This is a genomic window from Saprospiraceae bacterium, assembly GCA_016713025.1.
Taxonomy (GTDB): Bacteria; Bacteroidota; Bacteroidia; order Chitinophagales; family Saprospiraceae; genus OLB9.
The window spans coordinates 3,402,614-3,460,284 of sequence record JADJPZ010000004.1; the positions used below are offsets into that span (position 1 = coordinate 3,402,614).

Sequence of the window (57,671 nt, forward strand, 5' to 3'; positions counted from 1 at the left end):
CTATAGACCACAACCCTTCATCCGGTGAGGTAAGTAAAACCTTATTGTTATTTTGTACAGAAACAGAGTAATTGTCTCCGGTTTTTAATATGATCACATCCTGAGCGAATGTTGATGTCGCGATTACTGCGAAAAAAATAACCTGTAAAAAACTTTTCATTTTTATTTATTAATTCATTAGCACATGAAATAGTCATATTGTAGTCACTCCTAAGTGACTATGCTCTTGGTTCGTCATTTTACAATTAGCAGTAATGGCAATCTGTCAATTATAAACTAATTTCTTCACCAAAAGTAGATAAAAACGATTGATTTATGGCTGCCCTAAGCCACTTTTATTTGAGAGAGATTCTTTCAAACGGCGTAGAGAAAGTTAGTGCGTGGTTGATTTTTGACTAAATGCACCTTGATGCAGGTATATCAACTATGCATTTATACCTAAATATCTAAAATGATTCCGTTATGAAGACCAAAAATACAACCTGCCTGCTTCGGAGCAGGCGGGTAAAATCAGCACTTTTGACGACAAATCATACTGTGTGCAGCTATGCTGTAGTGGTGACTACAGCATAGCTGCACACAGTATGGAGCATGACTGAACGGTGCGACAGCAAAATTGAGTGGGAGCTCAATTTAGTGAAGGAACCGTCAGCACACCTGACGGCATGGTCATGTTGTTTCATAGGTCAGAATGCAGTATTTGGAGGTCGTAATAGATTATCATTTTGGATTTTTAGGTTATAGTTTAATTTCATCTTTTATTTGCTTTAAGACCATGTTTGTTACGTTCTTTATTGCTTGATTATACAAACGCATAGCCCCTTTCTCCGTTCCGTTTATTGTCGGCTTTTCAAAATACATGGAGGCATAAGATTTATATGTATAATTTCGACTTGGTATCTCAAGGAAAAGTTCTCCTTTGAATTTTGCAAATTCTTTTACAGATTTCCAGTCCGAATAAAGTTCGCATACACCTTCTATTATTCTAAATTCCATGTATACCGGTATTCCATCTATTTTTTCTGATCTACGTATGATAGCCTCAATATCTTCTTTATTTTGTTCACTTAGCTTGGGATTTCCTTTCCATTCCCGTGTTTTTACAGCTATCAAAGGTACGTCCCAATTCATCGGTTGTAGATTTTCCCTGGTATCTGAGATTTGTAGTTTCTCTATCTTAAAAGGTAGCTCTACAATATCCTTCGACATATCATTCAGAGCAAATTGACGAGTAGGAATACAGCCTGAGAATAACAAGCATATGAAAACTAATGTAAAAAATCTTAACATCATATTTTATAATATTTATCCCAATGTCGTATAGATAAGAAATTTTTCTTTGTTTTTACCCTATCTAAATCTTTCCCTAACAAGGGAAAGACTTCATAAAGATGTCGACATTGATATTTATCCTGATAAATTTGTGCCAGCAAAAGAAAGTTCATATATAGTATCAAAGAAATAATTCTTTTGAATTTCTCAATATCTTTTTCCAAACGGAACACTTATGCTCAACCAAGGTAAAACAAGTAATCTATCTTGTTCTGAAAAAATCGGTAAAAAACCGCCAAAATCAATGGCTAACCGTTTACCCATATATCGGGCACCACCACTGATCAAAGCTCCGAAAGAGTCAATTGTTAAAAAGTAGTTTTCTGTGACTAATGCCCAATTTTTACTGGTTCTGATTAATCCACTTGCATTAATCACCGGATATTCACTAAATCCTCCTTCACCGGTATAACCTAGCCCAACTCCAAGTGTAAATTGTTTATCACGAGTTCCAAAAGTATTCGAACCATACAATAGACCAAAACCACCAATATCATCTCCTAATGAAGTGACAAATAAAGTTCCGGCACCAAATGCTCCTTTACCATTTTTATATGGAATATTGACCTTCGGCGTAACCCATAAGGGTATCGTTCCTCCAACACCAAACAAAAATGTAGGTATCACACCCATGCCCATGGAAAAATTATCAGTAATTCCGTATGAGAGTTGATTAAAAAGAACCCAAGCATTTTGATAATATCCTTCTCCTTTGCGCAATCCATAACCACTGGGACTAAAAAAATAGCGACTCGAATGTGGATTTGAAGGCCAATACTCACCATCTTTCAGATTTGTTTTTTCCATATGTTTAATTACGACTATATCATTTTGTAATATTTTTATATTACCAATGGAAGTTTGGACATCGTACATTTCGCCTTGCTTAAAACCTACAACTTTACCTATGTATACATTTCCGTCTTTCATTTCAAAAATATAAGTGCTGTCTTGTTGTATTTGAATTTGTGCAGCTATTGAAATTCCTAAGGACATAAGGAATACTAATAAAAAAAATTGGATAAATGGTTTCATAGTATGAATTTTTTAGTGTCAAATTTTACGACTCCGTTGAGTAATTTAATTTTTTAAAATTTGTATAAAGATATGGTATTTTAGTGTAAATAATGCAAGTTTTGACTAAAAATTTCAGTTTGTTTTGGAACATTTTTACAATAATCTTATCAAAACAACTAAAAGTCCGACATATATTCCAAAATGTCAAAAATCCAACTTTTACTACATTTAATATTCGGGCAGAAACGACAATATGAAACACTTACAAAACCAAAATAACAGGGGGTAAGAAGATGTATAATGCAAAAAACTAATTCCATATTTTGTTTAGCATAACAGTCATTATCTTTTTATTAAAGAGTGCAGTTTATTAAACACACTGGTAAAATTGCCACCTCATGAATTTTGATAAAAAAGCATAGTTTTGCAAAAAATTCAATAATATGAGGCATTGTGTAAGAATTTTACAATTAGTCTTTTTTGTTATACATCTTATTCCCGGATTAGCTCAAGTTTCTCAAAACTATGATATCGTCATTTATGGTGGCAATTCTTCCGGGGTAGCCGCCGCCATACAAGCCTCCAGGATGGGCAAAAAGGTAGTTTTACTCGAACCCACGAATCGAATCGGTGGATTAACCACAGGTGGGTTAGGCCAGACAGATATCGGCAACAAACAAGCCATAGGAGGTATTTCAAGGGAATTTTATCAGAATGTGAAAAAATATTATCAAAATCCGGGTAATTGGAAGTTTCAGAAGAAAGAAAACTATAAGGATGGCGGCCAAACCACTTCAGATATTAATGAAGATGCAATGTGGACATTTGAACCTTCTGCCGCATTGAAAATTCTTAAAGAGATGCTTGCAAAGGAGCTCAAAATTACTTTAGAATATGGTCAACGATTAGATCGTGTAAATGGTGTGAAGAAATTTAAGGGAAAAATTGTTTCTGTCAAAATGGAGAGTGGCAATGTATATAAAGGTAAAATGTACATTGATGCCAGCTATGAAGGTGATTTGATGGCCTCTGCGGGAGTACGATACTCGATAGGTAGAGAATCAAATGATGAATATCAGGAGAGTTTAAATGGTGTACAAAATAATGATACCAGTTTGACACTCAAGAAAAGAAAGTCCAATAATGGGGTATATCATAATTTTAAAAATGGTGTGGACCCCTACGTAGTAAAAGGGAAGCCTGAAAGTGGGTTGCTCCCTTTCATTGAAGTTACCCATCCTCCATCTGATGGGACAGGTGATAAAAAGATTCAGGCCTATTGTTTCAGAATGTGCTTAACCGATTTTGAAGATAACCGAATCCCTTTTGAGATGCCATCCTCGTACAACGAATTGGATTATGAGCTTTTGTTTAGAAATTATGAAGCAGGGGAAACTGCTGTGCCCTGGATTAATTCTAGTATGCCCAATCGAAAAACCGACACTAATAATAGCAGAGGTTTTTCAACTGATTTTATTGGTCAAAATTATGAATATCCGGAAGCGGACTATAATACTCGTAAACTCATAGTTGAAAAACATCTGAACTATCAAAAAGGATTGATGTGGTCTTTGGCCTATCATCCCAGAATACCTGCATTCATAAGAGAGCAAGTCTCAAAATGGGGTTTGTGTAAAGATGAATTTGAAGAAGGTAATGGCTGGCCTTCTCAATTGTATGTAAGAGAAGCCCGCAGAATGAAAAGTGATTATGTAATGACACAGTCCAACTGTGAAGGATTAATTACCGCTTCAGACCCTGTAGGAATGGCTGCTTATGGTATGGATTCTCACAATACACAAAGGTTTGTTACAAAGGATGGTTTTGTAAGAAATGAAGGAAATGTAGAAGCACACGGTTCGGGACCTTATCCTATAAGCTATCAATCCATAATTCCAAAAAAGGAAGAATGTAGTAATTTATTGGTTCCTGTGTGTTTAAGTTCAACGCACATTGCATTTGGTTCTATTCGTATGGAGCCAGTGTTTATGGTTTTAGGTCAGTCTGCCGCAGTAGCAGCTTCTTTATCCATAGACAAAAAAGTTGCTGTTCAAAATTTACCTTACAAAAGTCTACATGAGGCTCTGCGAAAATACAAACAAGTTTTAGGAAACAAAGAATAAAATCAAAAAAGCCTGATTAACGTGGATTCGGGATAAGAGAATTGAAGCAAATGTGGGTTAAGCTCAAGTCGATAGGAGAAAAATTAGGGTAGTGGTTTAATATATTATATAATTTTATTAAAAGAAGGACCGTTACCTCTGATATCTTTGTAAAATGACTTAAATAATTGATAATAAGGGGCGTAGCCCTGACATCTTTTATGATGCTGAAATTGTTTTAAGATTACAGAGCTAACGCCCCTGATTATATGTTTTGGGACTCTGATTACAAAGATTACAGGGCTACGCCCCTATTATTCAAAGAAGTACCATAACATACCTTAACCCAAATTCACGTTAATTTATATTGTTCTTTGATCTACTTCTTCTGTCTCTGTATCAAAAATTAAAATCCCTTGAGTTTTGTCGTCAAGTTGCCCAACTAATTTACCATCTTTGGTCCAAACAGCACTTTGACCAACACTTAAAAAGTTATCGCAAAAACCTACACAGTTAGCCATTAATACGGGCAATGTGTATTGTTTTGCTATTTTAGGAAAATGGTCAAATGCTCTTTCAATGCCATTACTTGGTTTTGTTACAGTGGCTAAGTAAACGTTGGCGCCTAGTTGATAAGCCACTTCAATATGTATAGTTTGTAAACTTTCATAACAAATAGCTGGAGCGATATTCGAACATTTTGACTTGATAATTAATTGTTCCGCACCTTGATCAAAGAAGGGAAACTCGTCTGAATGAAGCTGCTGTTTTGAATAAGTTTGCCTTGGTTTATTTGGTTCAAAAATGATCATGCTTATGCGAATTTGCGTATCAGATAGACTAGGCAATCCAAGTCCTATAATTATATGATTGTGATCACTTATTTGCTGAAAGATGTCTAAACGATTATCATTTTGAGTGGTCGCTAATTTTTTGGCAAGCGCTGGTTCATAACCTGTTAATGAAAGTTCTGGAAAAAATATTGCCTTTGCATTGTGCGTCAAAGCAAGTTCAATAAATCTTCTGTGTGCTTCAATATTGGACGATATATTTCCTTTTACAGGTCGTGTTTGTGCGATGCAAATTTTCATTTAGTTGTTTATGCTACCTTACAAATTGGATTACATTTCACTTCAAAATTTACAGAATTGGCAATGTAACAGATTTCATGAGCTTTGTGGTGCAGTTCGATAGCTCTTTCTGCCTTACTGGAGTCAGCCAAATGAAAGATCGGATTCAGAACAACTTCTTTAAAACTTCCTCCTCCACTTGCATTTTCTATCATAATTCCTGTAGCTTGATCAGTGTAAGCTATAACTACGATACCTTCCATCGAGCATAAGTACAAATAGGAAAGCATGTGGCAAGACGAAATGGCCGAAACCAACAAATCTTCGGGATTCAATTTTGTTTTATCTCCCACCACAGCATTATCCGTTGTTAGAAATAATTCGGGTTTCCCTTGTATGGAAACGGTATGGCTACGGTCATAAGTGCGTACATTTTTATTTCCGTCACCTGTATTACCTGTCCATTCTGTCGTTATTTTGTAATTGTGTTCGTGTGCCATAACATTCTAATTTACTGTTCTTCTATGATTGATGTTCCCTTTGATTTGTCTCCCGAAGTCCATTCCCAATTTTCGTGAAGGCGAATTTTTCCATTTTCAAGTATTTCGGGTTTTGATTTGCAAATTCCCGTCATGATCTCACCTAAATGGTTCACTTGGTGATAGCGCATGTCTATATTGCCATTTTCATCAACCAGCCCAATCAGATGCCCGTATTTAATCTTCCCACCAGTGTATTCGGATGTCAGGATATTTCCGGTTTGTTTATATACAAAAACTGTTTCATTGGATGTTTCACCATTTTCGGTATTGGCTATTGGCCTGAATATTCTATCGTTGTAGTTAATAATTGTGTTGCTCATTTTATAAATTTTAAATCCAATCCAATTCTTTTACGGTCATTTCACTTTCAACAGTGCCTGTATGCAAAGTTGCCTTCGGCTCAAAAAGTAGATTAAAAACAACATCACCATTGGTATGCGGTCGATGTTCTACACCTTTTGGTACGATTAGAATTTCTCCTTCCTTCACTTCGACTGTTCGGCCATCCCTAAAATCCATCAAGAGTGTTCCTTTGAATACCATAAAAAGTTCGTCTTCATTTTCATGACTATGCCAAACAAAATCATCTTTCAACTTACAAAGTTTTACATATTGCCCATTAAGTTCTCCAATGATATGTGGTGTCCACTGCTTTTCAAACAATGCAAATTTTTCCATAATATTAATTGACTTAATCTCATCCATTGCAACAATATTTAATTGTATTTGTGACTAATATAATCTAAATTTTGAACAAAAGTATAAAAAGCCGTAAACCAGAAATAGTAAAAAAATGCTCTTTTAAAAATTCTTGGGTGTTGTAGCCCACATTTTTTTAAAATACTTTATAAAATCAATACTCCGATAACAAATTTAAGCTGCGACTTTCCCAAAATCTAATATTTTGCGTTTTAATTCATTATTTTTTTGCAACTCTGGTTCAATACCATAGTTGATAAATATTCTTTCCAGCAGAAATTGATTAAATAACTCTGTTTTGATATCTTGAATGGAGCAACTGCAGGGCTGATCTTTTTCTATGCCTTGCCGTATGATTGCTTTAGCTACATTGACTGCCGTCATGGCATAATTTACATGATTATGGATTTTCTCCACTGACCTTGCCTGACAGTTGTCCAATCCGGTAAACTGTTTACCGTCTCTGAATATAAATTCCATTTGAAATCTGGCTTTGTAATATCTGACTATGTCGATGGAATCCCTAGACGTGTTGGTGCTAAAATAAAGAATGGTGTTTGTAACTTCACCTTTCTCATTTAAATATTCTGTATAGGCCACTTTGATATTTATCTTTAGACTTATGGAATACACCACTGCTTCGTATATAACCTTGCTCCCATCATCAACTGTCTTTTTGAATACACTCTTATCTATATTTTTGAGATATACTTTGCATGAGTATTTCTTAGGGCGACCTCTTCCTTCCATCTTCGGACCATTGTAAAGATACTTTAAGTTTGCATCGGGGCGTAATCTACAGATCACTTCTAACCCCAATTTGGTCATTGATCCTACAAATTTTTGTTTGTTAAACCAACCATCTACTACTAGGATTTCACTATGTTTCTTTATTGTATTAATCCTTTCGACAAATATCTTACAATAGTGTTTGATCAGACCAGTTTCTGCATCTTCTTTCTTCACCGGTGGTGTCTGTACGGCATCAAGATGATAGGCTGTATTTTGCTTGACATCTATGATGGCCAAGCATCCAAATTCCATACCTCGCTTGATCATGCCTGCTACACCAGAGTAAAAATAGCCTACATTAGGTGTATGTTTCCCACTCTTTGAAAGATATGAAGGATCAAACCCCACTATCAATTCATCGCCACATTGTTGGGTGATAAATAAAGAATTGATTGATACAAAATCAAATGCCTTCTTGAACATGTTGCGAAACCTCACTTCAGGCGACGAACTATATCTTCCCATCTGAGTAAAATTGATTTTTCCTTTGATGGTAAGAAATAACATGGTTACTTCCATAAAAAATACTTTCTGCCATTTGTTGATGCCAACCATTTTATCTAATATTGTACCTATAAGGCTTTTGCCGGAAGTAAATGCGTCTTGTGTAATCATTTTTGTGAGAGATTGTGATTACAGGTTGGCTCAAGGGCCAATTTACGCATTTACTTTTTATATATATTTTTTATCCTAATGTATTTTAAAAGTTATCGGAGTATTGTAAAATGACTTTGGTCAAAAAAGCCTAACTCATAAGCTGCATCAGTCGATAACTCTCCATTTTCCAAAAGTGTCTTCGCCTTAATTGTTTTTTCTTGCTGTTTTAACTGGCCAATTGTTAATCCATATTTTTTCTTAAACTTTCTTTGAAAATGAAATTTACTCAAATGGGCCTCTTGAGCAAGTTCATCTATGGATAAATCATAGTTCAAATTTGGTAAAATATTCAAGCTTTCATTTAACTCGTCTTTTTGGCCTACTTGCTGTGGATTGATTAGTAAATTGATTCCCGAAATAATTTTCTTTAATTCTGTTTTAGTATAGTTTAGCTTTATTTTATTAAGTAAGTCGGCTATTATATTGATTACATTTACATCAATTACCTTGAGTGTACCAATTTTGTTTTTTTTTCTGTACACTCAAAATATTCTTGTGGCAAGAAAAATGCCTTGTAAACGGTATGTTGAGAGATTATGTTTCTATGAACCTTAAAAGGTTCTATTATTAATGCTTCAGCCTCTCCAACCTGTATATTCTCCCAGTATTGACCCCCTAATTGGCGCGAAGCTGACCCCCTAGTTGAAGTGGGATACAAAGCTAAATTTTTATTCTCAGACTTTTACCTTTCAGGTCAAAATTGAAGCATTTTGCAAGTATTCTGTCCAGTATGGCATCTGCAATAGTTGGTTCGTTTATAAAAGAGTGCCAATGTTCTATAGGGAGTTGCGAGACGATGATGGTAGATTTATAATCATACCTGTCTTCGAGCATTTGTAGTAAAGCAAGTTTTGCATTTTGGTCGAGCTGCTGTAGTCCGAAGTCATCCAAAATGATGAGATCAGCTTTTTTTAATTGGTTAAGCCATTTAATGTAAGTGCCCTGGAGTTTGGCTAGCGATAGTTGTTCGGTAAATCGATTCATATTGAAGTATAGGGTGCGATAAGCATGTAAACAAGCTTGATTGCCGAGTGCACAAGCCAGGAAAGATTTGCCGCTGCCGGTAGCTCCCGTGATGATGACATTCTGGGCTCTTTCGATAAAAGAACAGTCGGACATCAAAGCGATACTTTCCTTTTTAATATTCCTTTCTGAGTTGTATATTATGTCTTGTAAGCTGGCTTTGTACCTGAGTTTACTTAGTCTTAGCAGCATTTGCGACTTGGTAAAGTTTCTGTGTTGCCACTCTGCATCGATGACTGTACCGATGCATTCATGCGTGTCTGGATGTGCATCTGCGGGAAGCTTCAATATGCTTTCGTAGGCTGACGCCATGCCTGTAAGATGAAGTTTCTGCATCTGCTGCAATGTTGCTTGTGTATTCATTTTTGATAAATATTTGGTGATAAAAAATATGATTTAATTTTCGTTAATTGATAAATTGCAGGGTTGATTGGGAATAATAGACTGGCCCGCGAAGGTTGTCGTGTGCCGGTAATTTCTGATCTTCTTTTTCTTGTTCATTGATTGGGATTTCTATTTTATCCATATTGTTTTGGAGGATGGTTTGTAAGATCCCGTATGTCGCCCGATGACCTGCAGCCGCTCTTTTAGAAGCATTTTCGAGCCTTTCGTTGCCATATTTATCGCCTAACCTAAGGATACCCAAACATGCATTGTACGTCTGCTCTACGATATGTTTTGAGTCAAGGATCGTTTGTACCGCCCACAAAGTGTGAGGCCCGATCTCTGATGCCTTTTTCTTAAAATAGGCGGCATCCCATCCTTTTTGTTCTTGATATCTGATGTGTTTTTCCGGCATGTGAGCTGCCAGGGTAGAATAGGCATATTCTCTGTAGTCTCTTTTGTGTATAGCGATACGTTCTGTACCACAATAGATCTCTACGCTGTGACTGGTATATATGATCTGAGTTGATTTGCCTATGTATTGGTATGGCACACTGTAATAATGGTTATTCTCTCCCACGATGACATGATAGTTTCTTTGCACTTTTGCTATGGTACTTTTATTGACTTCAAACATTGAAGATGGTAAGGGACGTAAATTTTCTTTCTCATTTTGTTCAAACCGCTCACGTCTGCTGTATGCCTTGCCCTGCATTTTTTTATTATTGAGTTCATCTAACTGTTTGCGGAAAGCGGCATTAAGTTCGTCTAATGAATGAAATACCTGATCTCTGAGCGGCGCATAAATATGATTGTAAACGATGGTTACATGGCGCTCTACGTTGGCTTTATCCTTGGGTTTGCCTACTCTGGTGGCATCTAGTTCCATCGTATAGTATGCCCCCATCTGGCTACAAAACTCTGTAAACTTTGGCTCATATCTGTCTGCCTTGGCTACATAGCTTTTTAGATTGTCGCTCGTTAAAACCGAAGGCGTCCCTCCTATATACTTCAAGGCTTCGTTGATGGCTATGACAAAATCTGATTGTTTCTGACTAGGTACAGCATACACATGTGTGAAGGATGAAAATGGAAGTGTGGTCACCAGTACTTCACAGTGATGTACTTCGCCAGTCCTTACGTCTACCCACTGTGCTTTACTACCGGCAAAGTCTACCATCATACGATATCCGGCTTTGTGCTCTATGCGGATAGTGGCTTCATTGATGGTACGATATTCCTTTAATTTACGGCAAAACCTGCTGTAACTATATCCGGTTGGATAATCAACTATATATTGTTTGTATATTGTTTCTCTGGTGACACCATGACGGCCTAATTCGTTTATAATCCAGGGAAGTAACTCTTTAAATTTTTCATTCCTATAATACTCCGGGCTATCAGACGATGGCTGTTCATAAAAGAGCCGATGAAATGCTTCATCCGACATTTGGTCCATCTGCGAAATATCTACGCCTGATAATTTGAAAATAGCAAGATACTTTTTTAACAGTATTTTTAGATACTCCATATATCCGGGAGGTTTTCCTTATGGTCTCTCCGCTCAATACATCTTTTAAAATAGATTTTACCTGATTCATTCTTGTGGGTTTAAATGCCATATCCAATTTTATTAGTTTATAAATTGGACACAACGTAATTTAAATTATCCACTTCAAATTCGGCACTGACCTTTTTTACCTTTTATAAATCAGGGGGTCAGCTTGCCGCCATTTAGGGGGTCAGCTTGAGCGCCATTTGATGGGTCAGCTTGGTAGGAATAAACAACAACCAGAATACTTTTGTCTTTTAATTCATAAATGATAGATCCTTTTTCAACAATTACAAAGGTATAGCTATCGTGAAAATGCCATGGATATTCATGCTTTGAAATTTCTCCTTCAAAGGTTTCTATATCTAAATATTTCTTATAATTTACCAAAGATACTTGATTTTTAAGAGCTTAGCTACTTCAATTTTTTATTATAAATTTATAACCTAAAGATTTCATATTCATTTAGAAAAATACGAAAATACAAAAGTGCGTTATTCTGATCCAAATTCAAAAGTTATTTTTTAAAGACATTAATTGATGAAACTTTTAACAGGATGAAGTATAACGGCACCAATATTTTTGAATTTAACAACACAACAAATTTAGGAACTAATTTTGAACAAGATGACTGAGTGGTCTCGTCTTTGATGCCGAATATTTTCTGTCCACTATATTTTTACTTTGTCCAAGGTTCCTTGATATTAGCATTCACGAATTTTTCACCGTCAAAAATGCACATACCTTGCCAGGTGCCGAACCAAAGTTGTCCTTTGTTATCTTCATAAATGCTTAGCACAAGATTTGCAGTTAATCCGTTTTCAGTAGTGTATAACGTGAAATTAGTGCCGTCATATTTATATACTCCAACATTTTCTGCCGTAAACCAGATGTTTCCTTTTCTATCTTCTAAAAAAGCACCGGTTTCTTCTCCTTTTATAATGCCATCCTTTGTTAAATTGGTGAAAGAAGTTCCATCAAATTTACTGGTTCCTCCAAACAATGTTCCAATCCAAATATTTCCTTTATAGTCTTCAAAAAAACCGGCATTATCGTCAGTAAGTCCATTTTTTTTGGTTAAATGAGTAAACTTCCGGTTCTTGTATTTAAAAATTCCATTTCCATCGGTAGAAAACCACATCGTCCCATTTCGATCTTCCATAATTTTAAACACCAATTTATCAGAAAGTCTGGGTTTAAAATCTTCAACTTTTGTTTCTGGCAACAAAAAAGGTGTAAACTTCTCTCCATCAAAATGACTAACTCCTCCGATCGATCCAACCCAAATGAGTCCGTTTTTGTCAATGGTTAAACCCCAAATTTCAGGATCATCACCTGGTAATCCTTCTTTTTTTGCAAATGATGTAAATTGCTTGCCATCGTATTTTATGAGTCCTTCAGAAGTTCCAAACCATACATTGCCAGCTTTATCTTCTACTATTGACAGAACCCTCATCCCTGGCCCGATTCTTTCGATGTTCATTTTTTCAAGTAATGTACCATCGTAGCGTATGATCCCGCTTCCATTTGTTCCAAACCAATAATTCCCTTTTGTATCTTGATACATAGACCTTACAAACTCTCTGACCATTCCATTCAGATTGGTATGAATTTGCGGAAATGTGGTATTATTATTGAATACCAATGGATTCTTTGTCACTATTTCTATAGGAACATTGGCTGATTTTTCTTTGACTTGTCCGGTGCATGAAGACAAATGAAATGAGAGCACAATTAAAATTAGCTTTCTTATAATGAATACTTTCTTTATTTCGATGTTTGTCATATGTTTAAGTTTATTACTCGTGTTTTCATTATTTCCAAGGTCCACGTGTCGTTATGTTTACAACATCGCCTTCCTTATTAATTCTGTATAATCCTCCTGCTCCGCCCAACCATAAATTCCCTTTTCGGTCCTCCATCATTCCCATGATTGAAATCGGAACATCAAAATTTTTAAACGATGCGCCCTGCCCGACTTCGTCATTCAGGCGGGCATCATATCTATATACACCATTTTTGACGGTGCTTATCCATATGTTATCAGATTTGTCTCTGTAGATTCCGTACACATCACCATCATTAAATCCCTTGATTTCCGGAAATGAAATTATCTTCTTGCCTATCATTTTATTGACGCCACCCTTTCCAAATCGTTTTTCTGGGTCAGGATCATCTCTTTCAGCGACTCTCGTTCCAATCCAAACACTTCCCTCTTTATCAAATTCAATTGTGGTTACATTATTGGAGTGAAGTCCATCTTTTGTAAGAAAATGCGTAAACGAATTCCCATCATATTTACAAAGGCCATAACCATCTCGTCTAAACCAGATATTGCCTTCAGAATCTTCACTCAGCGTCGACCAATATTTGGTGTCTTCGTTTATTTTGGTATCTACTTCAGGGTACGGAACAGAAAAAGGATGAAATGCCACTCCATCAAATTTGTAGATACCATTCCAAGTACCGACCCAAAAAATCTTCTTACGATCTATAAGTATTTTAGAAATCACATTACTATTTGGGTCTTCTCCTACTTTAAAATTTGTGAAATCCTTCCCATCATATTTGGATAAGCCATTTCCCGTACCAAACCAATAAATGCCATTGGCATCTTCCTTCACACTGGTGACTCTATCAGAAGGTAAGCCATCCTTTGTAGTAAAATATTTTAATTTTTCACCATCATACATAGCCATTCCTTTATCAAGCGTTCCAAACCATAAATTTCCTTTGGAATCTTCGAAAACACTTGTTACATATGCTGCAATCTGAGTATTTTCATTTTCAGGTAGTGGCTGAGTTGTCAATATTTCTTCTTTTGGCTGTGCTTGTGTTTTGCTTACAGAATTGCAAGAAATTCCAATGGAAAATAATAAAATAAAAAGTCCTAGTTTTGATGTTGATATCAGGTTTTTCATTTGATGTCTTTAAGGTTATTATTGCAAATACTATCGCGAAGTGTTACCTGGTTAAGCATTTCCCAAGCTATGTGCTTAAAATCTTGTGGAGAGAATTTTAATAAAGGTATGAATGTTTTGGTTTTTTTACAGTAAACACTTTCTATGGTAACATGTAGTGTTATCATTTTTTTAGTTGTAAATGCATCGTAAATTTCTATTGTTCCTGTAAAAGTTGTCAGATCTTTTTTTTGTTCTTTTTCTATAATTGATGCTTTTGTCTTTGGAATAGTCATCAATGTATCTTCATTCACCACTTTCATCAATCCATCAAAATAGAGCTTAAGATTGTCTTCAAAAAAATTTGGTGTTGGCTTAGTCTTTAAATTGATGTCCCAGGCAAAAACATAAGTCCAAAAGCCGGCACTATTTATATCCGCCCAACCTTTTGCAAACCTTATGTCTTCGTGACCTTTATAATTAATCTCCGGAGCAAACCAAAAGGGTATTTGAATAATTTCTTTCCCCCAGGTACTATCGGCCAGAAGTAAGTTTATTTCTTCTTTTTGTTGTCCGAATGAATAAAAGGAGCAACTCAGTAAGAGTGATATGATGATTATTATATGCATTTTTTTTAATGATTATTTTTTCACGCTTTGATTGAACCGCAAATTAAGGTTTAAAAAAAATTAAACTGCAAATAAGAGGGTAAATAAAAAGTAAAAATAGTGGTGTATCCCATTTTTGCACTAAGAGTATGTTTGAATTTTTATTGCCTTAAAATCAATGTATTATGAACCTGACTTCAAAATAATCGCCTTATTTAGCTCGCTAAATGCGTTGATTATTTTATTGCCAGAACCATAATCTCTTGATTTACAACTAAGAAAAATTTTAAACATACTCTAAAATTGTTTAAACTGCCCGCTACCCTCATTCCCAAGCATAGATAGTCTTACTTTTTCAAAAGTGAGGTTCATATTATCATTTTGCCTGATAGGCGAATTTATTTAACTAAAATATTTTGTAACTTTTTTATCTTCCAGTTTCATTTTATCAAATACCAATTGATTTACCCTATAATAATACCAATGCTTCTTGCGATTATATTTGTTTTCTTTCTCCACTTTTTCACCCCAAATACATTTCTCAATTTCAAAAGTATTTTCCATCACAAAGTCATCAAGGGGTTTTATGAGTTTTAAGATTGATTTTCTTAATGGATTTGTAGTCAAAGATAGGCTTTCGTCAAGCAATCGTCTTGCATCCATATCATTTTGCCATTCGTAGATATATTCTTCTTTATAAACATAGCTTCTGGCGAAATTCTCCCATGTTTCTATTAATGAACATATCTTATCGGCCAGTGCCCGGTCATTAAAAGTACTCAAAACCTTTTCCACTTCTGGAAAGATCAATGGCAAACTAATCTCAGCAACATTATAAGAAACATTACTCATTAATAAACAATCATCGCATTTGAAAAGCACATATTTATGAATTTCTTCATTGAGCTTCCATGGTTTTTTGCAGCAAGGACAAGGTCTGTTTAGGTCTTTATATCTGCTTTGTTCTAAAAAGTTATTCAAAAAATAATAACATTTTATGCCCGTTGCTGCTTGTATTTGTGCAGCTGTATCTCTTCCTAAAATGGACAATTCAGAATCAAACTCCGTTTGTTGTGCCATAGCCCACTTCTCACCAACGCTACAATTAACATCTAATATTACACAAGCCATATAATTGCTCATCCAGCTTGTGATAGGCTCATACCCAAAATCTTTTACCTTTTTTAATTTATAAAACGGTATGGATTTATAACACTTACCACATTGAATGGGTGAATACGCATCAGCATACCTCAACAATAAATGCTCATGTTTTTTGCAAGTGCAAATACTATTTTCCTGATCTTCGCCAGTGCCTACCCATTTGATTTGTAGTGAATGGCCACACAATTTTTCTAAAGATTTAATACGGCTTTTTACATATTTGTTTTGATACTTCACATCAAAAGCATCTTCTGCAATAGTAACAATCACTGCATTCATCACTCCATTGTGCACATATGGATTCATATCTCTACCTAATAATTGACCACTATGTCGCAGTAAGCCTAAGAAATCATAGAACGAATGCCAAAGTTCATTCAGGTCGGTTGATTTATTGTATTTTATAGACAGATGATGCATGGCTTTTTTATTGAGAAATTAAACAACAAATCGTTTTTGTAATATGAAGATACATTTCTAAACACAATTATTTATTCAGTTTCTGCTTTATTGATGTTTTGTTCTTTAAGAAAGTCTGCTAATCTTGTAAGATAATCCTTTATACCATCAAACGGATGTTCGCCCGGATTATAAGTCGCGAACTCCCAATAACGCCATGCTTTATGTTCGCCATAAGGATGTATCAAAAGCACACTATGTGGGTACTGAGCTCCAGCGATGATAATGCTATTTTTTAAGTCATTGGTAAAAGCCTCACCCATTTCTGCATAACATTCAATCAAATATGGATCCGCATTTTTGAGCCAATCTATCTGCTCTATAGGCAGAAATGCCCCAAAGGTTTGGTTTAAGATGACAGACGTACCATCAGATATTTTATAAAATGCTACTACATCATCGGGTAGTTTAACACCCAATCTTTCTTGTGTTTGTATAATGCTTTCCTCTGTTGCAGGATTTCTACCTATCCATTTTACTTCTTTTTCTTCATCTGAGAAAAAGTCTGGATTAAGTGCAATCGCTTCTTTTGAAATTTGTTGTAATAGGTCTATCATTTTTGATTTATTTGTCTTTTATAGATATAGTGCTAGCATTATTCCGTTATCTGTTTCAACCATTCTATTATCTGTTGTTTTTGTTTGTTGTCAAGTTGAGTGATTTTTATGTGTTTCAAAGTATTGCCTTCTCCTTTTAATTTAGAGTATGTTTAAACTTTTATCATTTGTCTCCAAGTGGCAAATTTAATTTTGTCCAGCGTTATATTTTTCGCCGTACCGCGTCAAGCTACGCTTGAGCTTTCGGGACGTTTCTGTCCCGATCAAGACATTTTTTAAAAAATCGTCTTGACCGGCTATATTCTGTATCTGCTGCGAGCCGTTGTTCGCAGTTCCTTCACTTCGCCTACGCTCAGTGCGACGCTTTATTGAGTAAAGTTTTTTACTCGATCCTCGTCATTGACGAGACCATTCAGTCGTCTTGTCCAAAAATAAATTTTTTCACTTTCGCTCAAACATAAAAATTTAAACATACTCTTATTGTCTGGGTCAATAAGTTTGTCAATATGGTAAAAGCCGAGGGTTAGGTGCTTTTTATATTTGCTTCCATTCCTCTAATTTTTCTTTTTCAATATAATATGCTTTTTCATATGTTTCTGTAAAACTACAAGGATTTTCTATGTCAATCCTCTTGTAAAGAAATTTTCCATTTACCTTATTAAAAATATTTCTCACCAGGTTATCTCTTTCGCTATCATTTAGATAACTTTGTCTAAATGAAATGTCAATAATTTGATTAACACCCAAATCGGAAAACTGATTGTAAAAGTACTGAATTTGAAATCTAAAATCAGTAATTCTATTATACCAATCAGTTGTTTTGTCTCGATTTAATTTATTTCTATCTCCAAATACTGTAGTACTGTAATGAAAAACATAGCCCCGTTTGTCCAATGAATTTTGGGGAATAGGAATACCCGGATTTCCATTAAGGTTATTCCAAATATGGTTATGAAGTGCTTTGTCCTTTAGGAAAGTGGTCAATGTTTTTTCTATATTTTCGTAATTCCAGTCGATACAACCACCTGTTGGTATTTTTGAACTGCTCACTCTATAACATTTTTCATTTTTTAACCACTTTAGTTTTTCAAAATGTTGCCAGGACAAAATTTTAGAAGATAAAAATGGTTTTAAAATCTCATCAAGGATTGGGAAAATGTTTTTCATATTTTCCCAATAATAGATTTTATCATCTTCCGACTTTGTCTGGCAAAGTAAAGAGTAGTTCGTAAATAATTTATGGTCCATTTGAAAGTTGTCTGTAAAATTGCTACCAACGGGAAGTCGGCCTGGAACCGACCATTGTCATCCCAAAAGTAGGCAAAAATGACTGATTTAGTGAATTCTAAGTGACTTTTATTTTTGAATGATGTTAATTAAATAGGTGTGTGTATAATATTTGAGCTTATCGATCGATACAAATCGATTATAGTTAAATATAACAAAACGAGATATCAAGGTACTTTTTGTCTGCCGCGGCTGATTACCTATGATATTGATGGGTCCGCCTAAATTAAATGATTTGGGTAGGATGACTGAATTTTTGTAATCTTTTTTAATCCGAGATAACGTTTTGGGGGTCGAGTAGGCAAGAGCATCACAGCCAAAGCCTCTCACAGAACCGTACGTGAAACTCTCGCTTCATACGGCTCTTGTTATACAAATCTATTCAGATTTTTGAAAATTGCCAATGATAAAATAGATTGGGGTACGAGGCTTTTATCTCTCTTAACCAATCAAATGCTCTTTGATAACTTTCTTTCATCCGCTTATACTTATTCTTAACCCATTTCGCTATACGATAGTCCAAATGTCGTAACAATTTTTCTATGCACCAAATATTATATTTGCCATAGTAGCTTATTACGCCTTTCGTCTTAACGTTGAGCATCGCTGCTAGCTTGTGTAATGTTAGCGAACTATCTCGGTGAAAATCCATCTCCTTCCATTGTTCAATTATCCTACTTCGTGCTTTCATACTCATCTCGCAATCAAATCCTAGAAACATTCCGCCTTTTGTGGATGGTTTGCTCATGGGTTTGAAACTATATCCTAGAAAATCAAATTTCTTGGGATAGTCTTTTCTGATAGCTCGTTTGTAGTTGTGACAATAGACTATTTTGGTCTTCCCATCGTTTAGTCGCAATTTACATGCTGCTAATCTTCGCTTTATGCCTTCTAGTACATAATGGCTCTGTTGCTCACTGATACAGTGCACAATCACATCATCTGCGTAGCGTACAAATGCTACCGTAGGAAATGTTTTCTCTATCCATTTGTCTAGTACATAATGCAAAAACAAATTCGCTAGCAACGGACTAATCACTCCTCCTTGTGGTGTTCCACATCCTGTTTTTGCAACTAGTCCTTCTTTGGTCGAGATCGGTGTCTCTAGCCATCTTCTAATGTACATCTTTACCCACTTTTCTGACACATGTCGCTCAACGGCTTTCATCAATAATTCATGATCTACTTCATCGAAAAATTTGCTGATATCCATGTCCACGACCCATGCGTATTGCCTAGTGTTTTGTTGTACTTGCTCTATCGCTTGGTGTGCGTTCTTGTGAGGTCGATACCCATATGAATTGGCTATAAACTCCGATTCTAATCGTGGCTCTATAAAAGCCTTGACTACTTGCTGTGCTATCCTATCTGTAACTGTAGGTATGCCCAGCTTTCTCTCTCCACCTCCTGACTTGGGTATGATTACTTCTTTTACTGGCTTGGGAAAGTAGCTACCACTTGAAAGTCTGTTCCATAGTTTGTACAAATTTGGTAAAAGATTTTTCTCAAACTTTTGAAGATCCTCTTCGTCCACTCCTGCACTTCCTTTGTTACTCCTAACATGCCGATAGGCATCCCTTACCATCTCTTTGGTAATCGGAATAGGTTTTGATCTTGTCTCAAATAATTCTGTCATCCTTTGTTTTACTAAAGTTGTTTAACTACTTAAAACCGTATAACTACAGCCCTTCACTCCATGCTCATTACAAGCACTTCATCATTACTACAGCTGTATCCGCCATCCATATAAACATTGCTATTATAAGCCTCATGGGGTCTTCCCACTTGTGCCGTTCGCTTTGCATTTCATATGGACTTCCTGAGTTCCCTACAAAAGCCTGAATAAGATTCATGTCTGCTCAATAGCGTTTGCCCCATAGCCAATAAGTAAGTTCTCGCTATGACTTTTCACTCGCAGCCAAAGAATACGAGCTTTTGACAAATTGTAGCCACCCTCTCACTACTTCATCACAGATTCATTTTCATTCATCTCTCTTATTCTTACCTGACCCATCTAGTGAGCCTTTTCCTCTTTCCGTTCAACACATTTCAATTACTATCCATGCACCGAGAGGCGGTTTGATGCCTCCGCTTACACAGCGACACCGATGGACCTACCATCATCTTTTGTAGAGCATTGATAAATCAATACAACTGATTTATCATTCACAGCACACCTTGCCGAAGGTGGGGAATTATAAGCACAAATGTTGAATTTTGCACAAATGCCAAATAGAATTACTAATGTTCAATTTAGCACTTCAGCCCCACTTTTGGCAAACCCTTGTTAGCGGTTCGTTGTTATTTTCTGTTCTCTCGGTTTAATATGTTCAAAGTCTTCATACTTTGTAAAATGTTCAAGTCCTAGAACTAATAATATTGAACTTATAGAATATATTTTCTGCATTATAAAGGCTAATTCCAAATAACTAAATCCATATAGGAAAAAGAAACAGTAATAAGTCAATAAGCATATTATACAGCAAAATTTAAGTAAATGTAGTTTTGATTTAAGGACGAAGAAAGTAATAATAAATAGTCCAAACAATGTTATAACAATTGATATTGTTCCTATGTCGTGATAGGGTGTTGCAATTAAGAAAATAAAAAAAATGTTGGCAAATCCGATATATTTTAAAACATTATACCATACTCTTAAAGAAATCTTTTTCGAAATATTTATAAAAAAAACACCATAACCAACCGACTGGAATGCCATTCCAAAAATTGCCCAAATTCTCCCAGTATTTTCAGAACCATTTAACGCTTTTGCCTCAAACAAATTGCTAATAAAATTTTTTGACCAGCCGAAGCCCACAGAATTTTTGTCAAGCAACGAGCCTCCTGGATAGGCTAACGCTGCAATTACTATTAAAATTACTGAAATAGTCATACATATAAAGACCAAATACTTCTTAATCATTTTAGTCAAGTTTGTTGTAATGTTGTTGAGGCTTCGTTGTTTTATCAGCACTAAGGAAATTTAGTATTGTCTCATTGTATTCGTTTGGTTTGTCCCACCATATAATGTGTCCAGCATTCTCAATAAATTTATATTCCCCTTTTAGTAAGTCCACATATTCATATACAGATGAATATTCGCCTTGGTCATACTGTCCTTGCAAAACAAAAGTCGGGATATTCAGTTGTTTTAATTTGGTTCTAATATCTGCAAGGTTTCCATAATAGTTGCTAAATCCGTGAGAATAACCACCTGCACCACCTTCTTCGGGTTTTACATTCTTTGGGTCGGCTACCATTCCTTTGGTGAATTTAGAAGCCATTGTATTAGTATAATCATCAAACTCCCTATCGCTTGCCCATTTGAAATTAAAAGCCAAGGCACATAACATTGACATTACAATTCTTGGTTGTAAAAAATCTTTTTCAGTTTGCTCAAATACTTCTATTGGCTTTTTAAATTGATATTGTGCAGGTGTTGGATATAGTTTATTCATGACAGCCATTGTTCCATCAGTATTCGTTCTATAAGGTTGCAAGTCACCCGGTGAAGAAAGTATTAATTTATCCACTTTGTCTGGATGATTAGCTACAAAATGAGTTGCCAAAATTCCTCCAAAAGAATGCCCTATCAAAATGACCTTTTCTGTCTTTATTTGAGTGTTAATAATTTCGTTTAGGTCTTTCAAATGCCTTTCAAAAGAATAATCTCTTGGCTTAGGTAATCTGTCTGAAAGACCTGAACCAATTTGGTCATAAAGATAAACATCAAAACCGTTTTTAGCCACTTCTTTCATTTGAGAGATAATGGCTGAATGAATATATCCTCCTGGTCCGCCATGTAAAAAAATTATAATAGGTTTAATGTTAGCAGTGTCTCCCTTAATATTTGTATATGCTATTTTATAACCATTTTGCATTGTCCAATACTTTGTATCAGGTCTTGGTTGAATTGGTTTTACATTTTGACTTAAGGGTATTATACTCCAAATAAGTAGAATTAAAAAAACTAATCCGAGGGTTCGAAATGTGTATTTTAATATTCGTCTGAAAAGTGATTTTTTCTTCTTTTCTATTGTCATAATATTTTGTCAAAGTAATTCTTACGATTGTTTCGTAAAAGTTGATTAGTGTATTCCTCGGTACTGTGTGGACGTCCTACAATGACCGCTAACGGCTGTGCTTTGCGACGGTTTTTGGCGATAGCCAAAACTGGCGTCAAAGCATCTGTTATGATGTGTTATTTAATTAACCGATAATTTGATATGTTTTCCAAAGCCTTCTCTGAAAATTCTCATGATGGTTGACAATCTTATATCGGAAGCATTGTTTTCGATTCTTGAAATATAACTTTTTGTCGTACCGCATTTATTGGCCAACTCTTCCTGAGTCATACCTTCTTTGGTTCGCAAATCCTGAAGCATTACACCCAATTTGAACGCTTCGAATCCTTCTTCATACTCGGTTCTGGATTTAGTACCTACTTTTCCGTATTGTTCGTCGAGATGATCTCTAAATGATGTTAAATTACTACTTTTCATTGAAGTACTGTTTTTTAATTTTAAGTGCTTTCTCTATTTCAGATTTAGGGGTTTTGTTTGTTTTCTTTTGGAATCCGTTGATAGCTACAATCAATTTTCCAGCGTCAAAAAAAGAGAAAATTCTATAAATATTTGATTCAATTTCAACCCTAATCTCGTAAAGTCCATCTGTGTTAGCTAAGTGTTTGAAATATTTTTCTGGAATATGTTCAACTGTTTCCAAAAGGTTGATTGTCCAATCTACTTTTAGTTTGGCCTTTTTATCTAATCCTTGATAGAAATTTCGAAAATGCTCTCCATAAAAAGCTACTTCTCTTACTAAATCAGATTTCATTAAGCAAAGTTAGCTATTTAGACAACATTTCCAAGTTTTTATAGTTCATTTTTTCTCATTTAATACATCACAACGTTCTCTGGCTTCACGTCTGTTGCTGCTGCAAAGACTGACCAAAACAAAAATACAGAATTTTTTAGAAAGATAAATTGGAATAACTTGCTTATTTTCCATAAAATACAAAACGCAAGCGCAAGCTCAGCAATAGCGTGAAACCAGTGTTGTATGCTGTTTATTTATTTTTTCATAGTCCTTCTGCAAATTTAAAAGTTTCATACATATTCACAATTCCACCAGATTTGGATAGTGAAGAAAATCTAACTAATTTTTCACTTTTGGGTTGAACTGTTTCAATTTCTATTTTTTTTTATCGGTGACAAAATGCAGTTCATAATTTCTTTGTAAGTCAATTGTGGATAATAACTCCAAAGTGTTGCCACAAGTCCTGCTACTATTGGTGTTGCAAAACTTGTCCCAGAACGATTTTCTAAATACTTATTATTTAATGTTGGATAATATAAATGTTCTCCAGGTGCAAATACATTTACTTGTTGTTGACCATAATTTGAAAAATTACAAGCAAGATTGTTTGATGAATAGCTTGATGCACCAACTCTTATAACATTATCTACTCTTTTCCCATTAGCTAATTCAGCCGATGGGAATCTTATTGGATTATCAATATTTATCGATAGATTACCCGCAGATTGAACTATTATTACTCCTTTTTTTTGGGCATATCTAAAAGCTTTGTCTATAAGTTTTCTATTAAGGCAAGTAAAATTACTAAAACTCATATTTATAACTTTTGCTCCATTGTCAACAGCATATTTTATTGCATTGTATAAATCTTTGTCGTTTTGGTCTTGATTAACATTTACAAATATTCTAATGGGCATTATTAAAATACTATTGCTTTCTGTTAAGTAATTATAATCTGCAATTAATCCTGCACAAGCAGTGCCATGTTCTTCCTTTGGAAAAACATTATTAGTTCCATAATATTTTTGATTTTTGTTTTCAGGATAAATATTTTCTTTGTGAAAATAAAAATATGGGTTTGAATTTTCAATTAGTGTATTTATATATAGTATTTCATTATCAATTTCTTCAATTCTTTCATTCCACTCGTTAATTTTTTTGTTTATGCTAAAATTTAACGAGTCTGAACTTGTTTCCAAAAATTTAATCCTTTTCAAGTAGTTTTTGTAAAGAGTTGAATCTTGTTCCTTTGTTATAGGATTTTCTTTTAGTGTTTTATAATCTACATTTTCAATATTTAGTTTGTCTTTATAGTATTCTAAAAGTCGATTATAATCGTTAATAAATTCTTGAAAGTAAATTTTATCCTCTGCAATTGTTTTTTCACTAAAAAAATATTCTTTTTGCAGAACAACATATTTCCATCGTTTAAAGTCAGGATGATTTTTGATTGCTATGCTATCCTTTAAGGATGCAAATTTTGGTTTTAAAAAAATGTAATCTCTAATATCTTCAGTGCAAGAAGATTTTGTGTTACCAACAAAATTCCAACCATTAATATCATCGATATAGCCATTTTTATCATCATCAATATTGTTGTTTGATATTTCTTTTTTGTTTGTCCAAATATAATTTTTAAGATAATTGTGATTGATTTCTGTACCACAATCAATAATAGCTACAATTATTTGTTGTTTTGGCTTTTTATTTTTTATAATTGTTTGTTTAGTTTTTAAAGCACTTATTCCATAAATATTATCATTTTCAAGGTCGTAAAATTGCCATTGTTTAGGTAAGTAGTTTTGATTAATGATTTGTGCTTTAGAGAATTGTCCTAAACACAAAAAAAACAGTATTAGTGGAATTCTTATCATCATATTTTAGTATTTTTCGGTTAAATAGCATACAACTCATAGGAATATCTACGAATTCGCATGTACAAAGATAAATTAATTGCACAAAACCCATAGCGAATTTGTAGATATTTAAGTTTAGACCGTTGGATTATAGCCAATTTATTTATTATACAAACAATGAAATCTTTTAATCCTACGGCCTGAAACGAGCCGTATATGGGATTTGCTTTGATTGTAGTAGTTATTTTTAATGGCTTTGGGCTATAATTTTGAGTTTTAGACATTAATCTTTTGCAATAGCTTTTGGTTTTACCTTCCTAACCTAAGATTTGATTAGATTTTTGCGTGTTCGACCTTGATTTTGACTTTTGTCTCCATAGATACCTCAGGCCTCGATGAAGCATTAGGGTCTATTGGTACTATTTTGGGTGTTTGTGCAGGCGATTTGTTTCTACTTTCTCGGCCAATGTGCTTTTCGTACCATTCAGCATCAGGTTTTATGATTTCTATCTCACTATCTGTGGATTGACATGAAACGCATTTTATTTTTTCCTCTTCTTCGTCTTCCGTTATTTGTAGTAAGGCTTTCACTATCTGAAACAATGTTCTTATGGTTTGACCATTTTCTTTGATGAGTGCCGGGATTGTTATTTTTATTTTTTCGGATTTTGATTTGGTCATGATGCCATATGTTCTTACTTTTTGAAAGTTGGGAGGTAAGACATGTATCATGATTTGTCGCATGGCTACTATGGGGTCGAGTTGCTTGATCGCTTTAGGCGCTGCTTCATTGGGTTTTTGATTTGTGTAGTCATTGTATTCCATTTTTACGATCTGTTGTTTTTCATCATACTGTATTTTTTTATTACTTACTCCTATTCTGCATATGTATCGACCTAGGTATTCTTCTATGACTTTGGTATGAGCAGTAGGTGGCGTGTTGTGTACACACCACCTCACTTCTTTGGTACTATTGATGATACCTTTTACTGTTTGATAATACGATGGATCGATTTTCTGCAGCTGACTTTCCAGCTCTTTGATAAAGATGGTTTTGAAGGTGCTACATATTTTGCGATACGGTGCGATTTTATTTTTTCGTTTGGGCCATACCCATTTGCCATCCTTGCTTACACCTCCAAAGGTGACCAGGGTATGCAGGTGTATATGTTGTTTGAGATCTGAGCCAAATGTATGCAGTACGGCTGTCATTCCGGGTGTACCTCCCTACATTTTCTGGGTCTCTTGCCAGTCGTTCTATGGTGAGCCAAGCTGCCTTAAATAGCACGCCATACAATAGTTTTGGATGGCCTTTTCCTATATAATTTAGCTCGTGAGGTATGGTAAAGATGATGTGCTGATAGGGACATTTAAGCATCTTGCTCGCCAGCTTGTCTTGCCATTGTATACGTTTTATACTTTGACATTTTGGACACTGATTATTGCCACATGACTTATATAAATAGGTCTTCTTTTTGCAACTTTTACAACTTATTACGATCCCTCCGAGCGCAGGTGTTTTACATTTACTTACATCTTTGATAAATCTGATCTCGTGCTTCTGCGGTTTGTATAGGTGGATATATGTCTCTTTGTACGCTCTAAATAGTGATCCTATGTCTGTGAATGGCCCATCAGACTGATTTGGATCGTTGTAATCGGATGGATTATGCTTTGACTCTGAAAGTTTACACATAAATGAAGGTATATCGAGGTCGTTTTTAGATTGGTGTGACCTAACATCTTCTGTATATATACAATATTCGTTCCATGTTCCATGTGATGGGTAGCGTAGCAATGACGCAATGTATGTGGGCTCACATCATGGATGATGCCTGCTTTCTCTTTAGCTCGCATCATGGCATGCTGTATGTTGCGTTCAGGCAGTGCATCTTGTGTTGTCTCCCCATAAAAAAGTCTGTCTGTAGGTCTGTAGATTTTGTAATATTGTCTTAATATTTCTATCAATTCCATCGGTACATCTACATATCTGTCTTTGTGACCCTTGCCTTTATCTATCTTGATCTGTAGTCTATCAGAATCAATGTCTTTTACCTTGACCGACAAGGCCTCACTTATGCGCATCCCCGTAGCGTATAGGAAGATGAATAAGGCTTTGTATTTAAGATTGCGTACGTGCGAAATGAGCTTTTGTACTTCTTCTTTTGATATGACATTGGGCAGTTCTTTATTTACTTTGGGTCGTGGGAACATCGGGGTATTCCACACTTGTTGAAGTACTTCAACAACGTATTTTTTAATAGCTGAGTAATCCATATTGATGGTCTTCCAATCCATTTTTTGACTGTATCTATATAAAAGATATTGTTTTACAGCAGCATCTGTAAATGGATCTTCTATGCTCTGATCGTTACAATATTGGAGATACTTCCTCAATATTGTCAGGTAAGATTTCCGGGTTTTAACTGGTGAATTGAGCAATATCAGTCGCTCATCATAAGCCTTCAGGTGGTTGTGTACAGGTATCATTTTATTGTTATTTATTTATACCTGGTAGGCCAAATATCATGCCTAATAACTTGTCTTACTGATATTTAGATATATTTATTTTTAGGTTTGTTCAACGGTTTGGCTATGTGCCGTGCCGACGTTAGGAGGAATGGACATCATAGCCTTTGTTATCGACTGGCTTCTCTTCATATGTAGCGAGTATTAATTTACCGAAGTTTACTAAATCATTATATGTTATTAATTGAATAGAATTTAAGTTAGAGTTTAACATTCTAAAGCAATCTTTTTCATCTTCTCCAAAACTTGTATTATTGCCTATAATTACCTTTATACGAGGCATTATTACTTTAACTTGATATTCTCTTTCAAGGATTAATTTATATTCTGAAAGTTTCTGAAGATAGAAAAGTGATTGACCTATAACTTGGGATAGATCAGGATGTGGAAAGTAACATTTATGACTACTGTCAAATTTCAATAAACTATGCTTTGGCCTTTTGAGTTCTATTAAATCAAGATAACCATCTACAGATTCCATAAGTATATCACCTTCACTAAATAAGGCGATCTTTCTTACATCATGTTGCTTTATATATTCAACACCAAAAACCCATAAATTTGATTCGATCCAATTTTGAAATATTTTCTCTGGTTGTCCAGCCGCATATTTTAGTAAATGAGTTTTCGCTTTAATATCGATTGTAATGTTTACAACTAATTCTAATTCAATAAGTTCTTCAAGAATTGCGATTTCTTCAGTAATTAACTTGTGGTGATATGCACCATGTAAATTTTCAATTTCTAATTCTGAAAGTGATTCTAATAACCCTTTAATTTTTTCTTGTGATTCAAATTTCTCAAGAAGATGAAGAATAGTCTCTAAATCGCTTTCTTTCAGTTGATCAAGTAATATATTTATTTCATCTGTTGTCTCAATAAATTTAGCCGACTTTTTTGCACCATCTTTTATTACGGAAATTGAATCTAAATGTTTATATAAGTTTCTGATTTCTTCGACATCTAATTCTTCTGTAAAAATTGGTACCGCTTGATCGTTTATTGCATATAATCTAAGGGTTATATTTTCGTCTGCAACAGAATCTTTAATATTAGTAAAATTCACCATAAGACGAACTTTCCCGTTATTAAACAATTCTTTATGATAGGCTACACTCATTATATTTTAGCTATAACTTCTTTATATCTGTCCGATTCTGGGTTATACCCTTCTGCTATTTCAAATTGTGAATGGTCTTCATGTATGACGATATTGATAAGATCAGAGAAGAAAAAATTTCTCCAAGATGGTAATGGTTTGGTATCACTTGTATCAGTGACTCCACTTGTTTGCCATAAATCTACCTTTGAGTTTTTAGGTTTAGTCGTATCTGTATACTGTTGTACATATAAGATATGTGGATTTCCTGTCCTAACCCCAGGAGTTTTACCTTCTTTATTGTATTCAAATGAAACAGGTTTTTTTGTTTCTATTGCTTTAATAAGTAATTCAAGATTTGTCATATTTCAATTTTTAATTTTTTGCTTGTCGATAACTTATTAATCTGCGTCATAAAAATATATTTTTTTATCAAAACGAACTAATTTTTGTAATTTTTTATCTAAAAGGTATAGCTACGCCCGCCAAATCTATGATTTGATGGTAGTAGCTCATGTCTTTTTAAAAATTTTCTCCTGCTGTATTGACTCATATCTATATACTTGTCCGGCATATATGCCGTATGTCCTGTGCCACGCATACCACATGGGGCTTGATTAGGAAACAAAAAATATCATCAGCTTAGTATTGCCTCCTTCTTTGTCTATAGATATGTGGGTCTGACCCTGCTTTCAGGGCTTTTTTACAGATAGATTTAAACTATCTAAAGGGCTCTGCACATTGGCTACACTTTGTGTGGTGACATGAGTGTAGATCATGGTCGTTTTTATACTGGCATGCCCCAACAATGCCTGTATATAAGGTAACTGGTCTTTTTTGTTTACTTTTTTTGACAGGAAAAAAAGTAAATGCCGCCCGAATAGGGCAAAAGACTAAATGAAGTGCAAATGTTTTTATAAAAATACACAAAAACTGCACACCGAAATCAAGAAATTTAAATATATAAAATTGATAATCATTAATTTAAATTATACCAAGAAGACCATAATAAACGCTTATATACATTTTTGTAAACGAATAATTTTACCCTACATATTGAGATACACCCAATTAATGAAACAAAGCACCCTACCTTACCAGATGCTCCAGACCATTGGTTTTGATGATATGTGCGGTACTGAGCAACATGCCGAGCCTTCCGGATGGAAATCCATTTCTTGCTATCCACTCAAGATAGTGTACCGGCAACTGAGCTATTTTCCTGCCTTTATATTTCCCATAAGGCATTTCTGTCAATGTCAGATCACGCAATACTGTACTGTCAGGCATTGCTTCTTCATGTATCATATCGTTGCAGTTTCTTCTACCTCTGTCAGGTCCATGACTTCTTCTTCCTGCATTACTTCATCAAGCTCTACTTTGAGATTGTCTATGATAAATACCTGGCGTTCCGGAGTATTTTTGCCCATGTAATATCCGAGGAGGTCTTCTATTTTGGTTTTTTCACCCAGGATGACAGGTTCCAGCCTGATATCGGCACCAATGAAGTCCTCAAACTCCTTGGGAGATATCTCGCCCAGCCCTTTGAACCTTGTAATTTCTGCCTTACCACGCAGTTTTTTGATAGCTTCCTGCTTTTCCTGCTCGCTGTAACAATAGAATGTCTTTTGTTTATCCCTGACCCTGAATAATGGCGTATCCAGGATATATAGATGGCCTGACTTCACCAGATCTGGAAAAAACTGAAGAAAAAATGTCAACAAGAGCAATCTTATATGCATACCATCCACGTCGGCATCTGTGGCTATGACTACACGGTTGTATCTGAGATTTTCTATGCCATCTTCGATATCCAGCGCATGCTGCAGTAAGTTTAACTCCTCGTTTTGATATACTACTTTTTTGGTCATACCATAACAGTTGAGCGGTTTGCCCCTGAGAGAAAATACTGCTTGTGTCTGTACATTTCTGGCCTTGGTGATCGATCCGCTCGCAGAGTCTCCTTCTGTGATAAATACCGTGGACTCAAGCTTTTGCTCATCGTCAGCTTTCCTGCCATCAGTCAGGTGTATCCTGCAATCACGAAGCTTTTTATTATGAATATTGGCTTTTTTTGCTCTTTGATTGGCTATTTTTTTGATATCTGCTATTTCCTTTCGTTCGCGCTCTGATTGTTGAATTTTGCGCAACAATGCATCAGCAATTTCTTTGTTTTTGTGCAGGAAGTTGTCCAGATTGGTCTTGAGAAAGTCCACCACAAATGACCTGATAGTGATACCATCCGGTGTCATGTTTTGAGATCCCAGCTTGGTTTTTGTCTGAGATTCAAATACGGGTTCTTCTACTTTGAGACTGAGAGCCCCGACTATAGATGTCTGCACATCTCTGGAGTCAAAGTCCTTTTTGTAGTAGTCCCTTAGCGTCTTGACGATGGCTTCTCTGAAAGCTGCCAGGTGTGTTCCTCCTTGTGTGGTATTCTGACCATTGACAAACGAATAGTACTCTTCACCGTATTGCATGCTGTGTGATATGGCCACTTCTATATCTTCTCCCTGGAGATGGATGATGGGATAGAGTAGATTTTCGACATCGGTTTTCCTCTCCAGCAGGTCACGTAGCCCGTTTTTTGATACAAGGGTTTTGCCATTGTAATTGAGCTTCAGACCCGCATTGAGATAAGCGTAGTTCCAAAGCTGATTTTCTACATATTCACTCCTGTATTTGAAGTGTTTAAAAATATTTTCATCAGCTATAAACTCAATTAGCGTTCCGTTTGGTTCAGTAGTTTTTTCAAGCTTATAGTCTTTGGTGATGACCCCTTCTTTAAATTCAGCCATCTTACATTCACCATCTCTGAATGAAAGTACCTTAAAGTAGCTGGAAAGCGCATTGACTGCCTTGGTACCTACTCCATTTAGTCCTACTGATTTTTTAAATGCCTTGGAATCATACTTACCACCTGTGTTGATTTTTGATACGCAATCGATCACCTTACCCAAGGGAATTCCTCTTCCAAAATCCCGGATCGTAACTTTGCCGTGCTCTATCTGAATATCTATACTCTTGCCATTGCCCATGACATACTCGTCGATAGAGTTGTCTATCACTTCTTTGAGTAAGACATAGATACCATCATCCTGAGATGATCCATCGCCGAGCTTACCGATATACATACCGGGACGTATGCGTATATGTTCCTGCCAGTCAAGGCTTTTTATATTATCTTCATTATAAATTACCGAAGTAGGTTCACTCATCTGTATGTGGTTTGTCTGAATGATGAAAACGCAAATATATAATAATTATTTTATATGTTGATTAGGTTAAGAAGTTAGTGTGTATAGGATTAAAAGTATTGCCTATATATATCAATTGAAAAAATCACTCTTGTCTTACAAAAGCACTGACTTGTCCTGCCCTGAAAGAAGGCAATAAGGATGCCAACAGACCTATGACCAGTACTGTCATAGTAACAACGATAAAATCTGACATCCTCAATTCTATCGGATACGCATCGACCAAAAAGCCATCCGGAATACTGACCAATCCGTGTTCTTTCTGCAACCAGTATAAAAATATACCCAATAAATAACCTGACATCATACCGATAAATGAGATGAGTAACCCCAGCAAGAGAAATATCATCTGTATTCCATTTTTGGTCAGGCCCATAGACTTAAGAATGGCTATATCCTTTTTCTTTTCCAGGACGATCATCCACAGAGATCCCACGAGGTTGAATGCTATGATCATTAATGTCAGACAAGCTATCAGGTAACTGATCCATTTTTCGATATTCATGATTTTGATGAATCCTTCGTCTTGTTGGTATCTGTTGCTGATTTTAAATTTCGGACCTAATACTTTTTGCAGTTCATTCATCACCTTTTTTTCATCAGCATCCTGCGTCAGTCTGAGTTCTATGGCTGAAAAATGATTTTCAAGGTTTAGTAAATTATTTGCGGCTTCATAGTTGACCAGGATATACTGGATATCTATATCACCACCAACAGAAAAAGTACCCGAAGGATAAAAATTCAGGCTATTGAATGGTTTTGCAAGTGGACCCTTATCTTCATCAGAAGGCATATACGCTGTGACAGTAGCAAAGCCATCAGCAGGATTGACTGAGAGTTTTGTATTCATTTGAGATCCCAAAAGGCCGTATTCAGTATCTTCTCCAAACTTGGCAGCACCCAGGATAATCGAACTGTCAAGTCCGGTGACTTGCATATAGTTACCGTCTACCCCTTTTATGATACCTACTTCCTGTGATCCTTTATAATCAAAAAAGCAAGTCTCTTCTATGACAAATGATACTTGTGCTACACCCTTTATACCTTTTAATCTGTCTTCCTGCACTTGATCACGAGAAGTGTATTTACCTTCGCTGAGAGTAATTTTTACATCAGGGTTAAAATTGGAGAGCATACCGCTCAGCAATCCTTCAAAACCGTTAAAAACAGATAAAATCAAAATGAGTGCTGCAGTGCCTATAGCCATACCTATGATAGAAATCCAGGTTATGATATTGATGGCATTGGTCGTTTTTTTGCCTGTGAGGTATCTTGAAGCAATATTCAAATAAAGTTTCATAACTGCAAAAATAATAAAAATATGCTTTGGGCATCTTCAATTGACTACAAGTAGTGAATTTGTTTCTGAAACAAGAGTATGTTTAAAATTTTTCTTATTTGTAAATCAATAGATTACAGTTCTGGCGATAAAATAATCAACGCATTTAGCTTTCCTGAAAACTATGGTAATAGGCAGGCAGGCGAACTAAATAAGGCGATTATTTTGAAGTCACGTTCATAATATATGGATGTAACCCAAAATTGTACTATTTTATACCCTGATTGTCGAAGTTTCTAACTTCGATAAAGTATTTTATGAATTTTTAATTCAATAATCGCTAACTAATTCTACTTTGTTAAATTATCCGGACTTTCTGGTTGATTGGAAACTGTTGGGTTAACCCAACAGTTATGACCCAAAATAACCAATACATTTACCGGGTCCATTACATTTTGATGAAAGTGTAAATGACTTTGATTTTTGAAGGTGACAAAGTAGAACTAAAAGATCATAAATATTTTATGCTAAAATCATTTGCATAATTAATTAACATTTTTACTTACACATTGCAAATTCTTTACCCTGTACGATGTTTATCCAACAGGGTATATGTATAGGAAGTCACAGACTTCGACCATAGGGGAAGCTCTGTCTAAATGCCCGGCAGGCTTTCAGGGTTTTAATGATTCAAAGATTATCAAGTTAAATTATAATATATTGATGTTTAGTAAAATATTTGTCGAACTCACCTTTAGTTTTGCATTCTAATTAAAAAAAATTTAGCATTGATGTAAATATGGTGTATATTTACATCAAATTTACAATCATGAAATCGACATAAAAAATAATCAGGGTTTATTTTATACAAACCACAATGATTATTTTTTATCAAAGATTCCATCTGGCCTTTAAAAATAAATATAAAAAATAAACAGATGAAAAGACAAAGTATAACTTTCACTAAACCGAATGATGAATGGTTAAAAGATCAGGTGAATAATGAAGAATATGCAAGTAAAAGTGAACTCATTAATGATCTCATTCGTCAGGCAAGAAAACAACAAGTTCAGGTTGATTTTATTAGGGCTAGGTTAGAGAAATCTGAAAAGAGTGGGTTTACCAATGATTCTAAAACACAGATTTTAAAACAATCAAAGTCTTTGATTAATGGCTCATTATAAATTGAGTAACTTAGCAAAAGAAGACTTAATAAGAATACATCATTATGGGGTAGAAAATTTTGGAGAGACACAAGCAGATAAGTACTTTGAATCATTTTTTGAGTGTTTTGAACTAATTGCAAACCGACCTTTTTCATTTGAATCTGTCGATGATATAAAACCAGGTTACAGACGCTGCGTATGCGGTGTTGACAGTATATATTTCAGAATAAATGATGAAATTGTAGAAATAATGGCCATAATAGGAAGACAGGATATTAATAATATTATTTAATGGAATAGTTTTTTAAGAAAGTTGATAAAACTTCAAAAATTATTACTCCTGATTGTCGAAGTTTCTAACTTCGATAAAGTATTTTATGAATTTTTAATTCAATAGTCGCTAACTAAAAGATCATAAATATTTTGCAAATTCTTTACCCCGTAGGATGTTTATCCAACAGGGTAAATGTATAGGATCGAAGTCACAGACTTCGACCATCGTGGTTATGCTTTATAAATTGTTCTTAACATTCTGTTCGTACAAAATTATTTTTAAGTCTTTGATTTGACTTTCCAAAACATCTTTTTTGTGTATTGCATTTACAATTTGTCTGTTGTGCCAAATTAAAACCCAATTGTTTGTTTGCATCACTTTATAGACTTTATTCCAAGTCAATTGTGAATTAAAAGATTCTCCTTTTATATATAAATTGTCTTTGTCAAATTGATATTCTATAATCTCACCAACCCTTTGATTATTGACATAGTTTCTCTTAGCACCAAAATAAGTCAATAGAGGAATTGCCAATAAAATTACAGCAAATATTATTGCTTGTGAGTATGGAATTTGGGGATAAAAAATGGATGACACTAAAGAAATAATAATAAAAAAGTAAATATTCCGGTAAGAAATTTCATATAAACTTTACTATAAAGCAAAACAAAGTTCAAATTAATAAAGTCTTTTTCTGTTAATTTTGATTTTATCATAATATGTGCTTTAATTTTCTTGATTTTTTGCAAAAAACGGTTTACCAAGTTTTTTAGCTTTCAAAATTTCAAAATTTTCAAGTTTATCACTTTTTTTGAAGAATGCCGTCCTCAGGGCTGATGGGTATAATCTCGGGTCTGATGCCAAATTTTTCTGAATACTTAGCGGCCATCTCTTCCAATACCGCAATATCAGTTTCTTTGGTGGTAAGATTGATGGTGCAGCCACCGAAGCCTCCACCCATCATCCTGGCTCCCAGAAAATCATCCTGATCCAAAGTAAAATTTACCAGCCAATCCAATTCTTCACAACTTACATCATACATCTGGGACAATCCGTCATGCGAAGCATAAAGCAGTTCTCCGAGTTGAGCAAAGTTTTTTAATCTGATGGCCTCGACAGCGTCCAAAACCCGTTGATTTTCCTGGATAACAAAGCTTGCTCTGTTGAAAAGTGTATCCGGCAGTAGTTTTTCTATTTTGTAGAGCTCATCTACATGAAGATCTCTCAGAGCCTTCACTGGCCTGTAGTGTTGATGGAGCAATGATACAGCTTCTTCGCATTGAGCTCTTCTATTGTTGTAGTCGGTATGTACCAGATTGTGTTTTACTCGGGTATTGATCAGGTAAAGCCGATGTTGTCCTAGCTCCAGGTCTATGAAACTATGACTATTGGTCCTGCAGTCCAACAATATAGCTTTGTCCTTCACACCATTGACGATAGTATATTGATCCATTATCCCTCCTCTCACCCCGGAGCCTCTTTCTGCGGTAATGGCAGTATTTACAATTTCTTCTGAACTGAGACCAAGATCATGGAGGAGATCGAGTACCCTCACAAATCCGCACGTAATGGCTGATGATGAAGATATTCCGGCACCAATGGGCAAGTCTCCTCCAAATACAATATCCGCACCTTTGAGGGAGTGACCTGACATAGCCTGAAGTACCTGTATAAAAAATCTGTCCCAACCAAAAACGGGATTAGAAGGTCGGATCAGATCGATGACTGTTTGTTCGCCTGTATCTCTTGCAATGATACTCAGTTTGTCAGATGAATTGTGTCTGGCATGAAACCACACCCCATGATTGATAGCAAATGGCAAGACAAAACCATCGTTGTAATCTGTATGTTCGCCTATAATATTTGCTCTGCCCGGAGCAAACACTGAAACATCAGGAATACCAAATGTATCTTTAAATGTTGTATAAATGGCTTCTCTATTCATAATGATTGAAAATATTTATGTCCTTAATTTCAACGATAAAAATTGAAACATCTTAGATTACGTTTAAGCAAATGACTGCATCTCCACAAATTTTTTGTAAGGTCCATCCAATTGGAGCAGTTCGTGATGTTTACCGGATTGTATAATTGTACCATTTTCCATTACCAATATAATATCAGCCTGCTGTATGGTAGTCAATCTGTGTGCCACTACAAAAGACGTCCTGTTTTTCATCAGTTTATGTAATGCATCCTGTACCAGTTTTTCAGATTCAGAATCCAAAGCTGATGTCGCTTCATCCAGAATCAAAATAGGAGGATTGCGGAGTACAGCTCTTGCTATGGTGAGCCTTTGTCTTTGTCCCCCTGATAATTTAAGGCCTCTGTCTCCGATACTAGTATTGTATCCTTCCGGTAGTGCTTCTATAAATTCATGTGCATTTGCTACAATAGCTGCCTGCCTGATTTCTTCAGCGGTATAGTTGCCTCCGAATGAAATATTACGGGCTATAGTATCATGAAATAAAATAGCATCCTGAGTGACTATCCCAAACAATTCCCTTAGTTTGGTAACCGAAATATCCCTGATATCGATACTGTCTATTTTTATAGCGCCTTCTGTCACATCATAAAACCTGGGCAATAGATCAACAAATGTTGATTTTCCGGCACCTGACGATCCTACTAATGCTACTATTTGTCCTTTTGCAATATGTACCGACACATGACTCAGCGCATTGTAAGTATTGTCTTTATATCTGAAGCTCACATTTTCAAAAGTGATGGAGGTGTCAATAGTGTTTTTTTGTATTGCGTCCGGTTTTGAAATGATCTCATTTTGTGTCTCTACTATCCTTTCAATCCTGTCTAAAGCTGCCAATCCCTTCTGGATGCTCACATAAGCAGATGCTAATGACTTTGCGGGTTCAATCACCTGGTAAAATGCTAAAACAAAGGCAAAAAATGTTTCAGGTTGTAATTCATTTTTAAAGACGAGATGCGAGCCATACCACAGCAATACGGCAACAACAGTTACACCCAAAAACTCAGAAGCCGGCGATGCAGAATCTCTTCTGTTGACAACTTTGGTAAGCAGATTTCTGAATGATATATTTTCTTTGTCAAATTTTGCTTTTTGGTAATCCTCTGCATTAAATCCCTTGATGACTCTTAGTCCTCCTATGGTCTCCTCAAGGTGCGATGAGAGATTGGCTACCATTTCCTGAACTTCTCCTGATTCTTTTTTTAAAGTACTTACGACCTTCCCTATGATAAGACCTGCAATGATGACCAAAATCAATACAAACAACGTCAACCCAGCATTGATGTAGATCATCAGAAAAACACTGCCTATAATTATAAACGGGGATTTGAATATGGCTTCTATGACATTTAGAATAGACCATTCTACTTCCTGAACATCGAGCGTCATGGATGACATCAGTGCTCCTTTTCGTTCATTGCTGTAAAAGCTCAATGGCAGTTCAAGAAATTTGTTGAACATCTGTTTTCGAAGGTCGTAAATGATCCCAAATCTCAATGGAGCCATAAAATACAAGGAACTATATCTGAATAGATTTTTCAAAAAAATAACAATTACAATGCTCAGGCATACCCATAATAATACGTCTTCTCTTCCGAATTTCAGAATCAGATCTGACATATAGTATCGGAGCCATTCGCTGAAATCTCTACCGGACGGCATGACAGGCTGAGCAGGTACTCTGTCAAAAAGGATACTGAAAAATGGTATGAGTAAAGGTACACTTACGACTGTAAATACAGAAAGCAGGATGTTTGAGATAATACTAAGGATAAAACTTCTTTTATAATGCTTTATCCGGGAAAGCAATCGCCATAATCCCTCCATAGCAGGTGGAATTTTAATTATTTATTCGATACAATCATCTATTGAGAATGTGTTCATAAATCCAGTATTAAAATCACCGGATTTAAATTTTTCATTTTTCATAATGCACTTATGAAAAGGTACTGTTGTTTTTATGCCTTCGATGACAAACTCATCCAGTGCTCTTTGCATCTTTTTGATACATTCGTCTCTTGTTTGAGCCTTACAAATCAACTTGGCTATCATAGAGTCATAAAATGGTGGAACTGTATATCCGGCATACACGTGTGTATCCACTCTTACACCGTGGCCTTTAGGACTGTGAAATGAGTTGATTTTGCCGGGCGAAGGTCTGAATCCATTAAACACATCTTCAGCATTGATCCTGCATTCCATAGCATGCATCTTTGGATAGTAGTTTTTGCCGGAAATAGGAATTCCAGCGGCAACTTTTATCTGTTCTTTGATCAGATCATGGTCTATGACTTCTTCTGTCACCGGATGTTCTACCTGTATTCTTGTATTCATCTCCATAAAGTAAAAGTTTCTGTACTTGTCTACCAGAAACTCTATAGTACCGACGCCCTCATAGTTGATAGACTTACATGCTTTGACTGCTGCATCTCCCATTTTTTCTCTGAGCTCCGGAGTCATGAAGGGAGATGGAGATTCTTCTATTAGCTTTTGATGTCTTCTTTGTATAGAACAATCCCTTTCTGACAGATGTATCACATTGCCAAACTGATCTCCTATGATCTGAAATTCGATATGGCGGGGCTCTTCTACGTATTTTTCTACATATATTCCGTCATTTGTAAATGATGCTTTTGCTTCTTTTCTTGCACTATCCCATGCAGCTTCAAATTCGTCATCTTTGGTCACTATACGCATTCCTTTTCCACCACCACCTGCAGTAGCTTTCAGGATGACAGGGTAGCCTATCTGATTTGCAATTTTTATACCCTGTTTTACATCTTTGAGCAATCCTTCTGAGCCGGGAACCACAGGAACTCCCGCTTTGATCATTGTTTCTTTAGCTGTAACTTTATCACCCATTTTGCCGATCATCTCAGGAGTGGGTCCAATAAACTTAACTCCTGACTGTCTGCATATTTCAGAAAAGTTAGCATTTTCAGATAGAAATCCATATCCCGGATGTATACCATCGGCATTGGTTATCTCTACTGCTGCCATGATACGCGGGATGTTGAGATATGATTCTGATGAAGGAGGAGGGCCTATACATACTGCCTCATCTGCAAATCTGACATGAAGACTGTCTGCGTCCGCCTTGGAATATATAGCCACAGTTTTTATACCCATCTCTTTACAGGTCCGTATAACCCTTAAAGCAATTTCACCTCGGTTTGCAATTAAAATTTTATTGAACATGTGGTATGAAAATTTTGGTATTTTGGAAAAAACTTAAAGTATGTTTAAATTTTGTTTTGGGATAATAAAATAAGACATTTTATTACTAGATCATAAATATTAACCATACTCTGATGCTATAATTCAACTAAATAAAGGACCTGATCATATTCTACAGGTGAAGCATCTTCGACCAATACTTTTACTATTGTCCCGCTGACATCACTTTCTATTTCATTAAAAAGTTTCATAGCCTCAATGATACACACCACATCACCTTGTTTGACAGTATCTCCGATCTTTACAAAAAGTGGCTTATCCGGTCCCGGTGACCTGTAGAATGTACCTACTATAGGTGACTTAATTTCTACTATGTTCTTGGATGAAGCGGCAGGCTGTGGTGCAGGTGTAACATCTTCAGCCTTAGCACTTGATGGCTGTGCTATCATCTGTGGTGCCGACGTCACAGATACCGAAGGTGTAGCGGCCGGAGCAGCAATCACCGTTGAAGTACCTTTATGATATTTTTCTGTCCTTATGAGGATTTCAAAATCTTTTTCCTTCATTTTGAATTCTGAAAGATTGGACTTGTTCATAAGCTTTATTAGCTCCTGGATTTCATTGAAATTCATAACAATTTGGTTTTTAATGGTTTATGATTTGACTCTTTCAAGATATGCGCCTGTACGTGTATCAATTTTAATTTTATCACCCTGATTGATAAAAATCGGAACTTTCACTTCAGCACCGGTCTCTACTGTAGCGGGTTTGGTCACATTTGTGGCCGTATCTCCCCTTACTCCGGGTTCAGTGTATGTTATCTCTAATGTAATATGGGATGGCATTTCCGCTGTCAAAGGTATATTTTTTTCTGCATGAAATAAGATCTCTATTTCACTTCCTTCTTTCAGAAAATCAGGCCTCTCCAGCATGGCAGCATTTAATGAAACCTGATCATATGTTTCATTGTCCATAAAATTGTATCCACTTTCGTCATTATACAGATACTGAAATTTCCTTCTTTCTACTCTTACGTCGTCTATTTTATGACCGGCCGGGAACGTGTTTTCCACTACTCTGCCGGTGGTAAGACTTTTGAGTTTTGTGCGCACGAACGCATTTCCTTTTCCGGGTTTTACATGAAGAAACTCTACTATCGTGTATATGTCTCCGTTGTAGTTCAAACAAAGGCCGTTTCGTATATCAGATGTACTTGCCATAAATTTATTTAATCATTAAAAGTTTTACAAAATTAACGTTTTATTTAGAATTATAATGCCATTTTAATAAAGTACTTCCCCAGGTAAATCCTCCACCAAAAGCTGTCAACATAATATGATCACCTTTTTTGAGTTTGGACTCGTAATCCCATAAACACAGTGGTAAAGTACCAGCGGTGGTGTTGCCATATTTTTCAATATTGACCATCACTTTTTCTCTTGGTATATCGAGCATATCTCCTACAGAGTTTATGATACGCATATTGGCCTGGTGGGGTACTAACCAATCTATTTGGTCGACCGTCATTTCATTTCTTTCCAGTACTTGATTGACGGTGTTGACCATACCGGTTACAGCTGCTTTGAATACAGGTTTACCGTCCTGATATATAAAATGTTCCCGACTTGCTACGGTTTCTTCAGAAGGTGGCTTTAACGATCCTCCAGCTTTCATATGTAAAAATTCCCGCCCTGCTCCATCAGACTTTAATACAGAATCAATGACTCCAGCGCCATCGTCTGAAGGCTCCAGCAAAACACCACCTGCACCATCTCCAAAAATGATGCAAGTAGTCCTGTCAGTATAATCTACTATAGTCGACATTTTATCAGCACCGATGATGACAACTTTTTTGTACATACCTGATTCTATAAACTTTGCCCCAGTCGTAAGAGCATAAAGAAAACCTGAACAGGCTGCATTGATATCATATCCAAAAGCATTTTTTGCACCTGATTTGTTCAGAATGGTATTTGCAGTATCAGGAAAAATAGTATCAGGTGTCACTGTCGCACAGATCAGCATTTCGATTTCTTCCGGTTTTGTTTTTGTCTTTTCCAAAAGCAAGCTGACCACTTCCGCTCCCATATCTGAGGTTGCTTTTCCTGGCGTACGAAGGATTCTTCTTTCTTTGATACCTGTTCTTGTGTAGATCCACTCATCAGAAGTGTCTACCATTTTTTCCAAATCAGCATTAGACAAAATATCTTCCGGCACATATCCGGCAACTCCTGTAATAGCAGCTCGAATCTTTGACATCTCAATTGATTTTTACAGATTTTTGAAAAGCGGCACAAGATAGACAGTATTTTCCAAAACAAGGTATAAAAATTTATTTATTAGCCCAAAAATTGAAATATATTATAAAATAATTTTAATTATAACATATTGTATATTTGTTTATTATGTATTTTTATATTTAAATTCATAGGTCTATCGTGTATCTGTTATTTTTTTTGGTACAAGATTTGATATTGTTTAGATACTGGTTTACATGTATTTACAAATTATGTTTTAGTGTAATTTATAGTAATTCATTTTTAATATCAAAAATCCAATTTATAAATGAAATCAATATTCATTATTCCTGCATTTTTAACGATGCTTTTTAATCCAACTTTATCAAAGGCGGCTTTGCCACAAGTGGAGATTTCTGCTGAATTAATAAGTGAAGCCAGAAAAAGAGCCGCAGCAGAAGGCAGATTACTTTTTGCAGATTTTCATGCTGTCTGGTGTAGTCCCTGCCAATGGATGGAAAAAAACACATACTCCAACCAAACTGTAACAGATATGCTGGAACAGAATTATGTAAGAGTAAAAATAGATATAGATGAAGCAGAAGGGTATAAGCTCAAAAAAGACTATGATATAAAATATTTGCCCACTATCCTCATATTCAATTCTGATGGAAAGCTTGTAGATCGCATTGAAGAAACTTTATCTCCATTAAAAATGACTGAAATTCTTAGTAAACATAATACCTTAATCAATAAAACCATCATCAGGCACGATTTAAATACGGCTCCTTCATTGATATACTCTGATGAATTTATTTCAGAGAGCATGAACAAAATGTCTGATGACTATAAAAAACATTTTTTGGTAAAACAAACAAACAAAATGTTTAGGGTGCAGGTGGGCGTGTTTTCATCTTATCAAAAAGCAGAACAAATGGTCAAAACATTGACTGATCTGACGGATGATCCGATAAGCGTCGTCAGCGAATATACCGACGGAAATCCGGTATTCAAAGTCAGAATGGGCCAATTTGATACTCCGGAAGAAGCCGGAGATTATAAAACAAAACTTTTAGCAGAACATAACCTGAATGGTATAGTTAATTGATAAAAATTTTGACCCTTCTTCATGAAAGCAACTCTGATCAAAAACATAGGTAAAATCTATGGTATCCATGATAAGCCGTTCCTCAAAGGATCGGCTATGTCATTTTCAGGCATTATTGAAAACGGATACATCGTCATAGAAAATGATAAGATTTCCTCATTCGGACCTATGGATCAGGCTCCTGAAAATATCAGAAATGTGATCGATGCAGATGGTGGTCTGGTGATGCCGGCTTGGTGCGATAGTCATACACATATCGTGTACGCAGCATCACGTGAAGGCGAATATACTATTCGTCTGAAAGGGGCAACATATGAAGAAATTGCTGCAAATGGCGGAGGAATACTCAATTCCGCAAAAAAATTACAGCAAACTTCTGAAGATGCTCTGTTTGAATCAGCTTCCCTGAGGCTCAATGAAGTCATAGCTTCAGGTACAGGTGCTATCGAAATAAAAAGCGGATACGGGCTCACTACTGAAGACGAACTAAAAATGCTTCGCGTCATAAGGAGGCTAAAAGAAAACAGTCCTGCAGCGATTAAAGCTACTTTTCTCGGCGCACACGCCATACCTGCAGCTTACCAGAATAACAGAGATAAATATATAGATCTGATCATCGATGAGATGATACCAAAAGTAGCCGGCGAAGGCTTGGCAGATTACTGTGATGTGTTTTGTGACAAAGGATTTTTTACCACCGCAGAAACAGACACTATTCTGAAGTCAGCATCAAAATATGGCCTTAAAGCAAAAATTCATGCCAATGAATTAGCTAACTCAGGAGGTGTTCAGACTGGTATCAAAAACAAGGCTATTTCTGTTGATCACCTTGAGCGGATCGGAGATGAAGAAATCAATGCACTTTTGAGCTCAAATACTATTCCTACAGTATTGCCCTCATGTTCATTTTTTCTCAATATACCATTTGCACCTGCCAGAAAGATGATTGATAGCGGACTGGGTATCGCTATAGCAACTGATTATAATCCAGGCTCAAGTCCATCCGGCAACATTCCGCTATTGATGGCACTCGCTTGCAATCATATGAGACTCACTCCCCAGGAAGCATTTCATGGCGTCACTATCAATGGGGCTGCAGCAATGGAAATCAGTCATAGCTTAGGCAGTATTAGCCCGGGCAAAATTGCAAATCTGATCATCACAAAAAAAATACCATCACTTGAATATTTTATATATGCCTTTGGGACCAATCATATATCCAAGGTTATATTAAACGGAAAACTGCATAATACAAACTGATAAAGTCTATGAGTATGACAGGCTCAGTAAGTGGATTAGCTTGCCTTTGTTGTATCATTAGGTTAAAGATGGGTTTTACTAATTTGTTCAATAGCTGAATATACATTGTCCATCTTTTCAAAAACAATTTGTAAGATTATAGATTATACTAACTTTGCTTTCCTTTTCTCTAACAAGTGATTGAATCTCATGATTGATTTTAGCAGGTATCATAGTTTATTTACAGATTATCTCCAAAAACATCCTTTAGTCAAGGTGCCCCATACGCTTTATGAACCTGCTGACTATATACTGGCCCTCGGTGGCAAAAGGTTGAGACCCGTATTTGCTTTGATGGGAAGTGATTTGTACAGTCAAAACACTGCAGGTGCTCTGAAAGTAGCTATGGCTGTAGAAGTATTTCACAATTTTACTTTGGTACATGACGATATCATGGATCAGTCAGACATCAGAAGGGGCAAACCCACTGTGCATAAAAAATACGATATCAACACGGCTATACTCTCCGGTGATGTAATGCTGATTAAATCCTATGAATATCTGCTGGATCACAGTGACCCGGTTTTAGTAAAATCTTTGCTCACTGAATTCAACAAAATGGCTGTAGAAGTCTGTGAAGGTCAGCAATATGATGTGGATTTTGAAAATCGTGACGATGTCACTATTCAGCAATATTTACATATGATCACATTAAAAACAGCTGTCCTCCTTGCCTGTTCACTAAAAATGGGTGCTATGGTAGGAGGTGCATCAGAAAGTGACTGTACACACTTGTATGAATTTGCCAAGAATTACGGCATAGCTTTCCAGCTGCAGGATGATTATCTGGATACATTTGGCAACGCTGATGAAGTCGGTAAAAAAATAGGAGGTGACATTATCAAAAACAAAAAAACATATCTTTATCTTAAAGCACTTGAGTTGTGTGATGATCATCAACAGCAAACACTTCGACACTTATATTCTGAACTAAATGTATCTATCTCCGATGATGAAAAAATTACGACTGTAACACAAATATTCAGAAAAACACACGTTGAAGAATACAGCAAACAATTGATCGAGGTGTACAGAGATCTTGCATATTCACATCTGAGTGCATGTAAGATTGACGAAAACAGTAGAAATCAGATAGGAGAATATATGAATGGTCTATTGTTCAGAAAGTATTAATTAAGGTATAAATTATTGTTTGTTTCCGTTTTTATAACAAATTGCACAAATTCATATTTTCTTCCCCGCTAACCATGCCTGTTTTTACGCAGACAGGCAGGCTCATCACCTAAAGAGCTTGTTAAGCTACACTTGTGACGAGCCACCCAATCCAACCACGTTTTACCGTGTATTAAGAATAATACTGAAAAGATGCAACTTGTTATACACACGTTTGTTTCCCATTTGTTCTCACTTTCAAATTAATATTTTATATTTGCACCATAACCCCAAAAGTATGAAACATAGAATTCTAATTCTTTTCGGCTTAGTTTTAATAGGTATACAAAACATATCTGCTATGGAATTAAATAGTAGGTCATGTTCTTTGAGCCAACCCATATTTGATACTAACATAAATCTGAAAATATCCGATAGACCAACAGGTCTTGTCACGGTCAAGGCGGTGCTGGTCATTTGTGATCATTATGAGTCACCGGACAATAATAACATCGCTCAAAGTCTTAGAGTTGACTTAGCTACATTAAACCAGATGTTGGATATCATAGAAAAAAGAAATATTGTCAAAGTGGAGAAAACAGTTCTTCAGGGTACAAAAGCAACAAAGACTAATATTGTTACCACACTCAAAGCAATTCAAAACGATAAGGACGACATCATCATGTATTACTTTACCGGACATGGTTTTATGGAAAAAGGTAAAACATTCATGTTGACTTCAGATGAAAAAAATTTGGGTAGAGATGAAGTTGCATCAATCATTGAATCAAAGAAATCGCGCTTGAATATGCTTATTACTGATTGTTGTTCAAATGCCATTGATAATTTAACTATGGCCAGAAGTATAAACAGAAGTGGTCAAAAAATTGCTGCAGGTGATTTTGATCAAATTTATAAGGATTTGTTTTTGGGGTACGAGGGTTTTATGCATTTATCAGCAGCAACTGAAGGCGAAAAAGCATTTTCAAATAATGATTTAGGTGGTTTTTTTACTTATCATTTTATAAAAGAGGGCCTGATCAAGAAGCCGGTTAATAATTGGGCAGAGATTTTTACAGATTCTAAAAATAAGACGTCTCAGTTGTTTATGAAAATGGATGATCAAAGCAAATCAAATCTGGCAGCCGAAGGAATAAAAAATCAAACAGCCAAGGCGTATTCTTTGCCGAAGGCAAAATCGAGTATTATAAGTAAAGCACCTGTAAATACCGGCACCATCCCCAAAGGAACCATCAATATCTTCAACTATACAGAAAACAATGTTAGCTTTTTTATAGACAACAATGATCCATCCAAGGAATGGGAAGAGTCCAAGGTTATAGATATGTCTGTTGATGCGGGTAAAAGTGTTTTGATAAATCAGGGAATAGCCATAGTAGGTTATGAGTTTGAAGATCAGGATTATTATTTTGAACTGGAGAATGGAGACTATTTTTTAGCCATAGATGAAGTAGGAAGCTTGGAGATGTTTGTCAAAGACCCCGATATAAATCAAACCAATTTTGCATCAGTAGCCTTCATGGATTATAAGAGTTTTTTTGTCGGACAATGGGAGTGGGATGATGCAAAATCCGGGGAAGTGATTGTGACCGATTTTGATGCAGATACCTTTGTGGATATGTATACTACAGAAGCTAACAATCAAACGGGCACCTGGATGGTGAGAAAACAGGAAATAGAAGGATATGATTACAATTTTATATCCTTCATATATGATAATGAAGGTACTCCATTGCTTTTGGATTACTTAATAGATTATGATGATGAATTTCCCGATCAGGTTCAATTGATTTTTATAAGTGCATTTGAAGGTGACAAGCAGATGACCTATGAAGAAGCAGAACAGTTTCTCGAACCTTCAGTGATAATGTACAGAGTCCCGTAATGGGTGTTTTAAGTTTGAGTCTTCTCCTAAAGGAAATATTTTTATGATAACCGTAATTATAAAGGTTGCTTATCCCGTTCAATAAAAAAAAATCAATTTTTAAAAAATAGTATACAAATCAACACTCAAAAAAAACAGATAAAAAACCAGAAGTTCTTCCTTATAGTATTTTTATATCCATCATACATCTGAAGTGACCTTTAGGGCAGTGATCATATCCCAATTTTGAACATGGTCTGCAGGACAGTCCTTCCACTTGAAGATTTGTATGTTTTTCCTGATGATTGCTCCCATAAAAAGGATACATTCCAAAATCAGGAATGGTATTGCCCCACAACACAAATATTTCTTTTTGCATAGCTGCTGCTATGTGCATCAAACCAGTGTCGCCTGAAAAAATCCTACTCGCATGTTTTATGATACCGGCACTGACACCCAAACCTATTTTTCCACAAAAATTGACAACTTTTGCCGGCAACAATGCTGAAATTTCTTCAGCAAGTTGATGGACATCTTGTCCTCCCAGCATAATCGTGGTATGAGGGTATAATGAAATGATGTCGATACATTTTTCCTTTGGAATGCGTTTGGTAAAATAAGTTGCACCTAACACGAGCACCTGAAATTCCGGAATACCCTTTATCAATTCCTGTGCATCAAACTCATCTTCCGGCATGATAAAATAGTCAAGACCTTCACCATCATCTTTGATGCCTGTCTCTGATAAAGCATCAAAATACCTGTCGACTAAATGTTTACCTTTGGGAAGATTGTTGATCTTCAAATTGACTGTCAGCCATTTTCTGACATTCATTTTATTAAATCTGATCGTTTTGACACCAAGAGATTGAGAAATTTTAAATGATTTCATATTCTTTTGCAAATCAACAATCAAATCAAAGTTTTCTGCTTTGAGGCTGGACACAGATGTGGACGAATCCGGTTTATACACATGGATTTTATCAATATAAGGATTGTCATGAATGGTATGCGCAAATGATTGTTTGACAAGATAATGAATCTTAGCCCCTGTTTGATTTTTTAAACATCTGACCACAGGCGTTGTAAGTACAATATCGCCAATGGATGAAAATCGGATAATGAGAATCTTTTTGATAATGATTGTTTTAGTCTATTATAAAATATCCATTAAAAGGTCTATAGAACTACCATGTTAGAGTATGTTTAAAATTTATCCTTTAGCAATAAAATGTTTTATTGTGTATAACAAATTGCACAAATTCATATTTTCTTCCCCGCTACCCTCATTCCCTAAAGAGCTTGTCAAGCTATGCTTGAGACGAGCTCCCCAATCCAACCACATTTTTACCGCCTTAAAAGAATAATACTGAAAGCGCGCAATTTGTTACACACACAATGTCTTATTCTATTATCCAAAAACAAAATTTAAACATTCTCTTACAAAGTTACCAATTTAATTAAATCCCCGCTATGATTTAAATCATGATCTATTGTAAAAAAATAAAATTAGTATATTTTTTCTGTCTAAATTTTAAAATGGGGCTCACCGAATGCCCGTTTTTTTCTTCGACATAACCCGTCCAGAACCAACATCGGAAAGGAATAAAAGAAGGTATGTGACCATATTTCGTTGCTACACTAATAAACATCATTTCAGGATATGACTCAAATCAGTTTATATCACCGCCTAAAACTCTTTCTTTGCACTTATATTTTTGATTTTTATCTATTTTTTAAAATTTTATATTATGTCTTCAGAAAAATATGTTTACAGTTTTGGTGGCGGCCAGGCTGATGGAAACGAATCAATGAAAAATCTGCTGGGTGGCAAAGGTGCCAATCTGGCTGAGATGGCAGGACATCCCAATTTACTTTTGCCGGTACCTGCTGGGTTTACCGTCACTACAGATGTGTGTACCTATTATTACCAACATGAAAAAACCTATCCACCTTCTCTTCAGAGTGAAGTAGCTGAAGCTCTGAAAAAAATGGAAAAAATCATGGGCAGAAAATTTGGAGATAAAAAAAATCCATTGCTACTGTCAGTCAGATCAGGCGCTCGAAGATCTATGCCCGGCATGATGGACACCGTACTGAATCTGGGCCTAAATGATGAAACCATAAAAGGACTAATCGAGCAGACCGGAAATGAAAGATTTGCTTATGATGCATATCGACGACTTGTCATGATGTATGCAGACGTGGTTATGGAAAAAGCAGCAGGTATAGAGCCCAAAGGTGGAAAAGGTATCAGGAGAGTACTGGATGACATCCTTGAAGACGTAAAACATAAACATGGGTATCAGATTGACACAGAATTGACTGCAGACGATCTGAAACATTTGGTTTCGGTTTTCAAGCGCAAAGTGAAAGATACTTTAGGTCGGGCTTTTCCTGAAGACCCTATCGATCAGTTATGGGGTGGAATCGGTGCTGTGTTTGGTAGTTGGCAAGGAAAAAGAGCAGTGGAATACCGCCGTATCGAAAAAATTCCGGATGCATGGGGTACCGCTGTCAATGTGCAGGCTATGGTCTTTGGAAATATGGGTAGTGATTGTGCAACAGGAGTTGCTTTTACCAGAAACCCTGGTACTGGTGATGATCATTTTTATGGAGAATTTTTGATCAATGCCCAAGGCGAAGACGTCGTAGCAGGTATCCGAACACCATCTCCGATCAATGATTTTTCTAAAAATGATCAGAGCAGGGATCTTGACACGCTGGAAGAGTTGATGCCAAAAATGTATAAAGAGCTTGATGAATATCAGAAAAAACTCGAGATCCACTATAGAGACATGCAGGATATTGAGTTCACCATTGAGAAAGGTACGCTTTATATGCTCCAATGTCGAGTAGGAAAGCGAAATGGTATCGCTGCTGTCAAAATGGCTATGGACTCCGGGAGGAGCAAAAGGTCGGGTAGTTTTTGAATCTGAAAAAGCAGTAGAATGGGCCGAGAAAAAAATACCTGTCATATTAGTTCGTGATGAAACATCACCTGAAGACGTAGATGGTATGCACGCATCCAAGGCTATTCTCACCAGTAAAGGTGGTATGACATCTCATGCTGCATTGGTAGCCAGAGGATGGGGCAAGTGTTGTATTGTCGGCTGTAATGAAATAGAATTCAATTCTGAGTATACCCTATTCAGAACCAAAAGTGGCAAAGTCATACATGAAGGTGACTGGATCAGCCTGAACGGCACTACTGGATTAGTATTTGAAGGTGCATTGCCATTAGTTTCAGTCAATATTGATGAAAACGATTCTTATCGCGAATTGATGAAATTGGTCGACGAAACTAAAGAACTTGAAGTCAGGTCCAATGTGGAAACCCCGGAAGATGCCCTGCATGCCATCCATTTTGGTGCCACCGGTATTGGTCTGTTCAGAACCGAGCACATGTTCTATGGTGATAACAGTGAAGAACCTCTGTTTTTGTTACGAAAAATGATTGTCAGTGATACGGAAGAAGAAAGACGTAAAGCACTTTCAGAACTGGCAGTATATGTCAAAAAAGATATCAAAAGGACCATGGAAGTGATGAACGGACATCCTGTCACCATCAGATTGCTTGATCCTCCACTTCATGAATTTGTGCCTCATGACAAAAATAAAATTGCTGAATTGAGCCATGAACTCGGTATCAAGGTGGCAACATTAAAGAAACGGGTAATTGCTCTTCATGAAAATAATCCAATGCTTGGCCACAGAGGCGTAAGATTGGGTGTAAGTTATCCGGAGATCACTGAAATGCAAATCAGAGCTATTTTTGAAGCTGCTGTTGAACTCATTAAAAATGGTAAAAAAGCATTTCCTGAAATCATGGTCCCAGTAACCTGTACTGTAAACGAACTCAAAGATCAGAAAAGGATCGTCGAAAAAGTATATGATGAAGTATGCCTCAAAAAGGGCGTGGATAAGATTGATTATGCTTACGGTACCATGATAGAGATACCGAGAGCGGCCCTCAAAGCTGACCATATGGCAGAAGAAGCTGAATTTTTCAGCTTTGGAACCAATGACCTCACTCAAATGAGTTTTGGTTTCAGCCGGGATGATATTGGCGGATTTTTGCCTGCTTATCTGGACAAAAAAATACTGAGAGATGATCCTTTTGTAACCATAGACCAGCAAGGTGTAGGAGAATTGATCAAAATCGGTCTGGAAAGAGGAAGAAAGACCCGACCAAACCTTGAAGTAGGTATTTGCGGCGAACATGGTGGAGACCCTGAAAGTGTCAAATTCTGCCACAGGATCGGTATGGATTATGTAAGTTGTTCACCATTCAGAGTGCCCATAGCAAGACTTGCAGCAGCTCAGGCCGCCGTAGAAACACCAAGGCACGCAAAAGTCTAAAACGTATTTTTCTGAAATATTTTATACAGGCGATATCAGTTTACTGGTGTCGCCTGTTTTTATTTTATTTCTTTATTGCCCATTGCACAGTTAGACAGAATCTAAAAATATTATGATTAAAAAATGGTAATAAGATATATTTTCACTTTTAACACTTTTTGCTTTTATAAAGCTGTAAAAATTGTCTAATATTGCATTTTATTTATAACAACATAAAGAAGGTCTTTATGAAAAGATTGATAGTGATACTTGGGTGTCTATTCTGCCTTTTTGGCAATATGGCAGCTCAGACAACCATAGAAGGAAAAGTCACAGATGCAAAAAATAATGAGTCCATCATATACGGAACTATAGCTCTGTACAGGGGTGGAGTATTGATCACTGGTACTGAAACAGATGCTGATGGAAACTACTTCTTATCAGATGTTCAACCGGGTACTTATGATATGGAGGCAAGCTATGTAGGCTATACAACGCAAAGGCAGACTGGCATCATAATAAAAGCTGGACGTACCAACAGAGTCAATTTTGTACTTACTGATGATGCAAATATTCTTGATTTGGGTATCGAGATCAAAGAATACAAAATACCACTGATAGAAATAGATAATACAACGCAGGGTACAACAGTGACCGCTGAAAAAATCAGAGCCCTCCCGACAAAACAAGTAAATGCCATAGCTGCAACATCTGCCGGTATTTCTTCCAGAGATGGAGGTGATATATCAGTCAGAGGTTCCCGGTCCAATGAAACAGTGTATTTTTTGGACGGAGTAAGAGTGACAGGTAATCTCATACCTCAGTCAGAAATCGAGCAGTTGCAGGTGGTCATCGGAGGTATTGAAGCAAGATACGGAGATGTAACAGGAGGTGTGATCTCACTTACATCAAGGGGACCGTCGAATAAAGTGACAGGTACTTTGGAGATGGAAAAATCAATGGATGGTTATGGTTATGGCTTATTGAGTGGAAATATAGCAGGCCCTATACTAAAAAACAGTAAAAAGCAATCTATATTGGGGTACAGGTTTTCCGGACAATATAGAAGTGTGGATGACAATAACCCATCCGCTTTGGGAGTAAGACGCGCACCAGAAGATTTGATAAGAACTCTTGAAAAAATCCGGTATATAGTATCAGGCACTCAGTTTCCATCTTTAGAATTGGTGAGAACAGCTGAGTTAGGGCCTGTTTTCAAAGCAAGACCTAATGAAACAGACCGAGATATTGACCTTACCGGCAGATTGGATATACGAATTGCCAATAATATCGACATTCAGCTTTCGGGAAATTATAATGATAGCAAAGACAGATTTACTCCAGGTACCGGATGGTCATTGCTCAATTGGGTCAATAACCCATATCAATATGCCAATACATTCAGGGGTAATTTCAGACTGACACATAAGTATGGTAAACAAAGTACCGGGGAAGGGTCAGACAAAGCTTCAGGTGTTTTCAGAAATGGTTCTTACACTATCACCCTTGGATATCAGAAATCAAAGGCCAGAAATGAAGATGTACGCCATGAAAATAAATTGTTTGATTACGGATACTTTGGAAAAACAGGTAGAACCTGGCAACCTGTTTTTGGGTTTTTTGATCCAACAGACCCCAGAGTAGCCCGTGGCAGCATTTTCGGGCATCTTGGCTTCAGAGAAGTAATCGGAGAATACACCCTTAATCCTGACATAAACCCTATACTCGGTTCCTACAATGCTATTTCAGGTGTGAATGTCAACGGCCTTCTGAACCAGAATATCAATACCGCATGGAATAATCTGTACTCAAATGTTGGTCAGGTGTATAATTCATTTAGTAAATCAGAAAATGACCTTTACAGCCTAAATCTTGTCACCGGATTTGACCTCTTTCCAGGTGGTTCGGACAAAGGAAGACATAATATTCAGTTAGGACTGATTTATGAACAAAGCATCAATAGAAATTGGGGACTTGCACCTTTTGATCTATGGAACCTTGCTGAAATTCAAGCCAATGGACATATCAATGGTGTAGATACGATGAAAAGACTAAGAGATACATTAGTAAATATACCAGGTCTGGGATTTGACAGGGTATCTATATATCAAACCAACCTAAATATTGAAGGGGACAATAAATTTTATAAAAGCGTCAGACAACTTATAAATAAGAGTGACAACGATTTTGTAAATGTGTGGGATATAGATCCGAGCCAGCTCAGATTGGATATGTTTTCAGCATCCGAGCTGATCAACAGGCAGGGATTGATCAATTATAGCGGATACGATTATCTGGGCAATAAACTCGGAACAGACGTAAGATTTGAAGACTTTTTCAGTTTGAAAGATGCGGAAGGTAAGCGATCTTTTGTCGTTGCACCACAGCAACCTGTTTATGGGGCGTTTTTTATCCAGGACAAGTTTTCTTATAAAGACATCATTTTCAGATTGGGTATGAGGGTAGACTATTTTGATGCCAATACAAAGGTGTTGAGAGACCCTTATGCATTGTATGAAATTGAGTCTGCCAAGGATTATTATGCGAGAATTGGTCAAGAGAAACCTACCTCGGTGGGAGATGATTATAGTGTATATGTTGCTTCTGACGAATCAGATGCTTTGGTAGCATTCAGGCAGGGAGATCAATGGTTCAGGCCAAATGGTACTGCCGTTTCCGGAGGTAATGTCATCTATCAGGGAGGGCTTGTATTTCCTTCTTATGTTGGTAAAATAAAAAATACTGAAAATTCCAGAGTGCTCAATATTCAGGATACTGAATTTGACCCCAATACATCGTTTGTAGATTACAAACCACAGTTAAATTTTATGCCGAGGCTTGCGTTTTCATTTCCTATCAGCGATGATGCCGGTTTTTTTGCACACTATGATGTTTTGTACCAGCGACCTACTTCCAATTCATTTGCATCAGCATTGGACTATTATTTTTTTGAAGATATCTCAAGGACCAATCCAAATGGTGCCGCATTGGACAATCCTAATCTAAGACCTATCAGAACAGTGGACTATGAAGTAGGCTTCCAGCAAAAATTGTCAGAGTCTATGGCGATGAAGTTTTCTGCTTACTACAAAGAGATGAAAGACCTTATTCAGCAAAGAGTATTGGCAAATGTCGCTTCACCCTTAAACTCGTACAAACTATTTGATAATCTTGATTTTGGAACTGTCAAAGGATTTTCATTTTCTTTGGATCGTCGACGTACCAACAACCTCGAAATCAATGCAACCTATACACTGCAGTTTGCAGACGGATCAGGGAGCGACGCCAACTCATCCAATGGGATCAACAATCGGGGACCAATAAGAAACCTTATCCCGCTTTCATTTGACGAAAGACACCGATTTACTGTAGTGGCCGATTACAGATATGGTGCGGGAAAAGCCTACAATGGTCCGAAAATTGGAAAAGTTGCCTTGCTTGAAGATTTCGGAATGAACCTGACGATGTTTTTAGTATCGGGTCAGCCATATACACGCAATACAACCCCTCAGTCGTTTGGAGGCTCGGGTTTTGCAGGATCGATCAACGGAGCGAGACTTCCATGGAACTTTACCGCAGACCTGAATCTGCAAAAACGTTTTCCTGTCACTATTTCAAAAACAAACAATAAAAAGCTATACTTTAATGCTTACTTAAGGGTGCAAAATGTATTTGATATCAGAAATGTGGTAAACCTGTACAAATATTCAAATGATCCAGACAATGATGGGTTCCTGCAATCCAGCTTTGGACAAGACAGAATCAAAGGAGTGGAAGATACTGGCAGAGATGTGCAGGCTTTTTTAGATGCTTATTCCTGGAGGATGTTGGCACCAGGTAATTTTACTTTGCCGCGCAGGACATATGTTGGTGTAATAATGGATTTTTAAGATTAAAAACAGAAAATCATGATTTTAAGATTTTTAATAGTTTTAATGCTTTTTGGAGGTATTCAGCATCATATGGATGCCAGAAAACCGGATAATATCGACGCTAATAAAAATACTTCAGAAGTTACAAACTGGAGAGCAGCTTGTGTCAGACCTACCAAGCAGATAGAAATGCAGGTAAATAACGTCAGAGCCCGCTTACTGACTGGAGGAGATATATGGTCTGAAGCTCAGTACATCGTACCCAAACCCGCACCTGGTCAATTGCCTGTATCTGCACTTTATGCAGGTGGTGTGTGGATAGGTGGAGTAGATCGTGCCGGCAATATTAAGCTTTCTGGTGTCACGTACCGATCTTTGGGGTATGACTTTTTTGCAGGACCACTGGACATCAACGGGACTACAGAGCAGGTTCAGTGTCAGAATTGGGACAGGTTTTTTACAGTGAAAGGAAATAGTGTCAGAAATCATTACAATAATATTTTAAAAGCAAAAGAAACAGGTACAAAAATTGTTTGTGATTCAGTACCTGAAGATGTGCTTTATTGGCCGGGACAGGGAAACCCATACTGGCGTGATAAATTTACCTTTAATCTTCCGGACCAACCATTAGGAGCTTACTGGGATGATGATCAGGATGGTGTTTATGACCCTTGCAAGGGTGATTTTCCATTGATTGACATCAGAGGGTGCGAACCTGACAATATCTCAGAAGCCAAAGAACTCATACCTGACGAAATGGTATTCTGGATCTATAATGACAATGGAGGACCACAATCTTTGTCAGGTCCACAGTCCATCCAAATGGAAGTGCAGGTACAGTCATTTGCATACTCCACCAATGATGAGATCAATGATATGACTTTCTACAGATATAAGCTGATCAATAAAGCCAATGAAGATCTCGTCGATTGTTATTTTTCCATGTGGATTGACCCGGATTTGGGTTGCTATCAGGATGATCTCATAGGATGTGATGTATCCCGGTCACTGGCCTACGTATATAATCAGGATGCAGTAGATGGAAGTAACGGCACAGCTTGCGAAGGCACCAATACTTATGGTACAGAAATTCCTATACTTGGCATGGACTATTTCAGGGGACCGCTTGGACCAAAAGTTTTTAAGAAAGGATCAGACGGCAAACCCTTACGCGATGCAAATGGAAATAAAATCCTGCAGGAACCCAAACCATTCACCGGCGAGCAGGATACACTTGTAGAGTTGGGTATGACATCATTTACTTATGCAGAAAACTGTGGCATAGGTTCACCACCGACAGCTACATGTGATCCCCAGAGAGGACGCGAGAATGGTTTTTACAATTATATCAGAGGACTTTGGGCTGATGGAACACCGGTAACATTCGGAGGTACAGGATATAATCCCGGCAGCAGAGACACAGTCAGGTTTGCCTATCCTGATGATCCAAATAATAACAGAGGCTGGTCTATGTGTACAGTGCCCGGCTTAGCATTTGGGGACAGAAGGACTATGCAGGCTACAGGACCACTGTTACTACAGCCGGGAGCCACCAATGAGCTGATCATAGGGGTAGTATATGTTCCGGATATAGACTATCCTTGTCCTGATATAACGAGACTCAAGTTTGCTGACGACATAGCACAAGCCTTATTTGACAATTGTTTTGATATCACTGACGGACCCGACGCACCCGATATCACGGCGGTAGAATTGGACAGAGAGCTGATCCTCATGCTATCCAATGAGCCTAATTCTAATAATTTCAATGAGTCTTACAATGAAATAGATTTGCAGGCACCCAGAGATGTAGACAACAAATACAAGTTTGAAGGCTATAAAGTATTCCAGCTTGCCAACGCAAGTGTCACAGCTCAGGAACTCAATGATGTCTCGAAATCAAGGATCGTAGCGCAGGTGGATATAAAAAATGGGGTAAAAGAGATATACAATTGGTCAGGACAGTCCAACCCTATTGACCCGATCTTCGGGCAACCAGTCTGGACACCATCCAAGCAAGTTTCGGGTGAAGACAGAGGATTAAGAACAACGTTCAGAGTGACTGAAGACCAATTTGCTCTGGGAGACAGGAAGTTGGTCAACCATAAACAATACCATTTTCTGGTACTTGCATATGCTCATAATAATTGGAAAACCTTTGATAATAAATCCGGAGAAGGCCAGAGACGCCCGTACCTTGAAGGGCGAGGTAATGTAGGCGGACCAGAA

The 57,671-nt window shown here is 36.4% G+C and carries 49 protein-coding genes and 1 pseudogene (2 of these 50 running past the window's edge); 11 read left to right on the forward strand and 39 right to left on the reverse strand.

Going from position 1 to position 57,671, the window contains the following annotated elements:
* On the reverse strand, positions 1–160 hold the 5' end (the start) of the coding sequence (locus tag IPK35_20785; protein ID MBK8055637.1) for a hypothetical protein. It extends 1,877 nt beyond the left edge of the window; the window shows 160 of its 2,037 coding nt (coding positions 1–160); the start codon lies at positions 158–160; the stop codon falls past the left edge of the window.
* Between the two features lie 431 nt (positions 161–591).
* Here IPK35_20785 and IPK35_20790 point away from each other — a divergent pair, with 431 nt between their 5' ends.
* Positions 592–744: a hypothetical protein gene (locus tag IPK35_20790; GenBank protein ID MBK8055638.1), complete on the forward strand. Its 153-nt coding sequence runs from the start codon at positions 592–594 to the stop codon at positions 742–744.
* Here the strand turns inward: IPK35_20790 and IPK35_20795 are convergent.
* Positions 739–1,293 carry a hypothetical protein gene (locus tag IPK35_20795; protein ID MBK8055639.1) on the reverse strand — a complete coding sequence of 185 codons (555 nt, stop codon included), beginning with the start codon at positions 1,291–1,293 and terminating at the stop codon, positions 739–741. The genes IPK35_20790 and IPK35_20795 overlap by 6 nt on opposite strands.
* A 186-nt stretch (positions 1,294–1,479) precedes the next feature.
* On the reverse strand, positions 1,480–2,367 hold the full coding sequence (locus tag IPK35_20800; GenBank protein ID MBK8055640.1) for a hypothetical protein: 888 nt from the start codon (positions 2,365–2,367) through the stop codon (positions 1,480–1,482).
* Between the two features lie 425 nt (positions 2,368–2,792).
* Here IPK35_20800 and IPK35_20805 point away from each other — a divergent pair, with 425 nt between their 5' ends.
* The gene (locus IPK35_20805; GenBank protein MBK8055641.1) at positions 2,793–4,472 is read left to right on the forward strand and encodes an FAD-dependent oxidoreductase; all 1,680 of its coding nucleotides are present in this window, start codon (positions 2,793–2,795) and stop codon (positions 4,470–4,472) included.
* A 341-nt stretch (positions 4,473–4,813) separates the two neighbouring features.
* Here IPK35_20805 and IPK35_20810 read toward each other — a convergent pair whose 3' ends face one another.
* The 28 genes from IPK35_20810 to IPK35_20945 form a co-directional block, all read right to left on the reverse strand.
* Entirely contained in the window at positions 4,814–5,542 is a 729-nt protein-coding gene (locus IPK35_20810) for a carbon-nitrogen hydrolase family protein (protein ID MBK8055642.1), read from the reverse strand.
* 8 nt (positions 5,543–5,550) lie between these two features.
* Positions 5,551–6,021 (reverse strand): OsmC family protein, encoded by a 471-nt coding sequence (locus IPK35_20815; GenBank protein MBK8055643.1) that lies wholly within the window; start codon positions 6,019–6,021, stop codon positions 5,551–5,553.
* An 11-nt stretch (positions 6,022–6,032) separates the two neighbouring features.
* Positions 6,033–6,371, reverse strand: coding sequence for a n-acetylglutamate synthase (locus tag IPK35_20820; protein ID MBK8055644.1), 339 nt, complete (start codon positions 6,369–6,371; stop codon positions 6,033–6,035).
* A 22-nt stretch (positions 6,372–6,393) separates the two neighbouring features.
* The gene (locus IPK35_20825; GenBank protein ID MBK8055645.1) at positions 6,394–6,768 is read right to left on the reverse strand and encodes a cupin domain-containing protein; all 375 of its coding nucleotides are present in this window, start codon (positions 6,766–6,768) and stop codon (positions 6,394–6,396) included.
* Between the two features lie 168 nt (positions 6,769–6,936).
* The gene (locus IPK35_20830) at positions 6,937–8,169 is read right to left on the reverse strand and encodes a transposase (GenBank protein ID MBK8055646.1); all 1,233 of its coding nucleotides are present in this window, start codon (positions 8,167–8,169) and stop codon (positions 6,937–6,939) included.
* 92 nt (positions 8,170–8,261) lie between these two features.
* A complete protein-coding gene (locus IPK35_20835) occupies positions 8,262–8,693 on the reverse strand; it encodes a helix-turn-helix transcriptional regulator (protein MBK8055647.1) in 432 nt (143 codons plus the stop codon).
* Between the two features lie 178 nt (positions 8,694–8,871).
* Entirely contained in the window at positions 8,872–9,597 is a 726-nt protein-coding gene (locus IPK35_20840) for an ATP-binding protein (protein MBK8055648.1), read from the reverse strand.
* A gap of 43 nt (positions 9,598–9,640) precedes the next feature.
* Positions 9,641–11,149 (reverse strand): IS21 family transposase, encoded by a 1,509-nt coding sequence (locus IPK35_20845; protein MBK8055649.1) that lies wholly within the window; start codon positions 11,147–11,149, stop codon positions 9,641–9,643.
* A gap of 180 nt (positions 11,150–11,329) precedes the next feature.
* On the reverse strand, positions 11,330–11,560 hold the full coding sequence (locus IPK35_20850) for an AraC family ligand binding domain-containing protein (protein ID MBK8055650.1): 231 nt from the start codon (positions 11,558–11,560) through the stop codon (positions 11,330–11,332).
* Between the two features lie 289 nt (positions 11,561–11,849).
* Positions 11,850–12,956: a hypothetical protein gene (locus IPK35_20855; protein ID MBK8055651.1), complete on the reverse strand. Its 1,107-nt coding sequence runs from the start codon at positions 12,954–12,956 to the stop codon at positions 11,850–11,852.
* A gap of 28 nt (positions 12,957–12,984) precedes the next feature.
* Positions 12,985–14,091, reverse strand: coding sequence for a hypothetical protein (locus IPK35_20860; protein ID MBK8055652.1), 1,107 nt, complete (start codon positions 14,089–14,091; stop codon positions 12,985–12,987).
* The gene (locus IPK35_20865) at positions 14,088–14,699 is read right to left on the reverse strand and encodes a hypothetical protein (protein ID MBK8055653.1); all 612 of its coding nucleotides are present in this window, start codon (positions 14,697–14,699) and stop codon (positions 14,088–14,090) included. The genes IPK35_20860 and IPK35_20865 overlap by 4 nt, the downstream gene beginning before the upstream one ends.
* A 381-nt stretch (positions 14,700–15,080) precedes the next feature.
* A complete protein-coding gene (locus IPK35_20870) occupies positions 15,081–16,262 on the reverse strand; it encodes a DUF2310 family Zn-ribbon-containing protein (GenBank protein ID MBK8055654.1) in 1,182 nt (393 codons plus the stop codon).
* Between the two features lie 71 nt (positions 16,263–16,333).
* A complete protein-coding gene (locus tag IPK35_20875) occupies positions 16,334–16,858 on the reverse strand; it encodes an SMI1/KNR4 family protein (protein ID MBK8055655.1) in 525 nt (174 codons plus the stop codon).
* Positions 16,859–17,392: 534 nt separating this feature from the next.
* A complete protein-coding gene (locus IPK35_20880; protein MBK8055656.1) occupies positions 17,393–18,106 on the reverse strand; it encodes a hypothetical protein in 714 nt (237 codons plus the stop codon).
* A gap of 421 nt (positions 18,107–18,527) precedes the next feature.
* Positions 18,528–19,730, reverse strand: a complete 1,203-nt coding sequence (gene ltrA, locus IPK35_20885) for a group II intron reverse transcriptase/maturase (protein MBK8055657.1) — start codon at positions 19,728–19,730, stop codon at positions 18,528–18,530.
* A gap of 702 nt (positions 19,731–20,432) precedes the next feature.
* A complete protein-coding gene (locus tag IPK35_20890) occupies positions 20,433–21,065 on the reverse strand; it encodes a hypothetical protein (GenBank protein ID MBK8055658.1) in 633 nt (210 codons plus the stop codon).
* Positions 21,066–21,069: 4 nt separating this feature from the next.
* Complete coding sequence (locus IPK35_20895) at positions 21,070–22,188, reverse strand: alpha/beta hydrolase (protein MBK8055659.1); 1,119 nt, start codon at positions 22,186–22,188, stop codon at positions 21,070–21,072.
* 162 nt (positions 22,189–22,350) lie between these two features.
* Positions 22,351–22,647 carry a helix-turn-helix transcriptional regulator gene (locus IPK35_20900; GenBank protein MBK8055660.1) on the reverse strand — a complete coding sequence of 99 codons (297 nt, stop codon included), beginning with the start codon at positions 22,645–22,647 and terminating at the stop codon, positions 22,351–22,353.
* On the reverse strand, positions 22,637–22,981 hold the full coding sequence (locus IPK35_20905; protein MBK8055661.1) for a type II toxin-antitoxin system RelE/ParE family toxin: 345 nt from the start codon (positions 22,979–22,981) through the stop codon (positions 22,637–22,639). The genes IPK35_20900 and IPK35_20905 overlap by 11 nt, the downstream gene beginning before the upstream one ends.
* A 350-nt stretch (positions 22,982–23,331) precedes the next feature.
* Positions 23,332–24,840, reverse strand: a complete 1,509-nt coding sequence (locus IPK35_20910; protein ID MBK8055662.1) for a S8 family serine peptidase — start codon at positions 24,838–24,840, stop codon at positions 23,332–23,334.
* A 312-nt stretch (positions 24,841–25,152) separates the two neighbouring features.
* Positions 25,153–26,031, reverse strand: a complete 879-nt coding sequence (locus IPK35_20915; GenBank protein ID MBK8055663.1) for a transposase — start codon at positions 26,029–26,031, stop codon at positions 25,153–25,155.
* A 402-nt stretch (positions 26,032–26,433) separates the two neighbouring features.
* Positions 26,434–27,309, reverse strand: a complete 876-nt coding sequence (locus IPK35_20920; GenBank protein MBK8055664.1) for a tyrosine-type recombinase/integrase — start codon at positions 27,307–27,309, stop codon at positions 26,434–26,436.
* A 121-nt stretch (positions 27,310–27,430) separates the two neighbouring features.
* Positions 27,431–28,468, reverse strand: coding sequence for a DUF4263 domain-containing protein (locus tag IPK35_20925; protein ID MBK8055665.1), 1,038 nt, complete (start codon positions 28,466–28,468; stop codon positions 27,431–27,433).
* On the reverse strand, positions 28,468–28,812 hold the full coding sequence (locus IPK35_20930) for a hypothetical protein (GenBank protein MBK8055666.1): 345 nt from the start codon (positions 28,810–28,812) through the stop codon (positions 28,468–28,470). The genes IPK35_20925 and IPK35_20930 overlap by 1 nt, the downstream gene beginning before the upstream one ends.
* Positions 28,813–29,536: 724 nt before the next feature.
* A complete protein-coding gene (locus IPK35_20935) occupies positions 29,537–29,737 on the reverse strand; it encodes a DUF3820 family protein (protein MBK8055667.1) in 201 nt (66 codons plus the stop codon).
* A gap of 14 nt (positions 29,738–29,751) precedes the next feature.
* On the reverse strand, positions 29,752–31,665 hold the full coding sequence (locus tag IPK35_20940; protein MBK8055668.1) for a type IIA DNA topoisomerase subunit B: 1,914 nt from the start codon (positions 31,663–31,665) through the stop codon (positions 29,752–29,754).
* 124 nt (positions 31,666–31,789) lie between these two features.
* A complete protein-coding gene (locus tag IPK35_20945) occupies positions 31,790–33,004 on the reverse strand; it encodes an FtsX-like permease family protein (GenBank protein ID MBK8055669.1) in 1,215 nt (404 codons plus the stop codon).
* Positions 33,005–33,921: 917 nt separating this feature from the next.
* Between IPK35_20945 and IPK35_20950 the strand changes: the two genes are divergently transcribed.
* Together IPK35_20950 and IPK35_20955 are read left to right on the forward strand one after the other, a co-directional pair.
* Positions 33,922–34,167, forward strand: a complete 246-nt coding sequence (locus IPK35_20950) for a type II toxin-antitoxin system ParD family antitoxin (GenBank protein ID MBK8055670.1) — start codon at positions 33,922–33,924, stop codon at positions 34,165–34,167.
* On the forward strand, positions 34,154–34,441 hold the full coding sequence (locus IPK35_20955) for a type II toxin-antitoxin system RelE/ParE family toxin (GenBank protein ID MBK8055671.1): 288 nt from the start codon (positions 34,154–34,156) through the stop codon (positions 34,439–34,441). Before IPK35_20950 ends, IPK35_20955 begins: the two co-directional genes overlap by 14 nt.
* Positions 34,442–34,660: 219 nt before the next feature.
* On the opposite strand, the gene IPK35_20960 is transcribed toward IPK35_20955, so the two are convergent.
* The 7 genes from IPK35_20960 to IPK35_20990 form a co-directional block, all read right to left on the reverse strand.
* Positions 34,661–35,020 carry a hypothetical protein gene (locus tag IPK35_20960; GenBank protein MBK8055672.1) on the reverse strand — a complete coding sequence of 120 codons (360 nt, stop codon included), beginning with the start codon at positions 35,018–35,020 and terminating at the stop codon, positions 34,661–34,663.
* 205 nt (positions 35,021–35,225) lie between these two features.
* A complete protein-coding gene (gene galK / locus IPK35_20965) occupies positions 35,226–36,368 on the reverse strand; it encodes a galactokinase (protein MBK8055673.1) in 1,143 nt (380 codons plus the stop codon).
* 63 nt (positions 36,369–36,431) lie between these two features.
* Positions 36,432–38,237: an ABC transporter ATP-binding protein gene (locus IPK35_20970; protein ID MBK8055674.1), complete on the reverse strand. Its 1,806-nt coding sequence runs from the start codon at positions 38,235–38,237 to the stop codon at positions 36,432–36,434.
* Positions 38,238–38,258: 21 nt separating this feature from the next.
* Complete coding sequence (accC, locus tag IPK35_20975; protein ID MBK8055675.1) at positions 38,259–39,608, reverse strand: acetyl-CoA carboxylase biotin carboxylase subunit; 1,350 nt, start codon at positions 39,606–39,608, stop codon at positions 38,259–38,261.
* A gap of 116 nt (positions 39,609–39,724) precedes the next feature.
* Entirely contained in the window at positions 39,725–40,219 is a 495-nt protein-coding gene (gene accB, locus IPK35_20980) for an acetyl-CoA carboxylase biotin carboxyl carrier protein (GenBank protein MBK8055676.1), read from the reverse strand.
* 21 nt (positions 40,220–40,240) lie between these two features.
* Complete coding sequence (gene efp / locus IPK35_20985; GenBank protein ID MBK8055677.1) at positions 40,241–40,807, reverse strand: elongation factor P; 567 nt, start codon at positions 40,805–40,807, stop codon at positions 40,241–40,243.
* Positions 40,808–40,847: 40 nt separating this feature from the next.
* Entirely contained in the window at positions 40,848–41,846 is a 999-nt protein-coding gene (locus tag IPK35_20990) for a ketoacyl-ACP synthase III (protein ID MBK8055678.1), read from the reverse strand.
* 306 nt (positions 41,847–42,152) lie between these two features.
* On the opposite strand from IPK35_20990, the gene IPK35_20995 reads away from it, so the two are divergent.
* The 4 genes from IPK35_20995 to IPK35_21010 all read left to right on the forward strand — a co-directional run bounded on the left by IPK35_20995 (position 42,153) and on the right by IPK35_21010 (position 47,250).
* On the forward strand, positions 42,153–42,932 hold the full coding sequence (locus IPK35_20995) for a thioredoxin family protein (GenBank protein ID MBK8055679.1): 780 nt from the start codon (positions 42,153–42,155) through the stop codon (positions 42,930–42,932).
* A gap of 21 nt (positions 42,933–42,953) precedes the next feature.
* Entirely contained in the window at positions 42,954–44,192 is a 1,239-nt protein-coding gene (locus IPK35_21000; GenBank protein ID MBK8055680.1) for an imidazolonepropionase, read from the forward strand.
* Positions 44,193–44,381: 189 nt separating this feature from the next.
* Positions 44,382–45,365, forward strand: coding sequence for a polyprenyl synthetase family protein (locus IPK35_21005; protein MBK8055681.1), 984 nt, complete (start codon positions 44,382–44,384; stop codon positions 45,363–45,365).
* A gap of 277 nt (positions 45,366–45,642) precedes the next feature.
* A complete protein-coding gene (locus IPK35_21010; protein MBK8055682.1) occupies positions 45,643–47,250 on the forward strand; it encodes a caspase family protein in 1,608 nt (535 codons plus the stop codon).
* A gap of 160 nt (positions 47,251–47,410) precedes the next feature.
* Here IPK35_21010 and IPK35_21015 read toward each other — a convergent pair whose 3' ends face one another.
* Entirely contained in the window at positions 47,411–48,307 is an 897-nt protein-coding gene (locus tag IPK35_21015; GenBank protein MBK8055683.1) for a glycosyltransferase family 9 protein, read from the reverse strand.
* Between the two features lie 673 nt (positions 48,308–48,980).
* On the opposite strand from IPK35_21015, the pseudogene IPK35_21020 reads away from it, so the two are divergent.
* From IPK35_21020 to IPK35_21030, 3 genes and pseudogenes are all read left to right on the forward strand, one after another.
* A pseudogene (locus IPK35_21020) lies at positions 48,981–51,591 on the forward strand (pyruvate, phosphate dikinase).
* A 227-nt stretch (positions 51,592–51,818) separates the two neighbouring features.
* Entirely contained in the window at positions 51,819–55,460 is a 3,642-nt protein-coding gene (locus tag IPK35_21025) for a carboxypeptidase regulatory-like domain-containing protein (protein MBK8055684.1), read from the forward strand.
* 18 nt (positions 55,461–55,478) lie between these two features.
* Positions 55,479–57,671, forward strand: partial view of a hypothetical protein gene (locus IPK35_21030; GenBank protein MBK8055685.1) — the 5' portion only. The gene runs 1,881 nt beyond the window's last position; 2,193 of the gene's 4,074 nt are visible here — the first part of the coding sequence; the start codon lies at positions 55,479–55,481; its stop codon lies off the right edge, out of view.

Excerpts from the sequence above, each read along its gene's own strand:
- efp (MBK8055677.1), bottom strand. The coding sequence starts at position 40,807 with ATGGCAAGTACATCTGATATACGAAACGGCCTTTGTTTGAACTACAAC.
- IPK35_20945 (MBK8055669.1), bottom strand. The coding sequence starts at position 33,004 with ATGAAACTTTATTTGAATATTGCTTCAAGATACCTCACAGGCAAAAAA.
- IPK35_21025 (MBK8055684.1), top strand. The coding sequence starts at position 51,819 with ATGAAAAGATTGATAGTGATACTTGGGTGTCTATTCTGCCTTTTTGGC.
- IPK35_20845 (MBK8055649.1), bottom strand. The coding sequence starts at position 11,149 with ATGGAGTATCTAAAAATACTGTTAAAAAAGTATCTTGCTATTTTCAAA.
- IPK35_20865 (MBK8055653.1), bottom strand. The coding sequence starts at position 14,699 with ATGCATATAATAATCATCATATCACTCTTACTGAGTTGCTCCTTTTAT.
- IPK35_20915 (MBK8055663.1), bottom strand. The coding sequence starts at position 26,031 with ATGACAGCCGTACTGCATACATTTGGCTCAGATCTCAAACAACATATA.
- IPK35_20955 (MBK8055671.1), top strand. The coding sequence starts at position 34,154 with ATGGCTCATTATAAATTGAGTAACTTAGCAAAAGAAGACTTAATAAGA.
- IPK35_20990 (MBK8055678.1), bottom strand. The coding sequence starts at position 41,846 with ATGTCAAAGATTCGAGCTGCTATTACAGGAGTTGCCGGATATGTGCCG.
- IPK35_20795 (MBK8055639.1), bottom strand. The coding sequence starts at position 1,293 with ATGATGTTAAGATTTTTTACATTAGTTTTCATATGCTTGTTATTCTCA.
- IPK35_20875 (MBK8055655.1), bottom strand. The coding sequence starts at position 16,858 with ATGATAGACCTATTACAACAAATTTCAAAAGAAGCGATTGCACTTAAT.
- IPK35_20880 (MBK8055656.1), bottom strand. The coding sequence starts at position 18,106 with ATGGACCATAAATTATTTACGAACTACTCTTTACTTTGCCAGACAAAG.
- ltrA (MBK8055657.1), bottom strand. The coding sequence starts at position 19,730 with ATGGTAAGGGATGCCTATCGGCATGTTAGGAGTAACAAAGGAAGTGCA.
- IPK35_20870 (MBK8055654.1), bottom strand. The coding sequence starts at position 16,262 with ATGCATCATCTGTCTATAAAATACAATAAATCAACCGACCTGAATGAA.
- IPK35_20995 (MBK8055679.1), top strand. The coding sequence starts at position 42,153 with ATGAAATCAATATTCATTATTCCTGCATTTTTAACGATGCTTTTTAAT.
- IPK35_20930 (MBK8055666.1), bottom strand. The coding sequence starts at position 28,812 with ATGACAAATCTTGAATTACTTATTAAAGCAATAGAAACAAAAAAACCT.
- IPK35_20910 (MBK8055662.1), bottom strand. The coding sequence starts at position 24,840 with ATGATGATAAGAATTCCACTAATACTGTTTTTTTTGTGTTTAGGACAA.
- IPK35_20815 (MBK8055643.1), bottom strand. The coding sequence starts at position 6,021 with ATGGCACACGAACACAATTACAAAATAACGACAGAATGGACAGGTAAT.
- IPK35_21010 (MBK8055682.1), top strand. The coding sequence starts at position 45,643 with ATGAAACATAGAATTCTAATTCTTTTCGGCTTAGTTTTAATAGGTATA.
- IPK35_20900 (MBK8055660.1), bottom strand. The coding sequence starts at position 22,647 with ATGAAAAGTAGTAATTTAACATCATTTAGAGATCATCTCGACGAACAA.
- IPK35_20840 (MBK8055648.1), bottom strand. The coding sequence starts at position 9,597 with ATGAATACACAAGCAACATTGCAGCAGATGCAGAAACTTCATCTTACA.
- IPK35_20790 (MBK8055638.1), top strand. The coding sequence starts at position 592 with ATGACTGAACGGTGCGACAGCAAAATTGAGTGGGAGCTCAATTTAGTG.
- IPK35_20805 (MBK8055641.1), top strand. The coding sequence starts at position 2,793 with ATGAGGCATTGTGTAAGAATTTTACAATTAGTCTTTTTTGTTATACAT.
- IPK35_21005 (MBK8055681.1), top strand. The coding sequence starts at position 44,382 with ATGATTGATTTTAGCAGGTATCATAGTTTATTTACAGATTATCTCCAA.
- IPK35_20940 (MBK8055668.1), bottom strand. The coding sequence starts at position 31,665 with ATGAGTGAACCTACTTCGGTAATTTATAATGAAGATAATATAAAAAGC.
- IPK35_20855 (MBK8055651.1), bottom strand. The coding sequence starts at position 12,956 with ATGACAAACATCGAAATAAAGAAAGTATTCATTATAAGAAAGCTAATT.
- accC (MBK8055675.1), bottom strand. The coding sequence starts at position 39,608 with ATGTTCAATAAAATTTTAATTGCAAACCGAGGTGAAATTGCTTTAAGG.
- IPK35_20920 (MBK8055664.1), bottom strand. The coding sequence starts at position 27,309 with ATGATACCTGTACACAACCACCTGAAGGCTTATGATGAGCGACTGATA.
- IPK35_20860 (MBK8055652.1), bottom strand. The coding sequence starts at position 14,091 with ATGAAAAACCTGATATCAACATCAAAACTAGGACTTTTTATTTTATTA.
- IPK35_20830 (MBK8055646.1), bottom strand. The coding sequence starts at position 8,169 with ATGATTACACAAGACGCATTTACTTCCGGCAAAAGCCTTATAGGTACA.
- IPK35_20825 (MBK8055645.1), bottom strand. The coding sequence starts at position 6,768 with ATGGATGAGATTAAGTCAATTAATATTATGGAAAAATTTGCATTGTTT.
- IPK35_20950 (MBK8055670.1), top strand. The coding sequence starts at position 33,922 with ATGAAAAGACAAAGTATAACTTTCACTAAACCGAATGATGAATGGTTA.
- IPK35_20810 (MBK8055642.1), bottom strand. The coding sequence starts at position 5,542 with ATGAAAATTTGCATCGCACAAACACGACCTGTAAAAGGAAATATATCG.
- galK (MBK8055673.1), bottom strand. The coding sequence starts at position 36,368 with ATGAATAGAGAAGCCATTTATACAACATTTAAAGATACATTTGGTATT.
- IPK35_20970 (MBK8055674.1), bottom strand. The coding sequence starts at position 38,237 with ATGGAGGGATTATGGCGATTGCTTTCCCGGATAAAGCATTATAAAAGA.
- accB (MBK8055676.1), bottom strand. The coding sequence starts at position 40,219 with ATGAATTTCAATGAAATCCAGGAGCTAATAAAGCTTATGAACAAGTCC.
- IPK35_20895 (MBK8055659.1), bottom strand. The coding sequence starts at position 22,188 with ATGACAATAGAAAAGAAGAAAAAATCACTTTTCAGACGAATATTAAAA.
- IPK35_20905 (MBK8055661.1), bottom strand. The coding sequence starts at position 22,981 with ATGAAATCTGATTTAGTAAGAGAAGTAGCTTTTTATGGAGAGCATTTT.
- IPK35_20800 (MBK8055640.1), bottom strand. The coding sequence starts at position 2,367 with ATGAAACCATTTATCCAATTTTTTTTATTAGTATTCCTTATGTCCTTA.
- IPK35_20925 (MBK8055665.1), bottom strand. The coding sequence starts at position 28,468 with ATGAGTGTAGCCTATCATAAAGAATTGTTTAATAACGGGAAAGTTCGT.
- IPK35_20935 (MBK8055667.1), bottom strand. The coding sequence starts at position 29,737 with ATGCCTGACAGTACAGTATTGCGTGATCTGACATTGACAGAAATGCCT.
- IPK35_21000 (MBK8055680.1), top strand. The coding sequence starts at position 42,954 with ATGAAAGCAACTCTGATCAAAAACATAGGTAAAATCTATGGTATCCAT.